This is a genomic window from Pseudomonas sp. 18173 (genome assembly GCF_050432945.1).
GTDB lineage: Bacteria > Pseudomonadota > Gammaproteobacteria > Pseudomonadales > Pseudomonadaceae > Aquipseudomonas.
Genome location: NZ_JBKFTN010000010.1, coordinates 1 through 55,856 on the forward strand (window position 1 = coordinate 1; position 55,856 = coordinate 55,856).

General features: G+C 61.2%; 51 protein-coding genes and 1 tRNA gene (1 of these 52 running past the window's edge). 28 read left to right on the plus strand and 24 right to left on the minus strand.

All coding sequences use genetic code 11. The features are described from left to right. Nucleotides 1–125: 125 nt before the first annotated feature. Nucleotides 126–950: a response regulator transcription factor gene (locus tag ACLD1X_RS13100; RefSeq protein WP_429368188.1), complete on the minus strand. Its 825-nt coding sequence runs from the start codon at nucleotides 948–950 to the stop codon at nucleotides 126–128. A 175-nt stretch (nucleotides 951–1,125) separates the two neighbouring features. Next, nucleotides 1,126–2,355: an MFS transporter gene (locus tag ACLD1X_RS13105; RefSeq protein WP_429368190.1), complete on the minus strand. Its 1,230-nt coding sequence runs from the start codon at nucleotides 2,353–2,355 to the stop codon at nucleotides 1,126–1,128. A 133-nt stretch (nucleotides 2,356–2,488) separates the two neighbouring features. Between ACLD1X_RS13105 and ACLD1X_RS13110 the strand changes: the two genes are divergently transcribed. Further along, the gene (locus ACLD1X_RS13110; protein ID WP_429368192.1) at nucleotides 2,489–3,262 is read left to right on the plus strand and encodes an AraC family transcriptional regulator; all 774 of its coding nucleotides are present in this window, start codon (nucleotides 2,489–2,491) and stop codon (nucleotides 3,260–3,262) included. Between the two features lie 159 nt (nucleotides 3,263–3,421). Then, nucleotides 3,422–4,045, plus strand: a complete 624-nt coding sequence (locus ACLD1X_RS13115; RefSeq protein WP_429368194.1) for an NIPSNAP family protein — start codon at nucleotides 3,422–3,424, stop codon at nucleotides 4,043–4,045. A 24-nt stretch (nucleotides 4,046–4,069) separates the two neighbouring features. Here the strand turns inward: ACLD1X_RS13115 and ACLD1X_RS13120 are convergent, their stop codons facing one another. The 5 genes from ACLD1X_RS13120 to ACLD1X_RS13140 form a co-directional block, all read right to left on the minus strand. Continuing rightward, a complete protein-coding gene (locus tag ACLD1X_RS13120; protein ID WP_429368196.1) occupies nucleotides 4,070–5,356 on the minus strand; it encodes an FAD-dependent oxidoreductase in 1,287 nt (428 codons plus the stop codon). Between the two features lie 3 nt (nucleotides 5,357–5,359). After that, nucleotides 5,360–6,937: an aldehyde dehydrogenase (NADP(+)) gene (locus tag ACLD1X_RS13125; protein WP_429368198.1), complete on the minus strand. Its 1,578-nt coding sequence runs from the start codon at nucleotides 6,935–6,937 to the stop codon at nucleotides 5,360–5,362. A gap of 106 nt (nucleotides 6,938–7,043) precedes the next feature. Next, complete coding sequence (locus ACLD1X_RS13130; RefSeq protein ID WP_429368200.1) at nucleotides 7,044–7,991, minus strand: dihydrodipicolinate synthase family protein; 948 nt, start codon at nucleotides 7,989–7,991, stop codon at nucleotides 7,044–7,046. Between the two features lie 57 nt (nucleotides 7,992–8,048). Next, entirely contained in the window at nucleotides 8,049–8,975 is a 927-nt protein-coding gene (locus ACLD1X_RS13135) for a 4-hydroxyproline epimerase (RefSeq protein ID WP_429368202.1), read from the minus strand. A gap of 45 nt (nucleotides 8,976–9,020) precedes the next feature. Then, the gene (locus ACLD1X_RS13140; protein ID WP_429368204.1) at nucleotides 9,021–10,667 is read right to left on the minus strand and encodes an APC family permease; all 1,647 of its coding nucleotides are present in this window, start codon (nucleotides 10,665–10,667) and stop codon (nucleotides 9,021–9,023) included. A gap of 187 nt (nucleotides 10,668–10,854) precedes the next feature. Here ACLD1X_RS13140 and ACLD1X_RS13145 point away from each other — a divergent pair, with 187 nt between their 5' ends. The 3 genes from ACLD1X_RS13145 (at nucleotide 10,855) to ACLD1X_RS13155 (ending at nucleotide 14,328) form a co-directional block, all read left to right on the plus strand. Beyond that, entirely contained in the window at nucleotides 10,855–11,649 is a 795-nt protein-coding gene (locus ACLD1X_RS13145; RefSeq protein ID WP_429368206.1) for a helix-turn-helix domain-containing protein, read from the plus strand. Nucleotides 11,650–11,725: 76 nt separating this feature from the next. Next, nucleotides 11,726–12,106, plus strand: coding sequence for a RidA family protein (locus tag ACLD1X_RS13150; RefSeq protein WP_007980523.1), 381 nt, complete (start codon nucleotides 11,726–11,728; stop codon nucleotides 12,104–12,106). A 233-nt stretch (nucleotides 12,107–12,339) separates the two neighbouring features. Further along, entirely contained in the window at nucleotides 12,340–14,328 is a 1,989-nt protein-coding gene (locus ACLD1X_RS13155) for a peptidase U32 family protein (protein WP_429368208.1), read from the plus strand. Nucleotides 14,329–14,369: 41 nt separating this feature from the next. Here ACLD1X_RS13155 and ACLD1X_RS13160 read toward each other — a convergent pair whose 3' ends face one another. Together ACLD1X_RS13160 and ACLD1X_RS13165 are read right to left on the minus strand one after the other, a co-directional pair. Continuing rightward, complete coding sequence (locus tag ACLD1X_RS13160) at nucleotides 14,370–14,951, minus strand: hypothetical protein (RefSeq protein WP_429368210.1); 582 nt, start codon at nucleotides 14,949–14,951, stop codon at nucleotides 14,370–14,372. Nucleotides 14,952–15,064: 113 nt separating this feature from the next. Then, the gene (locus ACLD1X_RS13165) at nucleotides 15,065–15,493 is read right to left on the minus strand and encodes a hypothetical protein (RefSeq protein ID WP_429368499.1); all 429 of its coding nucleotides are present in this window, start codon (nucleotides 15,491–15,493) and stop codon (nucleotides 15,065–15,067) included. Nucleotides 15,494–15,816: 323 nt separating this feature from the next. Here ACLD1X_RS13165 and ACLD1X_RS13170 point away from each other — a divergent pair. Next, nucleotides 15,817–15,891: transfer RNA gene (locus tag ACLD1X_RS13170), tRNA-Gln, on the plus strand. Nucleotides 15,892–16,156: 265 nt separating this feature from the next. Then, nucleotides 16,157–16,585, plus strand: coding sequence for a TOBE domain-containing protein (locus ACLD1X_RS13175; RefSeq protein WP_008021531.1), 429 nt, complete (start codon nucleotides 16,157–16,159; stop codon nucleotides 16,583–16,585). 82 nt (nucleotides 16,586–16,667) lie between these two features. Here the strand turns inward: ACLD1X_RS13175 and ACLD1X_RS13180 are convergent, their stop codons facing one another. Further along, the gene (locus ACLD1X_RS13180; protein ID WP_429368212.1) at nucleotides 16,668–17,333 is read right to left on the minus strand and encodes a glutathione S-transferase family protein; all 666 of its coding nucleotides are present in this window, start codon (nucleotides 17,331–17,333) and stop codon (nucleotides 16,668–16,670) included. Nucleotides 17,334–17,742: 409 nt separating this feature from the next. Between ACLD1X_RS13180 and ACLD1X_RS13185 the strand changes: the two genes are divergently transcribed. The 13 genes from ACLD1X_RS13185 to ACLD1X_RS13245 all read left to right on the plus strand — a co-directional run bounded on the left by ACLD1X_RS13185 (nucleotide 17,743) and on the right by ACLD1X_RS13245 (nucleotide 32,320). Then, nucleotides 17,743–18,429, plus strand: a complete 687-nt coding sequence (locus ACLD1X_RS13185; protein ID WP_429368214.1) for a GntR family transcriptional regulator — start codon at nucleotides 17,743–17,745, stop codon at nucleotides 18,427–18,429. 178 nt (nucleotides 18,430–18,607) lie between these two features. Next, nucleotides 18,608–19,459 (plus strand): glycine betaine ABC transporter substrate-binding protein, encoded by an 852-nt coding sequence (locus ACLD1X_RS13190; RefSeq protein ID WP_429368216.1) that lies wholly within the window; start codon nucleotides 18,608–18,610, stop codon nucleotides 19,457–19,459. Nucleotides 19,460–19,627: 168 nt separating this feature from the next. Next, nucleotides 19,628–20,746 carry a quaternary amine ABC transporter ATP-binding protein gene (locus ACLD1X_RS13195; RefSeq protein ID WP_429368218.1) on the plus strand — a complete coding sequence of 373 codons (1,119 nt, stop codon included), beginning with the start codon at nucleotides 19,628–19,630 and terminating at the stop codon, nucleotides 20,744–20,746. Next, entirely contained in the window at nucleotides 20,743–21,591 is an 849-nt protein-coding gene (locus tag ACLD1X_RS13200) for an ABC transporter permease (RefSeq protein ID WP_429368220.1), read from the plus strand. The genes ACLD1X_RS13195 and ACLD1X_RS13200 overlap by 4 nt, the downstream gene beginning before the upstream one ends. Beyond that, nucleotides 21,588–22,439: an ABC transporter permease gene (locus tag ACLD1X_RS13205; RefSeq protein WP_429368222.1), complete on the plus strand. Its 852-nt coding sequence runs from the start codon at nucleotides 21,588–21,590 to the stop codon at nucleotides 22,437–22,439. Before ACLD1X_RS13200 ends, ACLD1X_RS13205 begins: the two co-directional genes overlap by 4 nt. Nucleotides 22,440–22,593: 154 nt before the next feature. After that, nucleotides 22,594–23,607 carry a GlxA family transcriptional regulator gene (locus ACLD1X_RS13210; protein ID WP_429368224.1) on the plus strand — a complete coding sequence of 338 codons (1,014 nt, stop codon included), beginning with the start codon at nucleotides 22,594–22,596 and terminating at the stop codon, nucleotides 23,605–23,607. Nucleotides 23,608–23,993: 386 nt separating this feature from the next. Then, the gene (locus ACLD1X_RS13215; RefSeq protein WP_429368226.1) at nucleotides 23,994–24,716 is read left to right on the plus strand and encodes a GntR family transcriptional regulator; all 723 of its coding nucleotides are present in this window, start codon (nucleotides 23,994–23,996) and stop codon (nucleotides 24,714–24,716) included. A 106-nt stretch (nucleotides 24,717–24,822) separates the two neighbouring features. Next, the gene (locus ACLD1X_RS13220; RefSeq protein WP_429368228.1) at nucleotides 24,823–26,142 is read left to right on the plus strand and encodes an NAD(P)/FAD-dependent oxidoreductase; all 1,320 of its coding nucleotides are present in this window, start codon (nucleotides 24,823–24,825) and stop codon (nucleotides 26,140–26,142) included. 170 nt (nucleotides 26,143–26,312) lie between these two features. Then, entirely contained in the window at nucleotides 26,313–27,644 is a 1,332-nt protein-coding gene (locus ACLD1X_RS13225) for an MFS transporter (RefSeq protein ID WP_429368230.1), read from the plus strand. Between the two features lie 24 nt (nucleotides 27,645–27,668). Continuing rightward, nucleotides 27,669–28,580, plus strand: a complete 912-nt coding sequence (locus ACLD1X_RS13230; protein ID WP_429368232.1) for a dihydrodipicolinate synthase family protein — start codon at nucleotides 27,669–27,671, stop codon at nucleotides 28,578–28,580. Then, nucleotides 28,573–30,069: an aldehyde dehydrogenase gene (locus ACLD1X_RS13235; RefSeq protein ID WP_429368234.1), complete on the plus strand. Its 1,497-nt coding sequence runs from the start codon at nucleotides 28,573–28,575 to the stop codon at nucleotides 30,067–30,069. The genes ACLD1X_RS13230 and ACLD1X_RS13235 overlap by 8 nt, the downstream gene beginning before the upstream one ends. 240 nt (nucleotides 30,070–30,309) lie before the next feature. Beyond that, nucleotides 30,310–31,242 (plus strand): GlxA family transcriptional regulator, encoded by a 933-nt coding sequence (locus tag ACLD1X_RS13240; RefSeq protein WP_429368236.1) that lies wholly within the window; start codon nucleotides 30,310–30,312, stop codon nucleotides 31,240–31,242. Nucleotides 31,243–31,345: 103 nt separating this feature from the next. Then, nucleotides 31,346–32,320, plus strand: coding sequence for a nitrilase-related carbon-nitrogen hydrolase (locus ACLD1X_RS13245; protein ID WP_429368237.1), 975 nt, complete (start codon nucleotides 31,346–31,348; stop codon nucleotides 32,318–32,320). A 68-nt stretch (nucleotides 32,321–32,388) separates the two neighbouring features. Here the strand turns inward: ACLD1X_RS13245 and ACLD1X_RS13250 are convergent, their stop codons facing one another. After that, on the minus strand, nucleotides 32,389–32,895 hold the full coding sequence (locus ACLD1X_RS13250; protein ID WP_429368238.1) for an HvfX family Cu-binding RiPP maturation protein: 507 nt from the start codon (nucleotides 32,893–32,895) through the stop codon (nucleotides 32,389–32,391). A 395-nt stretch (nucleotides 32,896–33,290) separates the two neighbouring features. Here ACLD1X_RS13250 and ACLD1X_RS13255 point away from each other — a divergent pair, with 395 nt between their 5' ends. After that, nucleotides 33,291–34,793, plus strand: coding sequence for an aldehyde dehydrogenase family protein (locus tag ACLD1X_RS13255; protein ID WP_429368240.1), 1,503 nt, complete (start codon nucleotides 33,291–33,293; stop codon nucleotides 34,791–34,793). Between the two features lie 61 nt (nucleotides 34,794–34,854). Here the strand turns inward: ACLD1X_RS13255 and ACLD1X_RS13260 are convergent, their stop codons facing one another. Both ACLD1X_RS13260 and cynS read right to left on the minus strand, forming a co-directional pair. Next, on the minus strand, nucleotides 34,855–35,514 hold the full coding sequence (locus tag ACLD1X_RS13260; RefSeq protein ID WP_095967594.1) for a carbonic anhydrase: 660 nt from the start codon (nucleotides 35,512–35,514) through the stop codon (nucleotides 34,855–34,857). A 61-nt stretch (nucleotides 35,515–35,575) separates the two neighbouring features. Next, on the minus strand, nucleotides 35,576–36,043 hold the full coding sequence (gene cynS / locus ACLD1X_RS13265) for a cyanase (protein ID WP_007971791.1): 468 nt from the start codon (nucleotides 36,041–36,043) through the stop codon (nucleotides 35,576–35,578). A 123-nt stretch (nucleotides 36,044–36,166) separates the two neighbouring features. Here cynS and cynR point away from each other — a divergent pair, with 123 nt between their 5' ends. Continuing rightward, nucleotides 36,167–37,048, plus strand: coding sequence for a transcriptional regulator CynR (gene cynR, locus ACLD1X_RS13270; RefSeq protein ID WP_429368243.1), 882 nt, complete (start codon nucleotides 36,167–36,169; stop codon nucleotides 37,046–37,048). Nucleotides 37,049–37,153: 105 nt separating this feature from the next. Here cynR and ACLD1X_RS13275 read toward each other — a convergent pair whose 3' ends face one another. From ACLD1X_RS13275 to ACLD1X_RS13285, 3 genes are all read right to left on the minus strand, one after another. Then, on the minus strand, nucleotides 37,154–37,483 hold the full coding sequence (locus tag ACLD1X_RS13275; RefSeq protein ID WP_429368245.1) for a hypothetical protein: 330 nt from the start codon (nucleotides 37,481–37,483) through the stop codon (nucleotides 37,154–37,156). Nucleotides 37,484–38,006: 523 nt separating this feature from the next. Beyond that, a complete protein-coding gene (locus ACLD1X_RS13280) occupies nucleotides 38,007–38,510 on the minus strand; it encodes a GNAT family N-acetyltransferase (RefSeq protein WP_429368247.1) in 504 nt (167 codons plus the stop codon). Between the two features lie 64 nt (nucleotides 38,511–38,574). Then, nucleotides 38,575–40,524 carry a DNA topoisomerase III gene (locus ACLD1X_RS13285; RefSeq protein ID WP_429368249.1) on the minus strand — a complete coding sequence of 650 codons (1,950 nt, stop codon included), beginning with the start codon at nucleotides 40,522–40,524 and terminating at the stop codon, nucleotides 38,575–38,577. 269 nt (nucleotides 40,525–40,793) lie between these two features. Between ACLD1X_RS13285 and ACLD1X_RS13290 the strand changes: the two genes are divergently transcribed. After that, nucleotides 40,794–41,162 (plus strand): DUF427 domain-containing protein, encoded by a 369-nt coding sequence (locus tag ACLD1X_RS13290; protein WP_085714692.1) that lies wholly within the window; start codon nucleotides 40,794–40,796, stop codon nucleotides 41,160–41,162. A gap of 54 nt (nucleotides 41,163–41,216) precedes the next feature. On the opposite strand, the gene ACLD1X_RS13295 is transcribed toward ACLD1X_RS13290, so the two are convergent. Both ACLD1X_RS13295 and ACLD1X_RS13300 read right to left on the minus strand, forming a co-directional pair. Beyond that, nucleotides 41,217–42,839: an MFS transporter gene (locus ACLD1X_RS13295; protein WP_429368252.1), complete on the minus strand. Its 1,623-nt coding sequence runs from the start codon at nucleotides 42,837–42,839 to the stop codon at nucleotides 41,217–41,219. A 154-nt stretch (nucleotides 42,840–42,993) separates the two neighbouring features. Next, the gene (locus ACLD1X_RS13300) at nucleotides 42,994–44,643 is read right to left on the minus strand and encodes a GMC family oxidoreductase (protein ID WP_429368254.1); all 1,650 of its coding nucleotides are present in this window, start codon (nucleotides 44,641–44,643) and stop codon (nucleotides 42,994–42,996) included. Nucleotides 44,644–44,776: 133 nt separating this feature from the next. Here ACLD1X_RS13300 and ACLD1X_RS13305 point away from each other — a divergent pair, with 133 nt between their 5' ends. Beyond that, nucleotides 44,777–45,667, plus strand: coding sequence for a LysR family transcriptional regulator (locus ACLD1X_RS13305; RefSeq protein WP_429368256.1), 891 nt, complete (start codon nucleotides 44,777–44,779; stop codon nucleotides 45,665–45,667). 105 nt (nucleotides 45,668–45,772) lie between these two features. Here the strand turns inward: ACLD1X_RS13305 and ACLD1X_RS13310 are convergent, their stop codons facing one another. Next, nucleotides 45,773–46,870 carry a DNA alkylation repair protein gene (locus ACLD1X_RS13310; protein WP_429368258.1) on the minus strand — a complete coding sequence of 366 codons (1,098 nt, stop codon included), beginning with the start codon at nucleotides 46,868–46,870 and terminating at the stop codon, nucleotides 45,773–45,775. Nucleotides 46,871–47,015: 145 nt separating this feature from the next. Next, nucleotides 47,016–48,824: a monovalent cation:proton antiporter-2 (CPA2) family protein gene (locus tag ACLD1X_RS13315; RefSeq protein WP_429368260.1), complete on the minus strand. Its 1,809-nt coding sequence runs from the start codon at nucleotides 48,822–48,824 to the stop codon at nucleotides 47,016–47,018. A gap of 156 nt (nucleotides 48,825–48,980) precedes the next feature. On the opposite strand from ACLD1X_RS13315, the gene ACLD1X_RS13320 reads away from it, so the two are divergent. Beyond that, nucleotides 48,981–49,895 carry a LysR family transcriptional regulator gene (locus tag ACLD1X_RS13320; RefSeq protein WP_429368262.1) on the plus strand — a complete coding sequence of 305 codons (915 nt, stop codon included), beginning with the start codon at nucleotides 48,981–48,983 and terminating at the stop codon, nucleotides 49,893–49,895. Here ACLD1X_RS13320 and ACLD1X_RS13325 read toward each other — a convergent pair. From ACLD1X_RS13325 to ACLD1X_RS13335, 3 genes are all read right to left on the minus strand, one after another. Continuing rightward, complete coding sequence (locus ACLD1X_RS13325) at nucleotides 49,885–50,661, minus strand: substrate-binding domain-containing protein (protein ID WP_429368501.1); 777 nt, start codon at nucleotides 50,659–50,661, stop codon at nucleotides 49,885–49,887. The two genes, ACLD1X_RS13320 and ACLD1X_RS13325, sit on opposite strands and share 11 nt — an antisense overlap. A 26-nt stretch (nucleotides 50,662–50,687) precedes the next feature. Beyond that, nucleotides 50,688–51,992 (minus strand): MFS transporter, encoded by a 1,305-nt coding sequence (locus ACLD1X_RS13330; protein WP_429368264.1) that lies wholly within the window; start codon nucleotides 51,990–51,992, stop codon nucleotides 50,688–50,690. 237 nt (nucleotides 51,993–52,229) lie between these two features. Continuing rightward, nucleotides 52,230–53,303: a diguanylate cyclase domain-containing protein gene (locus ACLD1X_RS13335; RefSeq protein WP_429368266.1), complete on the minus strand. Its 1,074-nt coding sequence runs from the start codon at nucleotides 53,301–53,303 to the stop codon at nucleotides 52,230–52,232. A 173-nt stretch (nucleotides 53,304–53,476) separates the two neighbouring features. Between ACLD1X_RS13335 and ACLD1X_RS13340 the strand changes: the two genes are divergently transcribed. Next, nucleotides 53,477–53,815, plus strand: coding sequence for an FKBP-type peptidyl-prolyl cis-trans isomerase (locus tag ACLD1X_RS13340; protein ID WP_429368268.1), 339 nt, complete (start codon nucleotides 53,477–53,479; stop codon nucleotides 53,813–53,815). 3 nt (nucleotides 53,816–53,818) lie between these two features. Here the strand turns inward: ACLD1X_RS13340 and ACLD1X_RS13345 are convergent, their stop codons facing one another. After that, nucleotides 53,819–54,850 (minus strand): D-cysteine desulfhydrase family protein, encoded by a 1,032-nt coding sequence (locus ACLD1X_RS13345; protein ID WP_429368270.1) that lies wholly within the window; start codon nucleotides 54,848–54,850, stop codon nucleotides 53,819–53,821. A gap of 162 nt (nucleotides 54,851–55,012) precedes the next feature. Here ACLD1X_RS13345 and ACLD1X_RS13350 point away from each other — a divergent pair, with 162 nt between their 5' ends. After that, complete coding sequence (locus tag ACLD1X_RS13350) at nucleotides 55,013–55,513, plus strand: MEKHLA domain-containing protein (RefSeq protein ID WP_429368272.1); 501 nt, start codon at nucleotides 55,013–55,015, stop codon at nucleotides 55,511–55,513. Between the two features lie 133 nt (nucleotides 55,514–55,646). Next, nucleotides 55,647–55,856: the 5' portion of a metal/formaldehyde-sensitive transcriptional repressor gene (locus tag ACLD1X_RS13355; RefSeq protein ID WP_429368274.1), read on the plus strand. The gene runs 66 nt beyond the window's last position; only the first 210 of its 276 coding nucleotides appear in the window; it begins with the start codon at nucleotides 55,647–55,649; its stop codon lies off the right edge, out of view.

Below are 55,856 nucleotides of genomic sequence, written 5' to 3' on the forward strand. Positions count from 1 at the left end.
TGGGATTACTTGACCAGTTCAGCTTGCTCGCGAAGGCGGTGTGTCAGGCAACACAAGTGTCGGCTAAAAAACCGCTTTCGCGAGCAAGCCCGCTCCCACAGGGGGTTTCTGTTGACTGACAGGCCTCAGGCTTGCAGCCTGAGGCCAGGCGCTTGCAACGGATCCTCCGTCAACTCGCGAATGAACAACCCCAGCAACTCCGACTGGCTGCCAATGCCCAGCTTGGCGTAGATGTTCTTGCGGTGAATCTTCACTGTGCCGGGGCTGATGTTCAGTTGTTCGGCCACCGAGGCGCTGGAGTGGCCGCGCAGCAACAGTTGCACGATTTCCTGCTCGCGCCCGGTGAGGATGTGTGCGCCGAAGTGGTCGAAGGCTTCGCGGATCTTGAAGTCCAAGTCTTGCACCGGGCGTGGTTGCTGGGCCTGGCGCAAGCGCCAGGCTTCATTGATGACTTGCTCGACCACCGCTTGCGCGCATTCGACCAGCTGCATTTCGTCACGGCTGAACGCGCAACTGGCGGTCGAACGCATCAGTGACAGCACCGCCGTGGCGCCGTCGCCGAGGTCGACGAAAAACGCCACTTCTTCGGCCAGTCCGGTTTGCTGGTAGTAGGTCAGGAAGTATTCGCCGAGGTAGAAGTGGTCGGGGGCGAACTGACGCAGACGCCACAGTCCCGGTGCCTGGCCGCGGGTGCAGGCCAGGTAGAACGGATCGAGCAGGTAAGGCCCGCACTGGTAGTCGTCGACATACACCGCGCGCTTGTCCGCCGAAAACGTATCGAACAACGCCAGTGGCCGGTGATTGCCTTCGTAGACAAACAACACGAAATGATCGACCGGGCAGATTTGCCGGATCCAGTGGCTCAACCCCGTCAGCCGCGCATGCCCGGCAGGCAGGTCGAGCAGGTGGGCGACACCGGTGGTCCAGAGTTTCAGTTCCTTGGGGCGCATGGCGGCTACAGGCAGAAGAGGATGGCCTGTGGATGCACAAAGTACGCCATGGCGCTATTGCCCGTGGGGAGCGCGGCGGTTGGCGGTGCGTCGTGGAGAAGACGCACCGCAACAGGGCCGGGTGTTACCGAGTGCTACAGGGTGGGTAGCAAAAATGATCAGGTGCAGCGTTCACTCACGCTCCCGTTGGGCGTTTTGCGGTAGACGGCAACAGGATCGTCAGGATCCCCAGCAGCGGCAGGTACGAACACAGGGTGTACACGTACTCGATGCCCCGGATATCCGCCAGATGCCCCAGCAATGCTGCGCCAATGCCGCCGAAGCCGAACATCAGGCCGAAGAACACCCCGGCGATCATGCCGACGTTGCCGGGCACCAGTTCCTGGGCGAAGACCACGATGGCCGAGAAGGCCGAGGCGAGGATGAAGCCGATGATCATGCTCAGCACGCCCGTCCAGAACAGGTCGACGTAGGGCAGGGCGAGGGTGAACGGCGCGGCGCCGAGGATCGAGAACCAGATCACTCGCTTGCGGCCGATCCGGTCACCGATCGGGCCGCCAAAGAAGGTGCCCGCCGCGACAGCGCCAAGGAACAGGAACAGGTACAGCTGCGAACTGGCCACCGACAGGTCGAACTTCTCGATCAGGTAGAAGGTGAAGTAACTGGTGAAGCTGGTCATGTAGAAGTACTTGGAGAACACCAGCAGCGCCAGCACCACCAGGGCGAACGTCACCCGCCGTTTCGACAGGCCGTGGGTGGCCTTGCTGCCTTGCTTGAGCTTGAACAGGTTCAGGTGATTGCGGTACCAGCGGCTCAGGCCGTACTGCACGAGAATGGCAAACACCGCGAACAGGCCGAACCAGGCGACGTTGCCCTGGCCATAGGGAATGATGATCGCCGCCGCCAGCAATGGGCCGAAGGCGCTGCCGGCGTTGCCACCGACCTGAAAGGTCGACTGCGCCAGGCCGTAGCGACCGCCCGAAGCCAGGCGCGCCACCCGCGAGGTCTCGGGGTGAAAGGTCGACGAACCGACGCCCACCAGTGCCGAGGCCACGAGAATGGCCGGGAAGCTGCCGACCATCGACAGCATCAGAATGCCGATCAGGGTGCAGACCATGCCGGCCGGCAGCAGCCACGGTTTGGGATGACGGTCGGTGTAGAAGCCGATCCACGGTTGCAGCAGTGAGGCGGTGAGCTGGAAGGTCAGGGTGATCAGGCCGACCTGGGTGAAACTCAGGCCATAAGTGGCCTTGAGCATTGGGTAGATCGACGGCAGCACGGCCTGGATCAGGTCGTTGATCAGGTGCGCCAGGGCACAGGCACCAATGACACGCATGACCAGCGGGCTGGCCTGCTTGGCAACCGAGACGGTGGCTGAGGGGGAGCTGAGGGTAGTGGTCGACATGGGCGGGTTTCCGGATAAAAACGCGAACTGCGAGCGCAAGGCGCAGCCAATTTCGGGGTTCGGCGTTATCCTAGGGGCATCAATTGCGCCCGTCTCGCGCAACTCGGGCGTCGACTATTGCAAAAAGGGCGTCATGATCAAGCCATTGCAGACATTCCTCGCGGAGATCGACCAGGGCGGCTGGAGCGTTCGCAGCAGTGCGACCGACTACCCGGAAAACTGGTTCATCCCGCCGCACTCCCATGAGAAACATCAACTGATCTACGCCATCGAAGGCGTGATGGTGGTGCACGCCGCTGCGGGCCAATGGACGGTGCCGCCGAGTCGTGGCATCTGGATGCCGAGTGGAGAGGTGCACTCGATTCGCTGTGTGGGGGCGATCAAGATGCGCAGCGTTTTCGTGCACCCTGACGCGAGCCCGGATCTGCCCGCCGAAACCCGGGCGGTGAGTGTTTCCGCGTTGCTCAGTGAGCTGATCAAGGTCTCGGTCGATTTCGACTTTTGCGCCGATCCGGACCCGCGGCAAGCCCGGGTGTTGCAGCTGATCCTGGATGAGCTGACGATTCTGCCGACCTTGCCATTGAACCTGCCGCAGCCTACAGATCCACGTATCAACCAGATCTGTACCGCGTTGCAGCGTGATCCCGGGGATGGGGCTACCGTGTCGGACTGGAGCGCCCGGCTGGGCCTTGACGAAAAAACCATCCAGCGACGGTTCCGCAAGGAAACCGGCATGACTTTCGGCCAATGGCGCCAGCAAGCGCGACTGCTGCTGGCGCTGGAACGAATCGCCGTCGGCGGGAAGATCATCGACATCGCCGGCGAGCTGGGGTACGACAGCCCGAGCGCGTTCACGACCATGTTCAAGAAGCAGTTCGGCAAGACGCCGAGTGATTTTTTCAAGTGATGGAAGACCACGTGGCGTGAATGATCGAGCGCTGCCCAGCGTAAAGAAACTACCTAGGACACTGCGGCAAATGCCGTAAACCATGGGGTTCGTCTCAATATCCTGCCGGCGGGGGCTGTCATAGGCTGTGGGCTTTGAAAGCCGTTCGCCGGAGTCGTTATGCGTTTTTTTGAACTGATCACTTTCACCGTGCGTGTGCGCACCGTGGCCGATGCCCTGGCGCGCATCGAGGCTGAGTTGGCAAAGCCGGAAGTCGGCGGGGTGTTGATGGGCTGCTGGGCCTCGGAAATCGGCCAGTTGAACCAGATTGCCGTGCTGCGTGGCTATGCTGACGAAAGCCAGCGGCAGGCGGAGCGCGAGCGTTTCCTGTTGGGGGGCGAGGCCTTTGGCGTCAACGCGTTCATCAGCGATCTGCGCATCGAAAACTACACGCTGTTTCCCTTCCTTGAACCCTTGAGCGCAGGCCGGCACGGTCCGTTCTATGAGTTGCGCGTTTACGACCTGGTCAGCAGCGGGTTGCAGCCGACCCTCGACGGCTGGAGCAAAGCCATCGAAGCGCGGACCGCCGAACAGTATTCGCCGGTGTACGCGGCGTTTTGTGCCACGGACGGCGCGCTGCCGCGCTACCTGCACATCTGGCCGTGGACCAGCCTTGAACAGCGTCTGCAGGTGCGCACCCAAGCGGTCGCCGACGGCGTCTGGCCGCCGGAAAACTCAGGTCCCCAACTGCGGGACATGCGCTCGACGATCTACCTGCCGGCGAAGTTTTCGCCCTTGCAATGACGATGGCGTGGCTCGACCGGGGCCTCAAAAACGATCCAGCCGGTACGCCGCAGTCGCCGGCAGGCGGTGGGGTTGGGTACCGGTCAAGGGCGAGGCCATCTGCGCAATCATCTCCGCCGTGACCGCCGCCTGGGTCAACCCCAGGTGCTGATGGCCGAAGGCGAGCAGCACCTTGCCGTCGCACACCCGATCGATGATCGGCAGGGAGTCGGGCAAGGACGGGCGAAAACCCATCCACGGTGTGGCCGCTTCGGCACTCAGGTCGCGCTTGAACAGGCCCTTGCTCAATCGGTGCAATTGCCAGGCACGCTCCATCGTCGGTGGACATTCGAGACCGGCGAATTCGACGGTGCCGGCCAGGCGCAATCCATCGGCCATCGGCGTCATGATGAACTTGCGCTCCAGCGAGGTGACGGCAAACGGCAAGCGCTGGTGTTCGTGGGGCAGCATCAGGTGATAGCCGCGCTCGGTGTCCAGCGGCACCTTTTTGCCGGTCAGCGCGGCGGTGAGCTTCGCCGAATGCGCGCCGCAGGCAATCAGCACTTGCCGACTGCTGACGCGGCCTTGATCTGTGATCAACGACACGCCGTGTTCATTCAATTGCCCGCCCTCGACCCGCTGCCGGAGGAACTGCACGCCGCTGCTTTTCGCCGCGTGGACCAGTTCGCCCACCACCCGGAAGGGGTCGAGAAAATGCCCGGTGCGCGGGAAGAACAGGCCGCCGCGGATCTGTTCGCTGAGTTGCGGCGCAGCATCGTGGACGTCCCGGGCCTGCCAGAAATCGACCGGCACCTGTTGCTGGCGCATGCGCGCCTGCAGCGCTTCGATGGCCTGTTGCGAGTCGGTGCGCTCGAACACCAGCAACGAGCCGTCTTCCTTGAGCAGCCCGGGACGCTCGATGGCCTCCAGCAAACGATTCCAGGCACCCAGGCTGCTTTCATTGAGCGCGCGGATGCCGGCCACGGTGCGCTGGAACGGCGCCGGCCGCAGGTTCAGCAACAGCCGTGCGAACCAGGGCAGGGCCCGGGGCATGTATTTCCAGTCCAGGCGCAGCGGACCCATGGGGTCCATGAGCATGGCGGGCAGGCGCTTGAGGATGGACAGGTCGGCGATGGGGAACACCTGCTCGGTGGCCAGGTGCCCGGCGTTGCCGAACGAGGCGCCACGGCCGGGCTCCTGCTGGTCGATGACCACCACCCGCCGGCCCTGGCGAGCCAGGCGCAGGGCGCAGGCGACGCCGATGATTCCGGCGCCGACCACGGCAACGTCCGCCGTGGCGTGCGGGTTGTTGAAAAGGGAGACGTTGGACATGGCCTAGGCCTCTCTCTGGCCGTCGAGCAGGCGACGCAACTGCAACGGATTGCCGTGCTTGAGTGCGGCCGGCAACAGGGCGTCGGGGAAATCCTGATAGCAGACCGGGCGCAGGAAACGCAGGATGGCGGCGGTGCCGACCGAGGTGGTGCGCGTGTCGGAAGTCGCCGGGAACGGGCCGCCATGGACCATGGCATCGCACACCTCGACCCCGGTCGGCCAGCCATTGACCAACAGGCGCCCGGCCTTGCGCTCCAGCGTCGGCAGCAATGCCCTGGCGCTTTCCACGTCGGCATCGTCCAGGTGCAGGGTGGCGGTCAGTTGGCCTTCCAGGTGTTCGATGACCTGGCGGACTTGCGCGTCGTCGGCACATTGCACGATCAGCGACGCGGCGCCGAACATCTCTGCCTGCAAGGCCGGGTCGGCGAGAAAATCGTTGGCCTGGGTGACGAACAGGTGGGCCTGGCAATGGTTAGGCGTTTCGCCCTCAAGGCCGCTGGCCACCGATTGCGCGTGGGCATGCTCGAGCAGCGCACCGACACCGGCCTCGTAGGCGTTGAAAATGCCCGGGGTGAGCATGGTCTGCGCCGGGCTGCGCTGGATCAGTTGCGCGGCCGTCTGGATGAAGCGCTCAAGGGCCGGGCCTTGGCGGGCAATCACCAGGCCGGGGTTGGTGCAGAACTGGCCGGCACCTTGGGTGAGGGAGGCGACGAAGCCTTGCGCCAGCGCGTCGGCTCGCGATTGCAGTGCCGCCGGGAACAGCAATACCGGATTGATCGAGCTCATTTCCGCGTACACCGGGATCGGTTCGGGACGGGCCTGGGCCGCCTTGCACAAGGCGATGCCACCACTGCGAGAGCCGGTGAAACCCACGGCCTTGATGCGCGGGTCGGTGACCAGGGCGATGCCCACTTCGCGGCCGGAGCCGAACAGCAGCGAAAACACGCCTTCATGCAATCCGCACAGCTTGACCGCACGGGCCAGCGCCCGGCCTACCAACTCACTGGTGCCGGGGTGCGCGCCATGGGCCTTGACGATCACCGGGCAACCGGCGGCCAACGCCGAGGCGGTGTCACCGCCGGCGACCGAGAAGGCCAGGGGAAAGTTGCTGGCGCCGAACACGGCCACCGGGCCGAGCGGCACCTGGCGCTGGCGCAGGTCCGGGCGGGGCAGGGGCTGGCGTTCCGGCAGTGCGGAGTCGACCCGTACATCCAGCCATTCGCCAGCGCGTACGGTGCGGGCAAAGGTGCGCAGTTGCTGGCAGGTGCGGCCGCGTTCACCCAGGATGCGCGGACGTGGCAGGCCGGTCTCGGCCACGGCGCGGTCGATCAGCGCATCGCCGAGGGCTTCGACTTCGCTGGCGATGGTTTCGAGGAATTCGGCGCGGGTGTCCAGGGAGGTCGCGCGATAGCTGTCCAGCGCACTCCAGGCCAGGGCGCAGGCCTGTTCGACGTGCTCGCTGCCGCCGCCGGGATAGGCCGGTTCAAGGGGCAGATTCCTGGCCGGATCAATGCCGCGGATCGCTTCGCGGTTGCCGGGGATGGCCTGTTGGCCGATCAGCATGTTGCCTGTCAGAGTCATGGTGTTTCCTGAAAAAAAGAGGGTGGGCGTTTGTGAAAAAACGCGCTGCTGCCGTGGACGAAAATAAAGGCGGCGCGCTTTGGCACGCCGCTGCACAGGCTGAATATCAGGCGAAGTCCTGCTCGGCCGACCACTGCTCGTACCACTGGCGGAACAGCACGTACTGGTTCTCGGCATAACGACGCTGGGCATCGCTGAGCGCATCGGTCTCGTTGAAATGCAGGGTGTATTCCTTGTCGCCGTTGAGCACCATCAGGTGCTTGTAGTAGAGCACCAGGTCGCAGCCCTCATCGAACGACGACAGCACAGCCAGGGCGGACTCCAGTTCCCGCGCCTGACGACGTGCCTTGGCATCGCCCTTGGCCGCTTGTTTGCTCAAGGCCACCAGGCGCAACACTTCGCGTGGCAGCGCGTTGCCGATGCCGGTGATGGCGCCAGTGGCGTTGCAGTTGACGAAGCCATGCACCACCTGGGTGTCGACACCGACCATCAGGGTCACATCATCGTCCTTGGAGGTGATGTGCTCGGCGGCGTAGCGCAGGTCGGCCGCTCCGCCGAACTCCTTGAAGCCGATCAGGTTCGGGTACTCGCGGCGCAGTTCGAAGAACAGGTCGGCGCGGGTGGCGAAACCGTAGTAAGGACTGTTGTAGATCACCGCCGGCAAGCCTGGAGCGGCTTTGAGGATCGCGGCGAAGTGGGCTTTTTGCGCGGTGGCCGAAGCGCCGCGAGACAGCACACGAGGGATGACCATCAAGCCATGGGCGCCGACTTTGGCCGCGTGTGCGGCATGGGAAACCGCTTCGCGGCTGTTGACCGCACCGGTGCCGACGATGGTTGGAACGCCGGCAGCGACCAGGCGCGCCACGCCTTCCTGGCGCTCGGCTTCGGTCAGCAGCGGCCAGTCGCCCATGGAGCCGCAATACACCACGGCGCTCATGCCGATGTCGATCAGCTCGCGACCCTTGGCCACCAGCGCGTCGAAGTCCGGCTTGCGCTCGGCGGTGCATGGGGTCATCAGTGCAGGGATGCAGCCGGTGAAGATGTTGTCGCTCATTTTATTGTCACTCCTTGAAGCGTTCATTCAGATCTAGTGAAGGAAAAGGCGTGGGGCTCAAATGCCCCACGCAAAGGGATCCTGTTCGTCGATCAGCAAAGTGCTGTCGGCAGTCATGTAGGCGCGGCCGGTGATGAAAGGGATGATGCGTTCACCTGCCCATTCATAGCGGCCGACGAATTGGCTGGCGGTGATGCTGGCCTGGACCCAGCGCTCACCGGCGGCCAGTTTGCCGTCGGCTGCCAGGCACGCCAGTTTCGCGCTGGTGCCGGTGCCGCAGGGCGAGCGGTCGTAGGCCTTGCCGGGGCACATGACGAAGTTGCGGCTGTCGGCCGAATCGTCGTCGGCAAACAGTTCGATGTGGTCGATCAGTGCGCCGTCTTCACCGTGGATGCCCTGGGCCTCGAGGGCCTTGAGCATTGCCCAGGTGTACTCGGTGAGGAATTCGACGTTGTCCATCTGCAACGCCTGACCGTGATCGGACACCAGGAAAAACCAGTTGCCGCCCCAGGCGATGTCGCCGTACACACGGCCATGTCCCGGCACTTCGACCGGCACCTGTTGGCGGTAGCGGTAGGCAGGCACGTTGCGCAGGGTGACGTTGCCGTCCTCATGCAGCGTGGCGCTGACCGGGCCGACCGGCGTATCGATCTTGTGCTCGCCAGGCTGGATGTGACCCAGGTGATGCAGCGAGTTGACCAGGCCGATGGTGCCGTGACCGCACATGCCGAGGTAGCCGGCGTTGTTGAAGAAGATCACGCCGCAAGTGGCGTCCGGCGACACCGGTTCGCAGTACAGCGCACCCACCAGCACATCGTTGCCACGGGGCTCCAGCAGGCAGGCGCGACGCCATGGGTCATGCTGCTCGCGCAGGGCATCGCGCTTCTCGGCCATGGTCCGGCCGGACAGCTGGGGCAGGCCCGACATCACCAGGCGAGTCGGCTCGCCGCCGGTGTGGGAATCAATGACATGTACTTTTTTCATAAACCTTTCCATTTGAGGAACACGCAGGCGTTGCCGGCCTGAATTTCAGCGAGAGGTCTGGACGGATGCACCGATAGGGCGTTGGCCTGTGGTCGTGCCGCTGTAGACGGGATCGGCTTCGCTTTCACCGTCCTCTTCTTCCAGGCGAACCAGATGCGCCGGCACGCCGGTGGCCGCGCCCCAGTAGTAGATGCCCATCGCACAGGCCGCCACGACCAGGGTGTCGAACGGATGGGTGAGCACACCCATGCCGCCGAAGCTGCCGAGCCAGGACAGCACGATGGTCACGGCATAGAAGCCGATCAACCATGCCGAAGAGCGCACTTGTTGGCCCAGGCTCAGGTGTTGGGTCGGCACAAAGCGACCGCACAGCAGGTACACCACGAACATCAGGATCTGCAGGCCAAGCAGCCAGGACACGGTGCTCCAGCCGGACCAGTAGACGATCAGCGCGGCGATGATGAACGACACCGGGCCGAGGACTCCCATGCGCTTGACCTTGAACGGGCGCGGCATGTCCGGCGCATTGCGGCGCAGGGCGGCCACCGATACCGGGGCGACGGCGTAGCTCAGCACCAGTGCGGCGGAGACCACGTTGATCAGCGCTTCCCACGAAGGGAAGGGCAGGGTCCAGAACACCGACAGGGCAAAGGTCAGCCACAGCGCCGGGCGCGGGATGCCGGACTTTTCGTCAATGCGGGTGAAGACCTTGAAGAACGTACCGGTCTGCGCCCAGCCGTAGATCACCCGCGGGGTTGCGTTCATGTAGATGTTGCCGCAACCGCTGGGGGAGATCACCGCGTCGGCCACCACCAGGTAAGCCAGCCAACCCACACCCAGTGCCAGGGCGATGTCGCGGTAGGGCAGGGCCAGCTCCTTGGCGACGCCAGCCCAGCCGTTGGCGAGCATTTCGGTGGGCACGCCGCCGAGGAACGCCACTTGCAACAACACATAGATGGCGGTGGACAGCAGTACGGAGAGGATCAGGGCAATCGGGATGGTGCGCTGCGGATTCTTCACTTCGCTGGCCACCGAGATGATCGGCGTCAGCCCCAGGTAGGCGAAGATGATGCCGCCGGCGGACACCGCCATTTCGACACCCGACAGCCCGAACGGCATGAAGCCCTGGGACTGGAAGTTCTGCGGTTTGAAGAAAGTGAACAGCACGCCGATCACCAGCAACGGCACGATGAACTTGAACATGCTGATCAGGTTGTTGGCCTTGGCGAACGTTTTCACGCTGTAGTAGTTGAGCATGAAGAACAGGCACAGCAGGCCGAATTGAACCAGCCAGCCGAGCGCCGTCGGATTGCTGGAACCGGCCTGGGTCAATGCCGGAAACCACGCTGCGGCGTATTGGCGCGCGGCAACCACCTCGATGGCCACCAGGCTGGAAAACGCGATCAGGGTGATGAAGCCCATCAGGTAGCCGAGCAACGGGCCGTGGGAGTACACCGGGTAGCGAATCACACCGCCGGCACGGGGCAATGCGGCGCCGAGTTCACAGTAGACGATGCCCAGCAGCAGCACCGCAAAACCGCCCAGCAGCCAGGAGAATATCCCCGCCGGCCCCGCGATGGCGGACACGTGACTGGCTGCGAACAACCAGCCGGAGCCGAAGATGGCCCCCAGTCCGATAAACGTAAGGTCTATCAATGAAAGTTGTTTTTTGAACTTGCCTTGGCCTGACATGGCATCGCCTTCTTGTGAGTTATTGGATAGGCAGGTGTGCACTTCAAGTCGTCCCCGTCGGTTTTGCCGAGGAGGGCGGTGGCCATAGAGTGAACTTGGCGGCGTGCTCGCGATTGATGTTTTGCTTGGGTGTCGATGACGAAATCAGCACAATGGGCAACGGCCGATCATTGGGAGAGACAGGTAGATGACTCAGGATGCGTTTGCGCTGTTGTGCCAGGGCGACGACTCGAACCGCCCCGAATCCATCGAGCAACTGCTGGCCGGCGTGGCGCTTCTATTGCCCATGCTCGATGTGATTCCCAATGCCGCGATCTTTATCAAGGACGTGCAGGCGCGCTATGTCATGGCCAATCGCACGCTGGTTCAACGCTGTGGCTTGAAGCAGCTCAAGCCACTGCTGGGGAAGACCAGCGCCGAGGTGTTTCCCGAGCAGTTGGGGCCCGGCTACACCGAACAGGACCGGCGTGTGCTGGAGCAAGGCCTGGTGCTGGAAGACCAGTTGGAGTTGCATCTGTACGGCAGCCGCGAGCCGGGCTGGTGCCTGACCCATAAGCGGCCGCTGTATAACCGCCATAACCAGATCATCGGTCTGGCGGGCATCTCGGTCGACCTGCAATCGGCCAGCGACACGCACCCGGCGTACCAGCGCCTGGCGGCGGTGGACGAGCACATCCGCACGCATTTCAACCGTCGCGTCACCCTCGGCGAGTTGACGCGCATCGCCGGCATTTCCGTGGCGCAGCTTGAGCGCTACTGCAAGCGTGTGTTCCATTTGACGCCACGGCAAATGATCCAGAAGGTTCGCCTGGAGCACGCGCATCGACTGCTCCACACGGACCTGCCGATCACCGAGGTCGCCCTGCAGTGCGGCTATACCGACCACAGCGCGTTCACCCGGCAGTTCAAGGCCTTGACCGGCTTCACCCCGCGCCAGTACCGCCAGGCCACCGGTCACGAACAACCGCCCGCTCTGGATTAGCGACGCGCCGGGCGTGGCCCTGTAAACTGGCGGCGCAAAAGGCACCTGCCTCACCACTTCAAGCAAGAGAGCTCCCATGGCAAACCACGACCTGACCTTTACGCCCGACCTCGATGCCGATTCGATTTCCTCCGACGTCGTCGGTTTCGGCGGTGTGCTGGTCTCCACCCAGATCCCGACCCGCGCCGACGGCAGCCTGGAACTGGGCGACATCACCCTGCAAAGCGAATGCACCCTGCAAGCGCTGAAGGTTGCGCTGGAACGTGCCGGCAGTTCCATGGACCGCGTGATGCACCTGACCATCTACCTCACCGACATGGCCGACCGCGCCGCGTTCAACGAGGTCTACAAGCGCTACTTCGCCAAGCCATGGCCGGTGCGCGCCGCTGTCGGAGTTGCCTCGCTGGCGGTGGAAGGCATGCGCGTAGAAGTGACCGCGATGGCGGCCAAGGCCTGACTGCAGCAACACAACCCTTGTAGGAGCGAGCTTGCTCGCGATGAACCTGAGGGCGACTCGGGGCATCAGGTTGCCAGCGTTATCGTTGACGACCATCGCGAGCAAGCTCGCTCCTACAGGGATTCAGGCATATCAGGCCTGCTCGAAACACCACCTGGCAGCACACGGGTGCCGGTCAGGCGTTTCGCCGCTACAATGCACGCCTCGACCGTGACAAGCCTGACTAAAAAACTATGTCTTTGCCCAAACATCACCTGGAATTGCTCAGCCCCGCCCGCGATGTCGCCATCGCCCGCGAGGCAATCCTGCATGGTGCCGATGCCGTGTACATCGGTGGCCCGAGCTTCGGCGCCCGCCACAACGCCTGCAACGAAGTGAGCGAGATCGCCCAATTGGTGGAATTCGCCCGTCGCTACCATGCGCGTGTGTTCACCACCATCAACACGATCCTGCACGACAACGAACTGGAGCCGGCCCGCCAGCTGATCCACCAGTTGTACGACGCCGGCGTCGATGCGCTGATCGTCCAGGACCTGGGTGTGATGGAGCTGGACATTCCGCCGATCGAGCTGCACGCCAGTACCCAGACCGACATCCGCACGCTGGAGCGGGCGAAGTTCCTTGATCAGGCCGGTTTCTCGCAACTGGTGCTGGCCCGCGAGCTGAACCTCAAAGAGATCCGTGCCATCGCCGACGAAACCGACGCGGCCATCGAGTTCTTTATCCATGGCGCGTTGTGCGTGGCGTTTTCCGGCCAGTGCAACATTTCCCACGCGCAAACCGGGCGCAGCGCCAACCGTGGCGATTGCTCCCAGGCCTGCCGTTTGCCATATACCCTGAAGGACGAAAAGGGTGGCGTGATCGCCTACGAAAAGCACCTGCTGTCGATGAAGGACAACAACCAGAGCGCCAACATCCGTGCACTGGTCGAGGCCGGCGTGCGTTCGTTCAAGATCGAGGGCCGCTACAAGGACATGGGCTATGTGAAGAACATCACCGCCTACTACCGCCAGCGCCTCGATGCCGTGCTCGAAGACCGTCCGGACCTGGCCCGTGCTTCCAGCGGCCGCACCGCGCACTTCTTCCTGCCCGACCCGGAAAAAACCTTCCACCGTGGCAGCACCGATTACTTCGTCACCGACCGCAAGATCGATATCGGCGCCTTTGACTCGCCGACCTTCACCGGTTTGCCGGTGGGTGTGGTCGAGAAAGTCGCCAAGCGTGACATGCAGGTCGTGACGCACGAACCGCTGTCCAACGGCGACGGCCTCAACGTGCTGGTCAAGCGTGAAGTGGTGGGTTTCCGCGCCAACATCGCCGAACCCAAAGGCGAGTTCGAGGAGGACGGCGAGAAGCGTTATCGCTATCGCGTCGAGCCCAACGAAATGCCGGAAGGGATGTACAAGCTGCGCCCCAACCATCCGCTCAATCGCAATCTCGATCACAACTGGCAACAGGCGCTGCAAAAGACCTCCGCCGAGCGTCGCGTGGCCCTGCGCTGGGTGGCGCGCCTGCGTGAAGAACAGCTGGAGCTGACCGCTACCAGCGAAGAAGGCATCAACGCCAGCGTTACCCTGGACGGCCCGTTCGGTGCCGCCAACAAGCCGGAACAGGCGCTGGAGCAATTGCAGGATCTGCTCGGCCAACTGGGCACCACCCAGTACCACGCCATCGACATCAAGCTGGACGCGCCGCAGGCGTACTTCATCCCGAACTCGCAGCTCAAGGCCTTGCGCCGTGAAGTGATCGACGCCTTGACCCAGGCGCGGATCGCCGCCCACCCGCGTGGCAGCCGCAAGGCCGAAACCACGCCGCCGCCGGTGTACCCGGAGTCGCACCTGTCGTTCCTGGCCAACGTCTACAACCAGAAGGCCCGCGATTTCTATCACCGCCATGGCGTCAAGCTGATCGACGCGGCCTACGAGGCCCACGAGGAAGCCGGCGAGGTGCCGGTGATGATCACCAAGCACTGCCTGCGTTTCTCCTTCAACCTGTGCCCGAAACAGGCCAAGGGCGTGACCGGCGTGCGCACCAAGGTTGCGCCGATGCAACTGATCCACGGTGATGAAGTGCTGACGTTGAAGTTCGACTGCAAGCCTTGCGAGATGCACATCATCGGCAAGATGAAGGGCCACATCCTCGATATGCCGCAGCCGGGCAGCGTAGTGGGGCACATCAGCCCCGAAGACCTGCTCAAGACCATCCCGCGCGCACCGCACTGAGTGGCCGGTGAGCGTGCCGCAATGGCGCGCTCACCTGTTGTTCAAAACCCTGTGTACTTGAAGTAAACGAATGCCACGGCCACTGCCAGGCCAAAGGCTGCCAGGGCTTTTGTCTGTGCAGTGGCCTGGAATTCGCTCGGCGCGTGCTCATGGGGTTGTGAATAGGCGGTGGGGTCTTTGCGGCGCTGCAGAATGGCCCGCCAGGTGTAACCCAGTCCGATCAGCAGGGAAACGGCCATCAGGCCGAGGATCAGCCAGCGCGTGGTTGCCGGCTTTTTAGCGGCGGCCAGGCTGTTCTCGTGTTCGCAGGCCGCGCTCTCGAACTGCAGGACAGAAACGGGTTGGTAGACCGTCGAGGGCTGCTGGGCATTGCTGTACGTCGCCGCCATCTGGTCCAGGTCCAGTGCCTGATACTTCCAGAGTGTCGTCGATCCCTCCCGGCAGTAGGTGAACGCTGCGGGGCTGGGAGCGCCGATGATGCAGGCGTCGTTGATACCGATTTTTTTCAGGGTTTCCGTTGCAGACCGCGTGAAGTCCAGCTCCAGAACAGGAATGACGCCGTTGGCAGACACCGCGACCGACACCAGCAGGCCCGCGATGGCGCAGAGGGTTGATATTTTCAAAGTCGGGGCATCCTCGTTTTCGTGGTTTTCTTGTTATAAACGCGGAGTCTGGTTGCAACCTGTGTTCACTGAACTCTAGACGCTGGCGACAAATCCGCAGCGGTTGTTCGACACTATTGGCACGTCTCGGCGACGGCCTTTTCAGCTCGTTTGAATTCCTGTTTGACGTCAGTGGGGATGCGCTGTTTCTTGAGCTCCTGACCGAGGAAGGGTTGATCGCTCCGGGAATGGACCTCTGCGTCTTCGGCGGTTATCTGCGCTTCGATGGCCGCAGCGTGCTTGTCGATGACGGCATCGACCTCGGCTGCATTCCTGGCGGTATCGAGTGCCAGGACCAACTGGCCGGCCTCGGCTTTTTCGGCTTCGGCATAGGCTTCGACCGTCAACCCGGAGGCCAGCGCCCGCGCCTGGATTTCCAGGCCATTGAGATGCTCCCGGGCGGCCTTGCAGACCGCTTCCTGTCGCTGGCTCTGGATGTGTTCCCAGGTGTTCAACCCATAAATCGCGGCCCCGACCACCAGGAGGGTTACTGCGGTACCCAGTAATTTGCCTTTCACATTTGGCGCCCTCAGATGGCAAGGGTAAGGATGAGGGTGTTGGGCAAACGATTCCCGATTCTGTTCGATAAAAAGCGTAGCAGACCTGATCGGGCTGAACCTGTGCCGACCACTCGCCGGGAATCGCCTCAACACTAAGCACCTGTTTTAAAAAACAAAATGTTTTATTAGGGCTTCCCAGACGCGGCAAAAGTTGGTAAATTGCGCGCACTCTTGCACAGGCCCTCAGGGAGCCTCTCGCGCAAGCCGGCAGCAGGTCTTGTTGCCACTCAAGAAAGCGAGTGCCAGGCACTCATCGCAACAGATACAGGGGCGTCGCCAAGCGGTAAGGCAGCAGGTTTTGATCCTGCCATGCGTTGGTTCGAATCCAGCCGCCCCTGCCATTTTCTTCCTGCGCAATCAGATAACACCCGGTCGGCGGTTATTATTCGTCGATCTAGCGTTTTTTGTGGTCGTTATCCATATCCCGAATGTTCTCTTGCCAGCCAGCGCCCAGCCAGGGTTCGCGGGTGTCCTTTCGAAGTCCTTGCGGGCTGATCTCGCCGTTCGTCACTGAACCAGAGCCGCATTTTAGTTGCTTCTACACAGCGCTTACACTGATGATGCACGCCGTTTCCTAACTTTAAAGTCAAGAAAAGGACGCCTCACATGAAAGTCAGTGCACGCAACGTATTCAAAGGCAAAGTCAGCCAGGTCCAGCCAGGCGCGGTCAACGCCGAAGTGGTTCTGACCCTGGCGGGCGGCGAACAACTGGTTGCCGTCGTCACCATGGAAAGCATCAAGAGCCTGGGCATCGCCGTCGGCAAAGAGGCCGTCGCGCTGATCAAGGCGCCATGGGTGATGTTGATGACCGAGTCGAGCGACATTCGCCTGTCGGCGCGTAATTGCCTGGAAGGCAAGGTACTGAGCGTTACCGATGGTGCGGTCAACGCAGAGGTGGTCATCGAGCTGGCCGGCGGTTCGAAGGTCTATTCGATCGTCACCCGCGATGCCGTGGCAGAGCTGGGGCTGGCAACCGGCGTCAGCGCCACGGCCGTGATCAAGGCCTCCCACATCATCCTGGGCGTTCCGGCCTGATCAGACGCAAGCACACTTGACCGATCCCCGTGATCCATCGCTCGATGGGTCACGGGGATTTTTCGTTTCCGGCTCCCGATCATCATTGCCTAAACCGTTGGGGAATGGCCTCGGCGAACGGGTACATGGAAAAGTACGGTCTCGCCTCGTCGATCACCCGCTTGACCGAAGGCCTCTGGATCAACCTGTCGAAATAAGCCCTCAAGCGATGATGGTCGTCGGGAAACGGCACGAGGGTGCTGGCATAGAACAGCGCCGGGGCGGCGGCACAGTCGGCCATGCTGAACGCCGGGCTGGCGGCCCAGGTGTTTGCACTCAACTGATGTTCAAGCATGCCGTACGCCGTTGCCAGCGCGGCACGTTCGCGGGTCAGGTCGCCGTTGCTGGCGTTCATTCGGTCGGCGACGATCCTCTGCATCGGCACCTGGACGTGCAGGTCGAAAAAACGATCCCACAGGCGTACTTCCAGCGCGGCATCCCAATCTTCAGGAATCAGGCGCAGGCTGCCGGTCTGGTGGTGGTCCAGGTATTCGATGATCACACTTGACTCGGCTACGTTCCGTTGGCGCTCGTGATCGCGGATCACCGGAAATTTGCACAGTGGCCACAGTGCTTGCAGCTCGGCCCGGTCAGCCGCGTTGCCCAGGTCGATGATCCTTTTTTCAAACCCGATTTCCAGTTCATAGAGAGCGATCAACGCTTTGTGGCAGAACGACGAGAGCGGATGGAAATAGAGAGTCAGCGGCATGTTTGTTTCCTCGGCAAAGGGGAAGGCCTGTGCAGTATCGACCCGGGTCTGCGTTGGTGCGAGGCGGCTCGTCAGGTGGTGGCGTTGCGCTTTTATCATGAAGAAGGACTGTCGCAGGCGATCTTGAGGGTGGCGTACACGGACTATCGAGACCGCCATTGCCCTTGATGCCGGGTCGCAGAGGTGTTCAATCCGCGACAGATTACATTCCTGTTAACGACCGTACTGGCACGGCGCGGAGAGATAACATACTGTTTAATAAGGTTTTTATTAAAATAACATGTGCATTCTTACAGTATTCACTGTGTATACATAAAAAATACAAAGCATTGACGATGCCTCGGACCCGTGCGAATCTGGATTCAACAACAAGCCATAAGCGCTGATTCGACCACTCTGGAGGTCTGTTGTGAAAAACGGCAAAAGCACGCTTTATGACGACCTCAAGCGCCAGATCCTCACCATGGAGCTGGACCCGGACGAAGCGCTGGACGAAGTGGCGATCAGTGCACGCTACGGTCTTTCCAGGACGCCGGTGCGAGAAGTGTTCCGCCGACTGGCCGGCGAAGGCTACATCGATATCCGGGAGAACCGGGGAGCGCGGGTGATTCCGATGAACCACTCGACGCTGCGCAACTTCTTCCTGGTGGCGCCCATGGTCTATGCCGCGATCGGTCGCCTGGCCGTGCAGAATTTCAAGGCTCGGCAGATGGTTGACTTGAAGCAAACCCAGCAGCGTTTCCGCGCGGCGACGGTATCGCGGGACCCCTTGATGATGGTCGTGGAAAACAATCGGTTCCACGCCATCATGGGTGAGATGGCCGGCAATCAGTACCTGGAGCCGAGCCTGGAAAGACTGCTGATCGATCATGCACGCATCGGCCATACGTTTTTCCGCCCCCGCGATGAAGACACCGAGCAACGCCTGCAACTGTCCGCCGAGCATCACGATGCCTTTATCGTGGCCATCGAGAACCGCGATGAAAGTGCAGTGGTCGACCTGGTGTTTGAACACTGGGAACTTTCCCGGGAAAACATGGAAATGTTTATCGCCCCCCAGGGAATGAAGGCAGACCTGCCTTTTCTACTTAAATAGTATTGATTGCAATCATGGTGGTTTAAAGATCAATACGGAACAGAGTTGAGTGCCGACTCGAATATGCGTCGGCAGACAATAAGAGCTGAACTAGCGGGTGGGCAAAAAGTTTCACACCACGGGCTTCCTTTGCTTGGAAGCTAATAAAAACAAGTTTTAACGTAGATCGAGGAACGCCATGAACAAGATTTGGAAGGCAGTCTGCGCGGTCGTGATGATGGGCATGTTCATACTGCCTGTTCACGCCGAAGAAAAAACCATCACGGTCGGCACCCTGTCCTGGGAAGACTTGACCCCCATCACCGGCATTACCAAAAAGGTACTCGAAGACTCCGGTTACACGGTCAAGGTCATTGAGTTCTCCGAGTGGGGCATCGCCTATGCAGCCCTGACCAAAGGGGATATCCAGGTCCTGGCCTCGCAAACCGACTACGCCGCGCAGGACTACTGGAACAAGAACAAGAATCGCCTGGAAAAGCTGTCGCCGGTGTCTTATGGCCTCTACCAGGCGATTGCGGTGCCCAAGTACGTCGACATCGACTCCCTGGAGCAGCTGAATGACAGCTCCGAGAAGTTTGGCGGGAAAATCATCGGCATTGAGCCGGGCTCCGGGCTGATGAGTGATGCAACCAAGGCGGTGAAAGATTACGGCATCAAACTGCAACTGCTCGAAGGCAGTACCGCGGCCATGACCGCCGCACTGAAGTCGGCAGTCGATCGCAAGGAGTGGGTGGCCGTCACCGTATGGGAACCGTCCTGGATGGCGCAAAAGTTTGATCTGAAGTTCCTGAAAGATCCAAAAGGCATTTTCCCGCCGCCACAGGGTTACTACTGGATTGGCCATAAAGGCTTTTCCGAAGAATACCCCCATGCCCGTGAAGTGATGGCCAGCGTTTATGTTCCGCTGGGTGATATCACCAATATAAATGGCCAGGTCAAGGACGGTAAAAGCATGGAGCAGGCGGTCAACGACTGGACAGCCAAAAATGCTGACCTGTTGAAGCGCTGGGAAAATATCAAGAAGCCATAATCCTGTAGGAGCTTGCGTGCTCGCGATGGATTCACAGGCGTCGCGTTCAATCAGGCGACCCGCGTTATCGTTAACGCCCATCGCGAGCGAGCTCGCTCCTACAGTCATGCCACTGCCGAGTTTTGATCAATTAGAAAAACCAGTAAAACTGGTTCAATAGGCTTAACCATGAATACGGTCAAAGTAGACACTAACGAAGTACTTGTAGATTGCCAGTCAGTCTGGAAAGTCTTCGGTCAGAACGCCAAGGCGGCGATGGATGCTGTGGTTCAAAAGGGACTCAGCAAAACCCGGATCCTGCAGGATTTTGGCTGTGTGGTCGGGGTGTCTGATGTCAGTCTCCAGGTTCGTCGCGGAGAGATCTTTTGCATCATGGGGCTGTCCGGCAGTGGCAAGTCCACCCTTATCAGGCTGCTCAACAAGTTGATCACGCCCAGTGCCGGCAAGGTGCTGGTCAAGGGCCACGACCTGTCGACGTTGTCGCCCGCGCAATTGCGCGAAGTCAGGGCACGCAACATCGGCATGGTGTTCCAGAGCGTCGCCCTGTTGCCCAATCGTACGGTGTTGGAGAACACCGCGTTTGGCCTGGAAGTGCAGGGTGTCGGCAAAGCCGAGCGTTACAAGGTGGCGGAGCGGGCGTTGGCCAAGGTCGGCCTGACCGACTGGGCTTCGCGCTATCCCAGTGAACTTTCGGGTGGCATGCAGCAGCGGGTCGGCCTGGCGCGGGCGATTACCGCCGACCCTGAAGTGATCCTCATGGATGAACCCTTCAGCGCGCTGGACCCGTTGATCCGCCGGCAACTGCAAGACGAGTTCCGTCAACTCACCAAGGACCTGGGCAAGTCCGCGGTATTCATTACCCACGACCTGGAGGAGGCGATCCGCATCGGCGATCGCATCGCGATCATGAAGGACGGGGTGATCATCCAGGTCGGCACCGCCGAGGAGATTGTCCTCAATCCGGCGGACGATTACGTGGCCGAGTTTGTCGCCGGCATTTCCCGCTTGCACCTGGTCAAGGCCCATTCGGTCATGAGCCCGGTGGCGGCATTCCAGGCAGCCAATCCGTCCTGTGATCTCACGCGATTGCCCAAGGCCTCGGCCGAAGCCGATATCGACGAACTGATCGGCCTGACCACGCAATCCAATCTGGAAGCCATCACCGTGGTGAAAAACGGTGTGGTGGTGGGTGTGATTACGCCACGGGATTTGCTGCGGGGCGTGCAGGGGCTGCCGAATGAGATCGCGGCTGAACAGGCGGCCACCGTCCTGGAGGCCTCGACATGAGCACGCCCGATTTTTCCGCGCAGTTTGACTCGGTTGTCGACTCCGGCCTGGAGTGGCTTTCCGATCACGGCGAGTGGCTGTTCGAATCGGCCAATACGGTGCTGGAAGGTGTTTTCAAAGGTGTGCAGTGGTGCCTGGCTTATCCGCCGTATTATGTCATTGCCATCGTCATCGGCCTGATCGGCTGGCGCATGGTGGGAGTTCGCTTTGCCGTGCTCTCGACCCTGGCATTGCTAGCCTGCGCCATGATCGGCCTGTGGCCGGAGACCGTCAGCACGCTGGCCCTGGTGCTGACCGCCACGGTGCTGGCCTTGATCGTCGCGGTGCCGTTGGGCGTACTGGCGGGCCTGGCGCCGGCGTTTGATCGTGTGGTCGACCCCTGCCTTGACCTGGTCCAGACCATGCCGCCCTACATCTATCTGCTGCCGGCCATTGCGCTGCTCGGCTACGGCCCCGCGACCGCGCTGCTGGCCACGTTCATCGTGGCGGTGCCGCCGGCGCTGCGGCTGACTTCCCTGGGCATTCGCATGACGCCCAAGGAGTTCATCGAGCTGGGTGAAGCCAGCGGTGTGACCCGGTTGCAGATGTTCTTCAAGATTCGCCTGCCGTTCGCCATGCCGAGCATCATGGCCGGGGTCAACCAGAGCCTGATGATGGCCTTCGGCATGGTGGTCATCGCCGGCATTGTCGGCTCCGGCGGCCTGGGTGAATCGATCTACGGTGCGATCCGCACGCTTGATATCGCCAAGTCGATCAACGCGGCGATTGCCATCGTCATTCTGACCATGATCCTCGATCGGCTCGCACAGAGTGCGGCGCAGTCGCGGATGGGAGACAGCCAATGAGCCTCCTCGATATGCGTTTCTCTCCCGGCGCGTTTCTCGCCCCTGCCATCGATTGGTTGAACGCCAATTTGCACGGCCTGTTCGTGCTGATCAGCAAAGTGATCGAGACCAGCCTGGGCGGCGTCGAATCGGCGCTGCTGGCGCCACCGGCTTATGTGTTGATCGGGCTGGTGGTCATCCTGGCGTTCTTCATGGCCAACCTGCGGGTGGCGATTTTTGCCGGGTTGATGTTGGCCTTCTGTCTGTTCTCGGGGTTGTGGGTGGCGTCGATGCAGACCATTGCCCTGGTCTCGGTATCGGTGCTGATCTCGGTGGCGATTGCCTTTCCCTTGGGCGTGCTGGCGGCGCGGGTCAAGCGGGTCGACGCGGCGTTTCTGCCGATTCTCAACGTGATGCAAACCGTGCCGCCGTGGGTGTACCTGATCCCGGCGGTGATGTTGTTCAGCCTCGGCCGCGTGCCGGCGATCATCGCCACCATCGTGTACGGCATTCCGCCGATGCTGCGCTTGACCACGCTGGCGTTCAAACAGCTGCCCAAGGATCTGCTCGAACTGGGACAGGCGCTGGGCGCTTCGCCGCGCGCGATTCTGTTGAAGATCGAACTGCCCACCGCCGCACCGACGTTGTTGGTCGGGCTCAACCAATGCATCCTGCTGTCCCTGGCGATGGTGGTGTTGGCGGGGTTGGTCGGCGCCGGCGGGCTTGGCGCGGAAGTCACCCGCGGCCTGACCCGAATGGAGATGGGCCTGGGACTTCGCGCCGGGTTGGCGATCGTGGCGGTGGCCTTGCTGCTCGATCGTTTGTCCCGCGGTGCGCTGCAGCGCCATTCCCCGCGCAAACTGGTCTGAGGGCGAAAGACTGGCTTGCCCAAGGCTTTCAACTTGCGTAAACAGTGCAGACGCCGAATGTTCGGCGCCAGGGGATACAGGTTTCCAGGTCGGGAGTGACAGGTATCAAAGCGTTATTTCACAGGTTCGTCGACAGGACGAAGCGAGGCGAGCGTTGGTAGAGCGACGTCAGTTCAGTGGAGCGATGAAAGGCAAGAACCTTCGCTTCCTCAAAGAGCATGAAGGCCAACCCGTTCTGCAGGCGCGTGCAGGTTTCCTGTTGCTGGAGCATTTCTCGCTGCCGGCCTTTACCCAGGCGCTGGATACGGTCGTGACGGCCAACCTGTTGCGGCCGGAGTTGTTTTCAACGAAAACCTTCGGCCTGAAGGACGCCGAGGTAATCAGCGATCTGGGGCTGGTCATCCGTCCCGACGCCTGCCTGAGCCATGCCGAGATTCAGAACCTGGACCTGCTGGTGGTCTGTGGCGGATACCGCACCCATCTGCACGCCGACGAAGCATTGATCAACCTGCTGCAAGACGCGGCGGAGCAGGGCGTTACCCTGGCTGGCGTGTGGAACGGCGCGTGGTTCATCGGACGCGCCGGCTTGCTCGAGGGTTATCGCTGTGCGATTCACCCGGAGCACCGCCCGGCACTCGCGGAAATTGCCAAGCTGACCCAGGTGACCAGCGAAGCCTACGTGGTCGATCGTGACCGCCTGACAGCGTCGAGCCCGACGGGTACGTTCTATATGGCCCTGGAGTGGATCAGGGGGCTGTACGACAAGGCGCTGACCGATGGCATCGAGGACATTCTGGCGTTTGAGGCTTCACGCTACCGGCGCATCAAGCCGTCGCTGAATGTCTCGGTCTGTGGTCCGCTCAGGGAGGTGGTCAACCTGATGGACGCCAATCTGGAGGAACCGCTGGAAATGGAGACGCTCTGCCTTTACGCAGGGCGCTCTCGCCGGCAGATCGAGCGTCTGTTCAAGGAGCAGTTGGGCACCACGCCGCAGCGCTACTACATGGACTTGCGCATCACCGAAGCGCGACGCTTGCTGCAGCACACCACGCTGACCATCGTCGAAGTCTCGGTCGCCTGTGGTTTCGTGTCTCCCAGCCACTTCAGCAAGTGCTACAGCTCTTATTTCGGCTATCGGCCGTCCAGGGAAACCAGGCTGGTCAAGTAGGCCGCTGACCGACGCCCGGCATCTCTGGATGCCGGCATCGCAATCGAACTTTACAGCCGAAACAGAGCAGGGCGAATGCCTGATGCCAGTCAGACAAGCGAAACTCCTGTGGGAGCGGGCTTGCTCGCGAAGACTGCGCAACAGTAAACATTGATGTTGCCTGACACACCGCTTTCGCGAGCAAGCCCGCTCCCACAGGTTCCGCGGCTTAACTGACTGAGCCCCTGTTTGTCCTCTCGATTCTTGTTCCGGCAGCCTTCTGTCACCTGCCGTTAAAGGCTGTTTCTTTTGTGTATTTTAATTGTAGACACAAAGAATAACGTTGTTTTATAGTGCGAATACAGGTAGTAGACAGTGCTCACTCACCCGTACGAAGGTTTCTGAAAATGGCGACAAAAGAACTCGATCCGCAGGCGTCCTCCGAATTGCCTGTCGACCGTAAAGCCGTACTCGGGGAAACGCTGCGGCGCCGGATCCTGAGCATGGAGCTGGCCCCTGGCGCCGTTGTCGACGAATTGGCGCTGTGTGACGAGTTCGGCCTGTCGCGCCCACCGGTGCGCGAGCTGATGCGGCAGATGGCGGCCGAGGGTTACATCGACCTTGAAGCCAACCGGGCTGCGCGGGTTTCGTCGATGAACTACCAGTCGCTGCGCAGCTTCTTCCTCGCCGCGCCGCTGATTTACATCGCCACCACGCAATTGGCGGCCACCCACGCAACGCCTTCCGAAATTGCCGAGCTGAAGCGCATCCAGGCGTTTTTCCGCACCGCCATCGAGGAAAAGGACGTCGAAAAACGCGTGCTCTACAACGATGAATTCCACCTGCAGATCGGCAAGATGGCGCATAACGCCTATCTGATGCCGAGCCTGCAGCGCTTGCTGATCGACCATGCGCGACTGGGCAAGATTTTCTATCGCCACCCCACGACGACGGACATGCAGGCAGACCTGGAAGTGGCGGCCCGCCAGCACGACGAAATGATCAGTGCCATTGAAAACAACGATCCGGTTCTGGCCGGGGACATCGTGCGTGCGCACCTCGAACTGTCGCGTCGCAGGATGTCCGAATATGCCGCTCCTGAAGGTCTGGACGTGGCGCTGACTTACTGATTAGCCGTACCGATGCCTTTGCATAAACACTGAACATGGCGTGATGAGATCGTGCAGAAGGAAAGCTTTCAGGACTAACAACGATAAAAGAACCCAGGTCGCGAAAATGGCAAAGATCAAAAACACTCCGGCAGATGATTCAACCTGTGGCTGGTTTCACCTGAGCCCGCCGCGCAAGGCTCGTCCGGCCCACACCGGCATCCGCTCGGCCCGCTGGGTGGTGTTGGGCGCCGGGTTTACCGGGCTGGCGGCGGCGCGACAGTTGGCGCTGAATTTTCCTGACGACGAGATCGTGTTGATCGAGGCGCAGGAGGTCGGTTACGGCGCTTCCGGCAGGAATGCCGGGTTCGCCATCGACCTGCCGCACGATATCGGTGCCGATGACTACATCGGCGATATCGCCACGGCAAGAACCAGCATGGAATTGAACCTGGCCGGGCAGTACATGCTCAAGGGACTTGTCGAAAAGCACCGGATCGAATGTCAGTTCCGCCTGTGCGGCAAGTACCAGGCCGCGATCGAAGACCGCGGCATCGCGGTACTCGATGCCTATCGCCGGGGGCTGGACAAACTCGGTCAGGACTACGAGGTCATCGAAGAAAAGGACTTGCCGAGCCACATCGGCACGCACTTCTATCGAAAGGCACTGTTTACGCCCGGCACCGCGCTCATACAACCGGCGGCGCTGGTCAAAGGGTTGGCCGATAGTCTGCCGGCCAACGTGACGCTTTATGAGAACACCCCGATTACCGAGGTGCAGTACGGCGACAAAACCACGCTCACCCACGCGTACGGTCGCATTGTCGCGGACAAACTGCTGCTGACCAACAACGCCTTCGCCATGAGTTTCGGCTTTCTCAAGGGCCGCATGCTGCCGATCTTCACCTACGCGAGCCTGACCCGGCCGCTGACCGCAGACGAGCAGGCACGATTGGGGGGCAGGCCATACTGGGGTGTGATTCCCGCCGACCCTTTTGGCACCACGTTGCGCCGGACCACCGACAACCGTCTGCTGGTGCGCAACAGCTTCAGTTTCAACGCAGATGGCCGCAGTCACCCCAAGTACTTGCAGCGCTTTATCCAGCGGCATAAGGAATCGTTCGAGCGCCGCTTCCCGATGCTTCCGGATGTCGACTTCGAGTACACCTGGGGCGGGTCGCTGGCGATGTCGCGAAATCACATGGCGCACTTCGGGCAACTGTCCAGCAACGTCTATGGCGCGCTGTGTTGCAACGGGCTGGGTGTCACCCGGGGAACCGTGACCGGCACGCTGCTGGCAGACTGGCTGGCGGGCAAGCGCAATCATCTGATCGATTTTCTGTTGTCGTCCCCCGGGCCGAACAGAAACCCACCCGAGCCCCTGCTTTCGGCGGGCGTGAACATGAATCTTCTGTGGGGACAATGCCGCGCAGGAAAGGAAAGCTGATCAAGTAACACGCTGGACAGGCAAGTTCGAATTTAAATGATCGGTGGGAATATCAGTTCTATTGGCGAGTCCATGTGGCTGATTGTTTCCTGGCGAGACGGCATTCATTTGCCTGGATTTTGGTTTGCACTTCAGCCCATTAAATGGCCGAGGCGAAATAGGAGACAATAATGACAAGTCCTAATGCATCTGTTGAAGATATACCGCTGAACAACTTTCACCGCTTGTTGACCCTTCGTTCCGGGGGCGGATCGTTCGTGGATGGTTATGTGCTGAGTATTATCGGCATCGCCATGCTGCAAATAACTTCGGCGCTGAACCTGACAGAGTTCTGGCAGGGGATGATTGCAGCATCAGCACTTATGGGGGTGTTCTTTGGTGGTTTTGCCGGTGGCTGGCTGACCGACAGGTTGGGGCGCAAGAAAGTTTATTTTATCGGGCCATCGCTGTTTATCCTTTGTTCTCTGGCGCAGTTCTGGGTTGAGTCCGCACCGGCATTGTTCGCCCTCAGGTTCATTATCGGCTTGGCGGTGGGGATCGAATATCCGGTGGCCACGGCCTTGCTGGTGGAGTTCCTGCCCCGGAAACAACGGGGGCCGAGGCTCGCGGCACTGACCATCCTCTGGTTCGCCGGTGCCGCCTTTGCCTATGTCGTGGGCAATGCCATCCTCGATGCCGGCGGCGATGACGCTTGGCGATACGCACTGGCCAGCGCCTCGGTCATTGGCCTGGTGCTGTTTGCATTGCGCATGGGCACACCGGAATCCGCGCGTTGGCTGCTGAGTAAAGGGCGTGACACCGAGGCCGAACGCGTCATCAAGCGAGTGTATGGCCAGCACTATTCGCTTCGGGATCTGCCGGAACAGCCAGACGAAAAGAAAATGACATTCGGCGACTTGCTGCGTTCCGGTTACGGCAAACGCTTGTTCTTCGTCTCAGTGTTCTGGTCATGTTCGATTATTCCGGTATTCGCTGTTTATGCCTTTGCGCCTAAAGTTCTGCTGGCCTTGAATTTAAAAGGCGAGTGGGCGTCCTACGGTTCCATGGCCATTACGTTGTTATTTGTAGTGGGTTGTATTCTGGCGACCCGGCTGATCAATATCATTGGCCGCCGCAGTATGTTGATTCACAGTTTTCTATGGTCTGGCCTGTCGTTAATGCTGCTGGCGATGTTTTCCAACAGTAACGAACTGCTTGTGCTGTTTCTTTTCGGTGCTTACGCCGTGTTTATCGGTGGCGCACAAGTTCTGCAACTGGTTTATCCGAATGAACTCTTTCCCACGGAAATACGCGCATTTGCCGTGGGAATCGGAACCTCACTTTCTCGCGTCGGGGCGGCCATCGGTACTTACCTGGTGCCTGTTTCGCTGCAGACCCTGGGAATCGCCAGCACGATGTATGTAGCGGCAATCGTCACCTTTACCGGGCTGATGGCTGCGTGGGCCATGGCACCTGAAACGCGTTCGCTGAACTTGCGCGATGCAGCGGCATTGAGCAATTAAACCCTTACTGATGGAGAGGCAATCATGAAGTTCGAAGGTATCTACACCCCGGCAATCACTCCCTTGACGGCAAACGGGGACATCGACAAGGCCGCGTTCGCTGACGTACTGGAGCACCTGATCGAGTCGAAAGTACACGGCATCATCATCGGCGGTTCGACCGGCGAGTACTACGCCCATACCTCGCAGGAGCGCATCGATCTCGCCGCTCAAGCGAAGGACGTCATTGGCGGGCGACTGCCGCTGGTGATCGGCACCGGCGCGATCCGCACCGAAGATTCCGTCGAGTACGCCAAGGCTGCCCGCGCCATCAAGGCCGATGCCATTCTTGTCGGCTCGCCGCCTTATGCGTTGCCGACCGAGAAGGAAAACGCCATCCATGCGTTGACCGTAGACCGCGCCGCGGACCTGCCGATCATGCTCTACAACTACCCGGCACGGATGGGCGTCAGCATGGGTCCGGCGTATTTCGCGGCGGTGTCCGAATCGAAGAACATCGTGGCCATCAAGGAAAGCTCAGGCGACATGGCACAAGTCCATCGCCTGGCACGTGACTATCCGAACATCAGCCTGTCTTGTGGCTGGGACGACCAGGCACTGGAGTTCTTCGCCTGGGGGGCTCGCAGCTGGGTGTGCGCCGGCTCGAACTTCATTCCGCGCGAACACGTTGCGCTGTACGAAGCCTGCGTGATCGAAAAGGACTTCGACAAAGGCCGCAAGATCATGAGCGCGTTCATGCCGCTGATGGACTTCCTGGAAAGCGGCAAGTTCGTCCAGTCGATCAAGGCCGGCTGTGAGCTCAATGGCTTGCGCACCGGCAGTGTGCGTTCGCCGTTGCAACCTTTGTACGAACACGAAAAACAGGCCCTGAAGGACATCATCAGCACCCTCAAGCGTGATGTCGCTCAAGTGATCGGGAGTTCGAACCATGGCTGATCTACTCAGTGCGGCCGAATATGCCGCTATCGCCCGGAAAATGACCTTTGCGACCCTGTCCTTCGTCAACGGCGAGGCCTACACCTCGGTCTCCGGGCAGACGTTCAGCACCAGCAACCCGGCGACCAACCAAGTGCTGGCCCAGGTCACGGCCTGCGACGCCAGGGATGTCGATGTCGCGGTCGCCAATGCCAAGCAAGCCTTTGACGACGGCCGCTGGCACAAGCTCAGTCCCGGCGAGCGCAAGAAAGTGCTGTTGCGCTTTGCCGATCTGCTGGAGCACAACGCCCATGAGCTCGCGGTCATGGAAAGCCTGGACAGCGGCAAGCCGATTCGCGAGTGCCAACTGACGGACATTCCCGAAACCATCCATATGATCCGCTGGCATGCCGAGCTGATCGACAAGATCTACGACAACACCGCACCGGTCGGCTCCGGCGCGTTGACCCTGGTGGTGCGCGAGGCCATCGGTGTCGTCGGACTGGTTTTACCGTGGAATTTTCCGCTGTTGATGCTGGCCTGGAAAATCGGCCCGTCGCTGGCTGCTGGCTGTTCGATCATCGTCAAGCCGGCCAAGGAGACCACCCTGACTGCATTGCGCGTGGCGCAGCTGGCGTTTGAGGCGGGTGTGCCGGCCGGTGTGTTCAACGTGTTGTCGGGGGGCGGCAAGGAGGTCGGCGAACCACTGGGCCGGCACATGGATGTGTCGATGGTCAGCTTTACCGGCTCGACCGCAACCGGTCGCCGGTTCCTCAACTACGCGGCGGATTCGAACCTCAAGCACATCGTCCTGGAGTGCGGTGGCAAGAACCCGGCCGTGGTGATGGACGATGTGGAGGACCTGGACCTGGTGGCGGGCCATGTCGTCAATGGTGCGTTCTGGAACATGGGCGAAAACTGCTCCGCGTCGTCACGCCTGATTGTCCATGCGGACATCAAGGATGAGCTGCTCAAGCGCATTGGCGTGCAACTGCGCGAATGGAAAATGGGCAGCCCGCTGGACCCGGAAAACCGCATCGGTTCCATGGTCAGCCAGGCGCACTTCGAGAAAGTCCGCTCGTATCTCGAGCAGGCCGGCGTGGAAAATCTGCGGGTTGTTTTCGGTGGTCGTACCGAGGGCGAGATCTTTGTCGAGCCAACGGTGTTTGATGGCGTAGCGGCGGATAGTCGCCTGTTCCAGGAGGAGATTTTCGGCCCGGTACTCGCCGTGACCACCTTCACCACGATTGATGAAGCCATCGCCCTGGCCAATGACTCGGTGTATGGCCTGGCGGCCTCGGTCTATACCGATAACCTGCGCCACGCCATCAAGCTGTCGCGTGAAATCCGCGCTGGCGTGGTAACGGTCAACTGCTTCGGCGAAGGCGATGCCTCGACGCCATTTGGCGGTTACAAGGAGTCCGGGTTTGGCGGGCGTGACAAGTCGATCTGGGCGCACGATCAGTACACCGAGATCAAGACGATCTGGATCGATGTTTCCGAGCGTTAAGCTCGTTGCATCAGACAGCGGCCACTTGCGCTGTTGGATGTGATGGCCCCTTCGCGAGCAGGCTCGCTCCCACAGGTTTTTCTGTGAACACGGGATTTGTGTAGCGCAGAAATTCCAGGTGGGAGCGAGCCTGCTAGCGATGGCGGTCGGCGTCACCCTGATTTGCGCTGCGGGCTGTTCGGGTTAGAGTGCAGGTTCTGGCCTGAATGTCAGGCATGCCACGTTTAGGGTCATGACGCCATGCACCAGATCGGACTCATCGTTTACCCCGGTTTTCAGGTTCTCGGCCTGGCCATGTGTGCCGCCTTCGAGTTGGCCAACAGCGCCACGGATGAGCCGTTGTACAGCATTGCGTTACTGTCCGAACCGGGTGGACTGGTGCAGACGTCCGCCGGTTTTGCCGTGCAGACCGAAGCGTTCGACCAGCGCTCGTTCGATACGCTGCTGGTCATGGGCGACAACCTGATCCGCCCGACCACGCCGGGCATGCTGGCGTTTTTGCGCAGGGCCAGCCACGGCACCCGGCGTCTGGGCTCTATTTGCACGGGGGCGAATGCGTTGGCGGAGGCCGGTTTGCTCGACGGTCGGCGGGCAACCACCCACTGGGCGCACGTGCCAGCCTTTCGCAAGGCGTACCCGAACGTGAAGGTCGAGGAAGACCGGATCTTCATCAATGATGGCCACCTGTGGACGGCGGCGGGCATGAGCGCGTGCGTGGACCTTGCATTGGCGTTGGTGGAGATGGACCTGGGCGCCGAGGTCGCCCGCAAGGTGGCGCGGCAATTGGTGGTGTACCACCGGCGTTCCGGCGGGCAGTCGCAGTTTTCGGTGATGCTGGAACTGGCCCCCAGGACCGATCGGATTCAGGCCGCGCTGAACTATGCCAAGCAGCATCTCAAGTCGGCGCTGACGGTCGAGGAACTGGCCGGCGCGGCCAATCTCAGCCCCCGGCAATTCAGCCGGGTGTTTCATGCCGAAACCGGCCAGTCTCCGGCCAAGGCCATCGAAAACCTGCGGGTCGAGTCGGCCCGGTTGATGATGGAAAGCGGGCGGCACTCCATCGATGCGGTGGCGACCGCCACGGGTTTTGGTGATCGGGAACGCATGCGTCGGGCTTTTATTCGTGCGTTCGGACAGCCGCCGCAGGTGATTCAGCGTGCCAGTCGGGGTTGATTTTCTCTATGTCCTAAAAGGTGGTGTATACGACATTCAGGTCATTATATTATTGCCGTAATCTTGAACTCGTTGAAACCTTTCCCTCAATGAGATCACCGCCATGAGCCTCGTCAAAGCTGCCGCCGTACAAATCAGCCCCGTTCTTTACAGCCGAGAAGGCACCGTCGACAAAGTGGTGCAGAAGATTCTCGAACTCGGCGAACAGGGCGTGCAATTCGCTGTATTCCCGGAAACCGTCGTGCCGTACTACCCATACTTTTCCTACGTGCAGTCGCCGTTCGAAATGGCTGCCGAACATCTCAAGCTGCTGGATCAGGCGGTCACTGTGCCTTCGGCGGCCACCGATGCCATCGGCGCTGCGGCCAGGCAAGCCGGCATGGTCGTGTCCATTGGCGTCAACGAGCGCGATGGCGGCACGCTGTACAACACGCAGTTGCTGTTCGATGCCGACGGCGCGCTGATCCAGCGTCGCCGCAAGATTTCCCCGACCTACCACGAGCGCATGATCTGGGGCATGGGCGACGGCTCCGGCCTGCGGGCCGTCGACAGCGCGGTAGGGCGCATCGGTCAATTGGCCTGCTGGGAGCATTACAACCCGCTGGCCCGTTATGCCTTGATGGCCGATGGCGAGCAGATCCATGCGGCGATGTACCCGGGGTCGTTTGCCGGTCCCCTTTTCACCTCGCAAATGGAAGTCAGCATTCGCCAGCATGCCCTGGAGGCCGCGTGCTTCGTGGTCAACTCCACGGCCTGGTTGTACCCCGAGCAACAGGCGCAGATCATGGCCGACACCGGTTGCGCCATCGGCCCGATCTCCGGCGGTTGCTATACCGCGATCATCAGCCCGGATGGCACGGTGCTGGGCTCGTTGCTGGAAGGTGAGGGCGAGGTGATCGCCGACCTCGACATGAGCCTGATCGACAAGCGCAAACGCATGATGGATTCGCGCGGCCACTACAGCCGTCCGGAACTGCTGAGCCTGCTGATTGACCGCACACCTCACACCCATGTGCATGAACGCAGCGTGCATCCGAAGCTGGTCGAAGAGACCGGGCTGGAGGAAGTGATTGGTTAGTTTCAAGGCAAAAAAACAGGGGACTTCATCGAAGTCCCCTGTTGTTTGTCCGCGTTGCGGATCGGGTTTCAGCGACGCCAGAAGAAACGGGTCAGCAGCGCATCGATGCTGAGCTTGCCGGCACCCGACAGCAACAGGGGCGTGAAGGCCACAAGGTAGATCAATGGCAGTTTGAAGTTGCCGTAACCCTTGTTGCTGATGGCATAGCCCTGGGCAAGTTCACTCAGGGTGTGCCAGTCGGCAGGCCAATGGATGGCGGCGGTGGCGACGAGGGTCACCACCATCAGGCTCAACGCCGAAAAACGCGTGCCCAGGCCCAGCAGCAAGGTCATGGAAAAGATCAGTTCGGCCCACATCGACAGCTCCCAGTTCAGCGTCGCGGGAATGTGGTCGAACGGAAACGGAAAGCGCGACTGGATATCGGCGAACCAGTTCTGGCCGTTGAATTTCTCAAGGCCCGACTCGAAGAATTCCCAGGCGAGGAACACCCGCAACGCCAGGGGGGCAACCCAGTCGCCGGCACGGTCGAGGTTCAGGTGCAGGCCTTTGACGGCCGAAGAAATGGAGGTGCTCATGGACGTTGATCTCTTTCAGGTCAGGGAGGCGGGGCAACGGTATGCCCCTTGAGTTGAGCGCTTTGATCGGCGCGGCCAATCGGCAGGCGTATTTCAGCAATGGGGTGTATCTGCGGTGTGTCGCTGTGGCGGGGTTTTGCGTGCGGGGTGTGTCGGGGGCGCGTCTGTATACATTGAGATACGTAACCACGGGATTTTTCATCCAGTGCACAACCAGGGTGGGAGCGGGCTTGCTCGCGAAGACGGCGTGTCTGCTACGTTGATGGTGCCTGACACACCGTCTTCGCGAGCAAGCCCGCTCCCACAGGAGATCACCGGTCGCCAGCCGGAAACGTGACGCTCCAGGGAAATTGCTATACATTTTCCGGCCGCCCATTGCATGGTGTAACCGCTTCATGTCTCTTGCGCTCGAACGTCTAGTCGCTGGCACGCCCATCCCTTTCGCCGGTAACCGTGTCACTGTCGTCAGCCCCGAACTGGCGCAGCGCTTCCAGCCCGGTGACCACCTGCTGGTGGAGCAGGTCAGCGGCGAGTTGCTGCTGATCCCCGTGGCGGACCAGCAAGCGGCCAGCGTCGCGATCGAGCGTGCCGAAGCGGCGTTTGGCGCGCTGTCGGCGGTGTCCGATCAAGCGATCAGCGCCTTCTTCGACCTGTTTGCCCAACGCCTGGAAACCCCGGAATGTTGGGCGTTGATCGAAGCCGCCAACCTGGCCGACATCGAACGGGCCAAGGCGCGCGGTCGCTCAACCACCCGGTTGCTGGCCGATGAGCGCATGCGTCGCGATATGATCGCCGGCCTGCGCGCCTGGCGTGATGCAGCGGCGAGCCGTGGCAAGGTGATCAGCTGTGTCGAACACGATGGCTGGAAAGTCGAGCAAGTGGTTTCGCCGCTGGGCATCGTCGCGTTCGTCTTCGAAGGCCGGCCGAATGTGTTTGCCGATGCCGCCGGTGTGTTGCGCACCGGCAACACCGCTGTGCTGCGCATCGGCAGTGATGCGTTGGGCACGGCCCAGGCGATTGTCACCCATGCGCTGAACCCTGCGCTGAGCGATGCCGGTTTGCCGGCCGGTGCCGTGTCGTTGGTGGAAAGTGTCAACCACGCCGCCGGTTGGGCGATGTTCGCGGACCGGCGCCTGTCGTTGGCGGTGGCCCGCGGTTCGGGACGCGCCGTCAGCCAGTTGGGCAGCATCGCGCAGCAGGCCGGCACGGCGGTCAGCCTGCACGGCACCGGTGGCGCCTGGCTGATCGCCGATGCCAATGCCGACGCCCAACGCTTTGCCGCGGTGGTGCGCAACTCCCTGGACCGCAAGGTCTGCAACACCCTGAACGTCTGCCTGATTCACCGCGACCGCGCCGCTGAACTGGTGCCGCTGTTCCTCGACGCACTCACGCAGGCCGGCACCGCACGGGGCCAGGGTTGCAAGCTGCACATCGTCGAAGGCAGCGAGTCGCACCTGCCGCAAGACTGGCTGGCTGCAACGGTCAAGGTGTACCGCGCCGAAGGCTATCAGACCGAGGCGCAGGCCGAGCCGTTGCCGGAAGCTCAATTGGGTCGTGAATGGGAGTGGGAGGAAACCCCGGAGGTCAGCCTGAAAATCGTTGACGACCTGGACAGCGCCATTGCCTTGTTCAACCGTTACAGCCCGCAATTCACGGTGTCGCTGATCAGTGACAATGCACAGGCGCAGGAGCACTTCTACAACGCGGTCAACGCGCCTTTTGTCGGCAATGGCATCACCCGTTGGGTCGACGGCCAGTACGCCTTGAACAAGCCGGAACTGGGTCTTTCGAACTGGGAGAGCGGGCGCCTGTTTGCTCGCAGTGCGATTCTCTCGGGTGATGGCGTGTTCACCATTCGCAGCCGTATGACCCAGGTCGACCTGGGCGTCAAACGCTGAGCCGGCGCAACCGGTGACCGCTGCAAGGGCGGTCACTTTCTTCAACGATCGGCGGTGCTGATCAGGCGGCCTTGATCGCTTTGGCCGATACCGCACAAGTGCCTGGATGCTCGACCAGCGACACGAAGCTTCGGCTGTCGGCATCCAGCGCGTCGATCGAACCGGTCTCGATGTCGTACACCCAGCCATGCAGGTTCAACAGGCCTTTTTCCTGGGCCAGGCGCACGCTCGGGTGCGTCTGGATGTTGGCCAGTTGGGCGATGACGTTTTCCCGAACCATCGAACTGACCTTGGCCGCTTCACTGGCATGTGGCCGGGCTTCGTTGATCACTTTCGCCGACTCGGCGTGTTGCAGCCAGCCGCTGACGGCGGGCAGGTGGTCCATGCATGTGCATTTGGCCACCGCCGTCATGGCGCCGCAGTCCGAATGGCCGCAGATCACGATGTCGGTCACGCCGAGCACGGCGACGGCGTATTCGACCGTGGCCGATACACCACCCGGATGCGGGCTGTAGGACGGCACGATGTTGCCGGCGTTACGGATCACGAACAGTTCACCGGGCTCTTGCTGGGTCAGCAGTTCCGGCACGACGCGGCTGTCGGAACAGGTGATGAACAGCGTGCCTGGATGCTGGGTGGTGGCCAGGTGTTTGAACAGGTCGGTGCGTTGCGGAAAGGCTTCTTTCTGGAACTTCAAGAAACCGTCGATGAGCGCTTTCATGATCGCTTCCTCATGGCTGGGCAGGGTTCGACCCGCACGGGGTGTGCGGGCCGCTATCAACTTAGAAAGGACGCAGGGGCAGGAACTTGCCGTCCAGGGTGATGACGGCGCGGGAGCCACCTTCCGGGTCTTCGACTTTCTTCATGTCGAGCTTGAAGTTGATCGCGCTGATGATGCCGTCGCCGAACTGCTCGTGAACCAGGGCCTTGAGGGTGGTGCCGTAGATCTGGATCATTTCGTAGAAGCGGTAGATGGTCGGGTCGGTCGGCACTCCCGAGAGGCTGCCGCGCAGCGGGATGATCTGCAGCCGGGCCACGGCGTCGGCGTCCAGTTCGAGTTTGTCGCCGACCACCTTGGCGGCACTTTCCGGCAGCGGGTGCTGACCGAGCAGGGCAGCGGTGACGTAGGCCAGGCTCAATCCGGTGCCGTCGGCCAGGTCCTGCCACGACAGGTTTTTGCGCGCCTTGGCGTCAAGGACAGAAGTGGTCAGGGCCAGGCTTGGGTCGTTGTAGGCATGGGACTGTTGCATGGTGATTCTCCTATCGGAAGGGATGTTGCTTGGGTGTGGAGCCATCTTCTGCCGATCAATCCATAGCGTCCAAGACCGATATACAATGCGATCCATAAGCACGGCCTATAGATGGAGAATCCCATGCTGCTTCGACATTTGCGTTACCTGCTGGCGGTGGCCGACCACGGTGGTTTCACGCGCGCTGCCGAAGTGCTGCACGTGTCCCAGCCGACCTTGTCGCAGCAGATCCGCCAACTGGAAGACTCCCTGGGCGTGAGCCTGTTCGACCGCACCTCGCGCACGGTCAAGCCGACCGATGCCGGCGAGGCTTACATTCAATGCGCGCGACGGGTGTTGGTGGAGCTGGAAGCGGGCAAGCGTGCGTTGCACGACGTGAAGGATTTGTCCCGCGGGACCTTGCGCCTGGCCATGACGCCGACCTTCATGGCCTATCTGGTGGGGCCGCTGGTGCGCGACTACGTGGCGCGTTACCCGAACATCCACCTGGAGATTTTCGAGTTGTCGATGGACGAGATCGAGGCCGGGCTGGCGGATGATTCGCTGGATATCGCCATTGCGTTCGATCAGGTGCGAAGCGCGGACATCGAATCGATCCCGGCCTTTACCGAAACCCTGGGGTTGATGGTTGGGCGCGATCATCCGCTTTACGAACGTCAGCACCCGTTGTCCGCTGAAGAGGTAGCGCAGCTTGAGTTTGCGCTGCTGACCCCGGACTACATCACCCGCACGTGCATCGACGAGTATTTCGCCCGGGCGCAGATCACGCCCAAAGTGGCGATTGAAGTGAACTCGGTCAACACGCTGCTGGAGGTCATCCGGCATTGCGCCATTGCCACGATCCTGCCGGAATCCATCGCCACCCAGGATCGGGCATTGCGCAAACTGTCGATGCTGGGCGCAGCACCCGAGCGCGGGGCCGCATTGCTTCGGCGCAAGAACAACTACCACAGTGCGGCGTCGCTGGCGTTTGTGGATCTGGTGTTGGGTGGTGACTTTTCATGAACTCCACAAGGGATATTGTTGAACTTTAATTTGAGGCAAAAAAAAGGCCTGCTCTTTTTGGGAGCAGGCCCTTTTTATTTATAAGTCAGTAATGACTCATTTCAATCAGTAGAACCGGTCAATCACCCGAACTTCGTTCTGATTCTGCATCGAGGCCCAGGCCTGTTTCAGGGTTTGCAGAACATTACCGATGAAGTCCTTGTCGGCTGCGGCTTTCTTGCCGACATAGCCATGGCCGCGACGGTACATCTTCAGTCGGGCGAGCAGGTTCTGGTTGTTCTGGTCGAACTCTGCTTCATGGGCGTGCGGCGACAGGCAGTCGATATGCACCTGGCCACACTTGCTGATCCAGAGAATATGGCTGTCGTGGCTGTCTTTTTTTGCAGCGAAGATACGAGCCAGTTCATCGATAGTTGGTTGATTGTTCAGATTCATCATAAAGCCCCTTGACCAATTGGTGATCTTTCAAAGTTGATTCGCTAATACAGGTAGCCCATCGGTTAGTTGATCCCTGGCACCGAAACCAGGACGTCAGCGTTCGACCGCCTTATCGGGCGGGGTCCTGCGTCTGTTGCATGTAGTCGTGTTGAATAACTGCTACGCAATAGCGTCACAACGAAGAGAAGCGGCGAAAACCTTAAGGCCACTGCCGACGTTTTCAGGGTCGGCCACAAGCATCATGAGGATTGCTCGCCAAGACTTCTCGCCCTTGTACTGGACGTTCAGGCCAGGTCAGCTTCTTCAATCTGCCTTGTGGGCAGCGTGTATCCGGGAAAAACAGCTCGGCGGTCAGACGAGCTTGCTCAAACGTGTTGCCTGTACTCCCGATCGGGGAGACGTCTGCATCATGCAAGGGCAAATCGGAGGCGTCAACGGTTTTGTAGTGAATATTTTCAGTCACTACATATTGTCGGACAAAGCTGTTGGGAATTAGCGCGGGGAGTCGAGGGTGTGCCGTTCAGGACGACAGTGGCGGACACTGAAAGCGGTAAAACGTGCAGGGATGGCGGTCAATCACCTGCTGATGCAGGGTGAACCCATCGATGCCGAGCCCTGGCATGACGGCCGCCCAGAACAGCCGTGCCGGCTGATTGGCCTCGATATGGAAAATCTGCCATTGACCGGGGAATTGACTCAAGAGGGTGGACACGACAAACCGGGCGACACCCCGGCCACGGAAGCGTCGACTGACGAACAGATAGCCGATGTTGTACTCGGCGCCGGGTAGATGGGTCCGGTTGTCCACGGTCACGAAGCCGGCCAGTTCTGCGTCGACCTTGATCAGGAAGGGGCGGGTGGCCGGGTTTCGCCAGTAGTCCGGCATCGGCTGGATGTTGAAGAAACCGCATTCACCCAGTTTCAGCGGTAACCATTCGCTGAAGTCGTAGGTGTAGAACTGCATCAGGTTTTCGATGGTTTCCAGCTCATCGCGTTGGGCGGCGTGCAGTTCTATCGAAGACATGCGAAGCAGCTCCTGACAGGTCAAGGGACAGGATTGATTATGGCCAACCTCACAGGGTTCTGTGTCAGGTTTGAGTTTTGCCGGCCGGTTTTGCCCTGCGCTGGGTGCCGCCCGGTTTGCGCGGGGCGCTCTTGCGTTTTTTCTTCCATGGAGCTGCGGCGCGCCCGGCGGGCGGTGGTCCGCTGATGGTCAGGCTCAGTCCAGAGCAGCGACTGACCTGTTTGCTCATCCACGCCGCCTGTTTGGTGACGAACTCTTCCAGGCTCATTTCCCCGCTTTGCACCATGTCCAGGGCCTGTTCCCAGATTGCCGTGGTGCCCGGATCGGCGATGGCCCGGGGCACGGCGTCTATCAGGCTGAACGCGGCAGGTGTGGCGGCCAGGGCCTTGCCGTTCTTGACCAGATAACCACGGTCGAGCAAGCCCTGGATGATCGATGCGCGGGTCGCTTCGGTACCGATGCCGGTGGTGTCCTTGAGCTTTTGCTTGAGCAGCGGGTCTTCCACCAGTTTAGCGACATTCTTCATGGCCTTGATCAGGTCGCCTTCGGTGAACGGCTTCGGCGGTTGCGTCCAGAGGTCCTTGAGTTGCACGCCGGCCACGGCGCAATCGATGCCCTCGGCCAGGTTGGGCAGTGTCTGCGGCGCCGGAGCTTCGCGGCCCTTGGTCGGCGCCAGTGCTTCGGGCAGGGCGCGTTTCCAGCCCAGTTCGATGATCTGCTTGCCCACGGCGCGCAGGGCTTGGCCGGCGCAATCGAAGTCGGCCTGGGTACGGTCGTATTCGTGATTGGGCAGGAACTGCGCCAGGTAGCGGGCACGGATCAGGGTGTAGACCGCGCGCTGTTTACCCGCCAGCTTGTCGAGGTTCTTCGCCGCAGCCGTGGGGATGATGCCGTGGTGAGCGCTGACCTTGGCATCGTTCCAGGCCCGTGAGCGCCGTTGCGGATCGAGGTGATCGTGCAAGGCGTTCAACGCCGGATCGGCCTGGCGCAACGCCGCCAGGATGGCCGGCGCCTCGCTGTGCTGACTGAGGGGCAGATAACCGCAATCACTGCGCGGATAGGTAATGACCTTGTAGGTTTCGTACAGCGCCTGGGCGATGTCCAGGGTTTCCTGGGCGCCGAGGCCGAGCTTCTTCGAGCAGACTTCCTGCAGGGTGCCCAGATCGAACGGCAGCGGGGCCACTTCGCGCATCCGCTCGGTGCGCAGCTTGATCACCCGCGCACTGGCCGCGCCACTCATGGCGGCTGCCGCCTGTTGTGCCAGCGCCTGGTTCAGGCAGCGGTCCTGATCGTCGCAAACATCGGATGCCGCGCGCCATTGCGCCGTGAACGCGGTGCCGTTGTGCAGCAGTTGCACATCGATGGCCCAATAGGGGACGGGCACAAAGTCGGCGATGCTGCGATCGCGATCCACCACCAGGCGCAAGGTCGGCGTTTGCACCCGGCCGACCGGCAACACGCCTTGATAGCCGGACTGGCGCCCCAGCAAGGTGAACAGCCGGCTCATGTTCATGCCGATCAGCCAGTCGGCCCGGGAGCGTCCCAGGGCCGAGTGATAGAGGCTGAAGGTTTCGTTCCCCGGTTTCAGCGCCGCGAGGGCCTTGCGGATTGACGCATCGTCCAGCGCCGACAACCACAGGCGGCGGATCGGCCCGCGATAGCGGCAATGTTCCACCAGTTCCCGGGCGATCATCTCGCCCTCGCGATCGGCGTCCGTGGCAATGATCAGTTCGGATGCTTCACCGAGCAGGCGCTTGACCGCCTTGTACTGGCTGGCGGTGCGCGGCTTGACGGTCATTTTCCACTTTTCGGGAATGATCGGCAGGTCGGCCAGCACCCAGCGCTTGTAGCGCGCGTCGTAGGCATCCGGCGGTGCGGTTTCCAGCAGGTGGCCGATGCACCAGGTCACCGTGACGTCTGTTCCCAGCCAGCAGCCATCGCCCCGGCGTTTGGCACCGAGGACTGCCGCAATGTCTTTGGCCTGGGAAGGTTTTTCACAGAGGTACAGCCGCATAACCACCATCGTCGATCTATGTGCCAGAGGTGCACAGAATGGCGGTTGATGGGCGATCGGGCAATCTTTATCTGTATGGATGTACAGTTTTGTGTGTCGCGATGATTGCCTTGCTCCCGTTCGGCTGCGAAGCCGTTGCCGGGGTGAAACTTGGGTTATACCTGATAAATCGTGGGTTCAGGTTTTGGGGTTGCTGCGCAGCCCATCGCGGGCAAGCCACGCTCCCACATCGATTTGCAGGTCCATCACCGTCATGAGGAACGTATTCCATGAAAAGCTCCGGTCCTAGTCCTGTCATCACCATCGCCGAGCAGCCCGGCTGTCTTTTGGTGAGGTTCCATGGCATTCAGGTCGCCGCTTCGGCTCGCGCATTGGTGTTGCTGGAGGCCAATTACCCGCCGGTGTACTACGTGCCGCGAGAGGATATCGACGAGAAGTATTTCGCCCGCACCGACCACACCAGCTATTGCCCCTACAAGGGCGATGCCAGCTATTTCAGTTTGCAGGTGCCAGGGCATGAAGCGGCCAATGCGGTGTGGAGTTACGAAGACCCCAAGGTGTCGGTAGAACAGATCCGCGGGTATCTGGCGTTCTACCCGGATCAAGTGAAGTTCGAGCTGCTTGATGCCGAGGTTTGATCGGCCCCGATTGCCACGACGAGGGCACGAGGGCCCTCGTCGCGAGCAATGACCTCAGTTCTTGTCGAGATCCACGTTGCGGGTCTCACGCAGGCAAATCATGCCCACCACCAGGCTCACCCCGGTGATCAGCACCGGATACCACAGCCCGTAGAAAATGTCCCCGGTGTACACCACCAGCGCGAACGACACCGTCGGCAGGAACCCGCCGAACCAGCCGTTGCCGATGTGGTAGGGCAGGGACATCGAGGTGTAGCGGATGCGGGTCGGGAACAGTTCGACCATCAGCGCCGCCAGCGGGCCGTAGCACATCGCGGAGATGATGATCAGCGCGACGATCAGCGCGACGATCATCGGCTTGTTGATCTGCTGCATGTCCGCCTTTTGCGGGTAACCGGCGAGGGTCACGGCACCGCGCAAGGCGGCTTCGTCGAAACCATCGATCTTCACGTCACCGATGCTTACCTGCACGTCACTGCCGGCCGGTGCGACAGCACTGTTGTACGGCAGGCCCTGCTTGACCAGAAAGGTCTTGACCTTGTCGCACGGGCTGTCGAATTTCGCCTTGCCCACCGGGTCGAACTGGAAGGTGCAGGTGGCCGGGTCGGCCATCACGGTGATCGGGGCCTGGCGGCTGGCCTGGTCGATGGCCGGGTTGGCGTAGTGGGCCAGGGTCTTGAAGATCGGAAAGTACAGCGCGGTGGCCAGCAGCAGGCCGAGCATCAGCACCGGTTTGCGCCCGACCTTGTCCGACAGCCAGCCAAAGAAAATGAAGAAGGGGGCGCCGATGGTCACGCTTACAATCAGCAAACCGTTGGCCACCGCCGGGTCCATTTTCAGGAACTGGGTGAGGAAAAACAGCACGTAGAATTGCGCGGCGTAGAAGGTCACCGCTTGCCCGGCATTGATGCTGAACAGCGCGATCAACACCACCTTGAGGTTTTCCCATTTACCGAAGGAGTCGCGAATCGGCTGTTTGCACAGCTTGCCTTCTTCTTTCATTTTCACGAAGGCCGGCGACTCGTGCAGGCTCAGGCGAATCCAGGTCGAGATGCCCAGCAGCACGATGGAAAACAGGAACGGAATGCGCCAGCCCCAGACTTCGAACTGATCGCCGGTGAAGTAGCGGCAGCCCAGCACCACCAGCAGCGAGAGCAGCAGGCCCAGGGTCGCGGTGGATTGAATCCAGCTGGTGTGGAAGCCACGCTTGCCGATGGGCGCGTGCTCGGCGACATAGGTCGCGGCACCGCCGTATTCACCGCCCAGGGCCAGGCCCTGGAGCATGCGCAGCACCACCAGGATGATCGGCGCGGCGATGCCGATGCTGGCGTAGGTCGGCAGCAGCCCGACGCAGAACGTCGCCAGGCCCATGAGGATGATGGTGGCGAGGAAGGTGTACTTGCGCCCGATCATGTCCCCCAACCGACCGAACACCAGCGCGCCGAATGGCCGCACGATAAAGCCGGCGGCGAAGGCCATCAGTGCAAAGATGAACGCCGTGGTGTCGTTGACCCCGGCGAAGAACTGCTTGCTGATCACCGCCGCGAGGGCGCCATAGAGGAAAAAGTCATACCACTCGAAAACCGTCCCGAGGGACGAGGCGAAGATGACTTTCTGGGTTTCCTGACTGGTGCCCGCGCTGCGCACGGCTTCCAGCGATTGAACGTGTTCTGACATACCGGTATCCCTCACAGTGATTGTTTTTGTTGTTCCACTGGTGTTGCGTGTTCCATTTCAGGGGTAATGCTCAGTGTTCGTGAATCGAGTGAAGTTCCTGTGGGAGCGGGCTTGCCCGCGAAAGCGGTGGGTCAGCCAACAATGATGTTGAATGTCACACCGTCATCGCGGGCAAGCCCGCTCCCACAGTTGATGTGTTTACAGCAGGGTTGAGAATCATCTGTGCAGCCTTCTCGGCAATCATCAGCGTCGGCGAGCAGGTGTTGCCCGAGGTGATGCGCGGCATGATCGAAGCATCGGCAATTCGCAGGCCGGGGATGCCATGGACCTTGAGTTGCGCATCGACCACGGCATCAGCGTCGTTGCCCATGCGGCAGGTGCCCACCGGATGGAAAATCGTGGTGCCGATCCGCGCGGCGGCTTCGTGCAGTTGTTCTTCGTTTTGCAGGCTGTCGCCGGGCAGGTATTCCACCGGGTTGAACGGGCGCAGGGCCGGCGCGCTGACGATACGCCGGGTCAGGCGAATGGCGTCGGCGGCCACCCGCAGGTCTTGCGGGTGGCTGAGGTAGTTGGGCTGGATCAGCGGTGCTTCCTGCGGGTTGGCCGAACGGATGTCCACCCGGCCACGGCTTTGCGGGCGCAAATCGCAGACCGAGGCGGTGAATGCCGGGAACGCATGCAGCGGTTCGCCAAAGCGCTCCAGCGACAGCGGTTGCACATGGTATTCGAGATTGGCCGAAGTCTGTTCCGGCCCCGAGCGGGCAAAGGCGCCCAACTGGCTCGGCGCCATGGACAGCGGGCCGCTGCGGTCATACAGGTAGCGCAGGCCCATGCCCAGCTTGCCCCACAGGCTGCCGGCAATCTGGTTCAGGGTGCGGGCATTTTCCAGCTTGTAGATCAGCCGCAGTTGCAGGTGATCCTGCAAATTGCCGCCGACACCGGGCAGCTCATGGGCGACGCCAATGCCCAGCCGCTCCAGCAGCGGACGCGGGCCGATACCGGAGCGTTGCAGGATGCCTGGCGTACCGACCGAGCCGGCACAGAGGATGATCTCCTTGCGGGCCTTGAAGGTTTTCGCCTCGCCTTGCCAGCGGGCGCTGACCGCCGAGGCGCGGCCATTGTCCAGCAGCACCCGGTCGACTTCGACCCCGGTCAGTACGGTGAGGTTGGGGCGCTGGCGCACCGGCTTGAGAAAAGCCTTGGCCGCGTTCCAGCGAACGCCGGCCTTCTGATTGACCTGGAAGTAGCCGCAACCTTCGTTGTCGCCCTGGTTGAAGTCATCGATGCTGGCGATGCCGCTTTGTTCGGCGGCATTGCGGAAGGCGTCGAGAATCGGCCACGACAGACGCTGGCGTTCGACTCGCCATTCGCCCGCAGCGCCATGGAATTCGGCGGCGCCGGCAAAGTGGTTTTCGCTCTGCTTGAACAGCGGCAACACGTCTTGCCAGCTCCAGCCTGGGTTGCCGTCGGCGGCCCAGCGGTCGTAGTCGGCAGCCTGGCCGCGCATGTAGATCATGCCGTTGATGGAGGAGCAGCCCCCCAGCACCTTGCCGCGCGGATAGCTCAGGGCACGACCTTGCAGGCCGGGTTGCGCTTCGGTCTTGAAGCACCAGTCGGTGCGCGGGTTGCCGATGCAGTACAGGTAGCCCACGGGGATGTGGATCCACGCATAGTTATCGCGGCCGCCGGCCTCGAGCAGCAACACGCGATGTTGTGGATTGGCCGACAGTCGATTGGCCAGCAGACACCCGGCCGGCCCGGCCCCGACCACGACGTAATCGAATTCATCAAGGGAAGCCTGCATCCCTGACCTCGTTTTGTTGTTCTTGTTGTCTGTCATCCTAGTTGTTAGCTTTCGTCAAAAGAATGTTAGTTTTTGCGCAGCCGCTGTGCGTTTTTAAACAGCAACCCGAACGGCAACGAACAAGGACGGCTTGATGTTCGACTGGAATGACCTGCGGTTTTTTCTCGAGTTGCAGCGCAGCGGGCGATTGCTCACGGCCGCCCGCCGCCTGAACACCACCCATGCCACCGTGGCGCGGCACATCGAGGCCATCGAAAAGAGCCTCGGTACGGCGTTGTTCGTCCAGCACGCCCAGGGATATGAGATGACCCCGGCGGGCGAGGCATTGCTTAAACACGCCGAGGCGATGGAGAACGTGGCGCTGCTGGCCCAGGAGGAAATCACCCAATCCAGTGCGCCGCTGGGCAAGATCCGCGTCGGGGTGACCGAAGGCCTGGGCATCATGTTCCTCGCCAGTCGCATGAACGGCTTGTTCGAGCGCTATCCGGGGCTGGAAGTGGAGCTGGTGGCGGTGCCGCGGTTTGTCAGCATCCTCAACCGCGAGGCGGAAATCAGCATTCACCTTGAGCGTCCGGCCGCCGACATGCTGGTCACTCGAAAGCTCACCGACTATCGCCTGGCGCTCTACGCCAGCCAGGACTACCTCGACCGTGCGCCGCCGTTGCGCAGTCGCGAAGACCTGGGGCGTCACGCCTGGATCGGCTACGTCGATGACTTGCTGTTCAGCCAGGAACTGATGTTCCTCAACAGCTTCTGCCGCAATCCGCAGGTGGTGTTTCACAGTACCAGCGTGATCGCCCAGCAGCAGGCTGCGCGCTCGGGCCTGGGGATCGCGGTGCTGCCGTGCTACATGGCCAGCGCCGACCCGGGCCTGGTGCCGCTGTTGCCGGACGAAAGCATCCAGCGCAGCTACTGGATCAGCACCCGTCGCGAGTTGCACAAATCGGTGCGGCTGCGGGTGCTTTGGGATTATGTGGTGGAGTTGTGTGAGCGGGAGCAGGGGTTGTTGTTGGGCGGTGCCTGAACTGGCGCCTTCGCGAGCAAGCCCGCTCCCACATTGGAATGCGTCATCCTGTGGGAGCGGGCTTGCTCGCGAAGGCGGCGGCACATCCAAAATAGATCTTATGGTTTAACCGAGAATCTCGAACGCCGTACTGGCCAGCCTTTCGCCGTTGACCATGATGTGCACCGCATGGCGCCCCGTGTAATGCCGGCGGGTGGTGAGCTCCTTGATCTGCTGGCCCCGGCTGACGGTTTCGCTGGCGTTGCCGGGCAGCGTCAGCGCCTTGAGCTTGAATACCTTCGCCGAGGTGCTGCCGTTGGCCTTGACGTAATCGATGGCGTAGTCGATCACCAGGCGCTGACTGCTTTCAACGGTGGATTTGACGGCAAACGACAGGGTGATCTTTTCTCCCAGGCCAATCACCGGCGGTTCGACTTTCACATCGACGATCTCCACTTCCGGCTTGCCGCCCGCGCCGATAATCGCCAGTGCCCGCTGGTTGCCCTGTTTGATCAGGCTGCGCAGGGCATGTTTGGCGATCCAGGCGGTGTGCCGGTTGTCCAGCGACCAGCCTTCGATCCGGTCCAGCACCCATTCGGGATGATCCTTGGTGATGTCGTTGAGGTGATTGGCCACGGATTTGCGCACATACAGGCTCGTGTCGGCCTTGAGGTTGTCGAGGATTTTCGCGGCGAGCTGCGGATCGGCCTGGATCGGCTCCAGCCGGAATGACCAGGGCAGGCGCGGCCGGCAGCCTTCACTGGCCAGGCGCCGCACATGCTCGTTGTCATCCAGCGACCAGGCGTGCATCAGCTTGAGCGAACGCTCGAGGTCGCTGCGCAGAAAATGGCGGATCGCGAACTCCGAGGAGCCGAAGGCGGTGAAGTACTTCAGGGCGTCCATCGACACCTCGAACGCATGGGCGCCGTAAGTGGCGACATAGTGCGGCAGGCACATGCTGACGAAGCCACTGTTCAGGCGCGGGGCGAGGGCGCGCAGCAGCTTGAGTGACGCTTCATAGTCCAGGGGCAGCACGGCGTGCAGGCATTCGCTGACCCGGGCCATGCGCTGCATGACGCTGAGGTCTGCGAGGCCGGTTTGGGCCAGCTTCAGGAAGCGCCTGGCCTCGAATGCCGGATAGACCGCGGTCATCTCCGAGGCGATGTGCCTGAGGCGCTCGGCGTTGAAGATTTCCTTGAGGGCGGGGGCAGGTTGGTCAGCCATGCTGGTTCCTTTGATATTGTGGTTATTCCATCACACCGCGTTATCGTTCTTCGCGAGCAAGCCCGCTCCCACAGGTTCAGCGTGATACCTGTGGGAGCGGGCTTGCCCCGGGCGGCGTTCCGACGATGGGGCCCGAACAGTCACCTCAATTCCTGGCCGACTCTTCTTCCAGCTGATCCGACTCAAACAACTTCGCCAGTTCGACTCGCGCTTCTTTTGCCGTCTGCATCACTTTCGCGGCGTCGTCATACACCGCGTGCTGGGCCTCGAGCACCTCTTCGTCGTGCTGCTTGAAGCGCTTGATCCGCGCATCGGCCTGGGCCTGGGTCAATCCCAGCCCGATCAGGGTTTTGCGGCTCATTTCCAGGCTCGAATAGAAGGTTTCGCGCACGGCATGAGCGCCGACGTCCATCAGTCGGTGCACATGCTGGCGGTTGCGGGCGCGGGCGATGATTTTCATATGCGGGTAGAGCTTGTGCACCAGCTCGGCGGTCTTGATGTTGGTGTCCGGGTCGTCGGTGGCGATCACGAAAAACTCGGCTTCCCCGACCTTGGCCGCGCTGAGGATTTCCGGGCGCATCGGGTCGCCGTAGAACACCGGCACACCACCAAAGCTGCGGGACAGCTCGATGGTTTCCACCGAGGTGTCGAGGGCCACGAACTTGATGTTCTGTGCGCGCAGGATCCGTGCAACGATCTGGCCCATGCGGCCCATGCCGGCGATCACCACCCGTGGTGCGTCGGCGTCGATTTCACGGAATTTCTCCGGCACTTCCACCGGTTGCACTTTCGGGCTGACCAGCCGCGCGCAAACCAGCAGCAACAGCGGCGTCACGGCCATGGACAGGGTGATGGTCAACACCAGCAAATCATAGAGTTCTGCTGCGAACAGCCCGTGATCGCGACCGATCTTGAACACTACGAAGGCAAACTCACCACCGGCCGCCAACACGATACCCAGGCGGATCGCACTGACCTTCTTCAAGCCGCCGGCCAATCGACCGACAACGAACAGCAGCGGCAGCTTGATCGCGATCAGCAGCAGGGTCAGGCCCAGCACCGCGACCGGCATGCTCAGCAACAGGCCGAGGTTCGCGCCCATGCCGACGCTGATGAAAAACAGCCCGAGCAACAGGCCCTTGAACGGCTCGATCTGGGCTTCCAGTTCATGGCGATACTCGGAGTCCGCCAGCAGCAGGCCGGCGAGGAATGCGCCCAGGGCCATGGAAATACCGGCCAGCTCCATCAACCAGGCCGTGCCGATCACCACCAGCAGCGCCGTGGCGGTGGAGACCTCCGGCAACGCGGTCTTGGTGACTATGCGAAACACCGGTCGCAGCAGATAGCGCCCGCCGATCACCACCACGGCGATGCTGACCAGCACCTGCAGGCCATGGTTCAGGTCTTCGCCGGCCGTGGTGGGCTGATCGCCGCCGGCCAGCAACGGCACCATGGCGATCAACGGGATCGCAGCGATGTCCTGGAACAACAGGATCGCGAACGCCAGCCGCCCGTGGGGGCTGGTCAGTTCCTTGCGTTCAGCCAGGCTTTGCAGGCCGAACGCCGTGGACGACAGCGCCAGGCCCAGGCCCAGGACGATCGCGGTGTTCAACGGCTGGCCAAAGACCCACAGCGCCACCACGCCAATCACCGAACCGGTCAGCAACACTTGCGCCAGACCCACGCCGAACACGGATTTGCGCATCACCCACAAACGTCGTGGCGACAGCTCCAGGCCGATGATGAACAGCAGCAAGACCACGCCGAGTTCGGAAATGTGCGCGACGCTTTGCGGGTTGTCGATCAGGCCCAGCACCGACGGGCCGATGATCACACCGGCAAACAGATAGCCCAGGACCGCCCCCAGTTGCAGGCGCTTGGCCAATGGAACGATGAGCACGGCCGCCAACAGGAACACGACAGCGGCTTGTAGCAGGTTGCCTTCATGGGGCATGAGAAAACTCCAGAACTCGGTACAACGGGGAGGACAAGAATAAAGGCTGAGCCCTTCGACGTCAGCAAAGCGCCCGGGTTCAGATGTTACAATTTGCATTAATTGGTTACATTTATAGAATTAGCTGATCAATCGGCTTCGTTTCCGAGCAACGCCATGGCAATCAACTTCGACCTCAATGACCTGCAAGCCTTCCGTGCCGTGGTCGAGCAGGGCAGCTTCCGCAAGGCGGCCGATTCCGTGCGGATATCCCAGCCAGCCCTGAGCCGGCGGATTGAAAAGCTCGAAGACGCCCTGGGCGTGAAGCTGTTTGAGCGCACCACGCGCAAGGTCAGCCTGACCCAGGCCGGACGGGGTTTCATGCCCAGCGTCGAACGCCTTCTGGACGATCTGGACGTGGCATTGCTCGGTATCAGTGAAGTCGCTTCGACTCGCCTCGGTCACGTCACGGTCGCCTGTGTACCCTCGGCGGCTTACTACTTCATGCCGCGGGTGATCGCGCACTATCACCGGCAGTTTCCGAAGATCAAGGTCAAGGTGCTGGACTCCAGCGCCCACGAAGTGTTGAGCGCGGTAGTCAATGGCGAAGCGGATTTCGGCCTGAGTTTCATGGGCACGCTGGAAGCCGAAGTGGATTTCGAGCCCTTGGTGCAAGAGGGGTATGTCGTGGCGTGCCGGCGCGATCATCCGCTGGCGGGGCGACGCAGTGTCACCTGGAACGAGTTTTATCAGCAGGATTACATCTCGCTGGATAAAACCTCGGGCAACCGCTTTCTGCTGGATCAGGCGCTGACCGGCGTGGTGCCGCAGCGGCCGAGTATCTGCGAAACCCGCCACGTGACCACCATGATCGGTCTGGTGGAGGCCGGGCTGGGCGTGGCGGCGGTGCCGCTGATGGCGATGCCGGCAGCGGATCACCCGATCCTGACGCGGGTGCCGTTGACCGATCCGCAAGTGATGCGCAGCGTCGGTCTGATCAAGCGCCGGGGGCGAACCCTGACCCCGGCGGCACTTGAACTGGAACGGCTGGTGGTGGAGATGAAAGTCCTGCAGCCGTCGGTCAGCGGCTGACCGAGTCCAGCCCGGTCGCTTTTACGTCCGGTTGAGCCTGGGCCGAAGCCATGTATTCGAGCAAGGCTCTGGCTTCGACCGGGTGCTGTGCACCTACCGGGATGCCGGCGGCAAACCGGGTGACCGACTGCACTGATTCCGGAATCTTCGCCACGAAACTCACCCCCGGCACTGGCAACAACTCGCTGACTTGCTGGAAGCCCAGTTGATAATCGCCAGTGGCAACCACCGAACCCACGGGGATTTTCGGGACCATGGTCGACTTGGGCTTGAGTTGGTCTTCGATACCCAGGCGTTTGAACAGCTGCTGTTCGATGTAAACGCCACTGGCGCTGTCGGAGTAGGCCACTGATTCAGCCTTGAGCAGCGTCTTTTTCAGACCCTCGACATTGCTGATATCCGGTTTCGGCGCGCCTTGGCGCACGACCAGGCCAATGCGCGAATCTGCCAGTTCGACTCTTGAAGCGGGGTCGACTTTGCCTTGTTTGATCAGATCGTCCAGTGCGTAGCCGACCATGATCACCACATCGGCTTGTTCTCCGCGGGCCAGGCGATTGGGAATCGCCTCTGGCGCCTTGCCCATGGATGGACCGAGTGCGGTGTCGAGGGTGTTGCCGGTGGCGGCGGCGAACTTCGGCCCGAGGATCTTGTAGGCCGCCGTGAAGCCTCCGGAGGTCATCACGCGGATCTCTTCAGCCTGGGCAATGCCGCTCAAGCCCAGGCTGGCCACCAACGCGAGGGTGGCCAGATTGAACGGTTTTTTCATGGTCATGTTCTCGATGAAGGACAGGTTCATGACGCCACCGCTTGCAGAGGAGTCGAGGCTCGGCGGTAGAGCGCAAGCGTCGCGCACAGCGCGCACAGTGCTGCAAAGCTCATCCAGTAACCCGGTGCAGCCTTGTCGCCGGTGTACTGGATCAGCAAGGTCGATATCGCCGGAGTGAACCCGCCGAACACGGCCGTGGCCAGGCTGTACGCCAGCGAGAACCCGGCGACGCGCACCTCCACGGGCATGATTTCCGTCAGCGCCGGGATCATCGCGCCGTTGTACAGGCCGTAGATGAACGACAGCCACAGCAAGACCAATAGCATGTGGATGAAGCTGGGCGCGTTGACCAGAAAGGTCAGCGCCGGGTAGGTGGTGGCAATGGCCAGCAAGGCCATGACGATCAACACCGGGCGTCGACCGATGCGGTCCGAGAGTGCCCCGCCAATCGGTAGCCAGATGAAATTGGAGACGCCGACCAGCAACGTCACCAGCAACGCATCGGAGGTGCTCAGCTGCAGCACGGTTTTACCGAAGGTCGGCGCGTATACCGTGATCAGGTAGAACGCGGTGGTGGTCAGGGCGACCATCATCATGCCCGCGAACACGATCAGCCAGTTTTGCCCCAGGGTGCGGAACACTTCACCCATGCTCGGGCGGTGTTTACGGGTGGCGAACTCTTCGGTCTCTTCCAGGTTGCGGCGCAGCAGGAAGATGAAGGGCACGATCATGCAGCCGACGAAAAACGGAATCCGCCAGCCCCAATCGGCAATCACACCCGGTGCCATCCACTGGTTCAAGGCATAACCCAGTGCGGCGGCGACAATGATTGCCACTTGCTGGCTACCCGACTGCCAGCTGGTGAAAAAACCCTTGTGGCCGGGTGTGGCGATTTCGGCGAGATACACCGACACGCCGCCCAATTCCGCACCGGCGGAAAAGCCCTGCAGCAGCCGCCCGATCAGCACCAGGGCCGGGGCGAACAAGCCGATGGTTTCGTATCCGGGCACCAGCACAATCAGGATGGTGCCACTGGCCATGATCGACAGGGTCACGATCAACCCTTTGCGTCGACCCACATCATCGATATAGGCACCCAGCACCACGGCGCCCAACGGACGCATCAAAAAGCCTGCACCGAACACGGCGAAGGCCATCATCAGCGAGGCGAATTCGCTGCTGGCCGGGAAGAACACGGCAGCGATCTGCGTGGCATAGAAACCAAAAAGGAAGAAGTCGAACTGTTCGAGGAAGTTGCCCGAGGTGACCCGGAAGATCGCGCTGGCCCGGGAGCGACCGGTGGTCGCGGGCCGTTGGATTGATGCTGTCATTGACGTGTACTCCACCGCTTTTATGACGTGCACCGGTTGGACGCGGCGCACGGTTCTTATTGGGGTGGATAGTGGAGCAGGGGCATCGATATGTTAATTGCATTGTTGGCATGCATTGATGTGCGAGGTGGATCAATGCGTCCAGGGAGAGGATCGTGCCGGCGTCAGGCTGGAGGGGCACCGATCAGATACACGCCTCGATATGCGCCGTCCCCTGGGCTGCGTACTCATCCTGAGTTACTGGCTGTGCGCCCGCACCACGCTCTCGGTGCCCAGCCGATACTGATTGTTCCCGCTGCGCTTGGCCTCATACATCGCCAGGTCGGCAATGTGCAGCAAGCGGTCGATGCTCGGCGCATGGTCGGGGAACACGGCGACGCCGAGGCTGGTGCCGATATGGCGCTGGTCGTTGCCGATGGTGACTGGCGGGGAGAGTTCGACGAAGATTTTCTGGCAGATGATGCGCGCTTCGTCTTGCAGGCTTTCGCCTTGGGGCAAGTCCTGGAGAATGACCACGAATTCGTCGCCACCGATCCGGGCGACGGTGTCGGTGCCGCGCAGAATGCGCTTGAGCCGCGTGGCGGTTGTGACCAGCACCCGGTCGCCGGCCGCATGGCCATAGCGGTCGTTGATGGCCTTGAAGCCATTGAGATCGACAAACACCAGCGCCACCCGCGTGGCGCTGGTGCGCGCCTGCTCCAGTGCTTCGGACAGACGCTCTTCGAGCACCAGGCGATTGGGCAGGCCGGTCAAAGGGTCGTAGTGGGCCAGGTGCTTGAGGTAACTGGCCGAGGCCTTTTCTTCGGTGATGTCGCGTACCACGCCCATCATCTTGATCGTTTGATCGTGTTCGTTCTTGACCACGTTGCCGGTTTCCCGCAGCCAGCGGATCGTTCCGTCGGGCCAGACCACGCGATATTCCTCATCATGGTTTTCGCCGGTTTCCAGGCAACGCAGTTCGCCGGCCCGAACCCTGAGCCGGTCATCCGGGTGCACGCAGGAGCAGAACAGGGCATAAGAGGGCGTTACTTCGCCGATCTTGAAGCCAAACATGCCGAAGATGGCTTCCGACCAGTACAGCCGGTCGGTGTCGACATCCCAATCCCAGGTGCCGATACGAGCGAAATACTGGCTGCGCTTGAAGCGCTCGACGTCGCCATCCTGGTGGATGTTTTGGCCTTCGGACAGGCTGCTGATGATCGCCCGATACTCGGCCAGTTGCTTTTGCAGCGAGCGCTCGCGCCACACCAGCACAACGATCAGGCTGAGCGTCATAGAACCAAGGATGACGCTGGTCCAGAACTGGATCATTCGGGGGTGGCCATCAGGGCGGTGAACCGTAGGGGTAATTGTTGATCATTTTAGTTCAGCAAGCAGCGTTGAACGCCGGGCGTGGAGCCGGCAATGGTTGCCAATCGAGGGTAAATCTGGGAAAACGGCGCCCATCGGGCCCTTGAGGGCGAATGAGCATACGAGTGAATTCAATGAATGACGAGCTTCAGGTAATCGATCTTCAGCCGGGTGACGGAAAAGCCGCCGTAAAAGGCGCACTGATCACCACCCAGTACCGTGGCTGGCTGGAGGACGGGACCGAATTCGATTCTTCCTTCAGCCGTGGCAAGCCCTTCCAGTGCGTGATCGGCACCGGGCGGGTTATCAAGGGTTGGGACCAGGGCATCCTGGGCATGCAGGTCGGCGGCAAGCGCAAGTTGCTGGTGCCGGCGCATCTTGCCTATGGCGAGCGCACCATGGGCAAGATCCCGCCGAACTCGAACCTGATCTTCGAAATCGAATTGCTCGAAGTGCTGACGCGGGATGATTGAGCGTCAGGCCTGAAAGGTTTCCCGGTACGCATACAGGCCGGGTGTTCCACCGGTCATGATGAACAGCACGTTGTCCCCGGGAGCGAAGCGCCCTTGCTGCAGGTCGGCCAGCAATCCGGCAAAGGCCTTGCCGGAGTACACCGGGTCGACCAACAGGCCTTCGGCGCGCGCCATCAGGCGTACCGCGTCCTGCATGGCGACGGTTGGCAGGCCATAGCCGGCACCCAGCTGGCTGCCGTCAATCACCATTTCATCGGCCTGAACCTCGGCGTTACTGTCCAGAAGCGCCAGTGTTTCGCGGGTCAGTTGCAGGGTTCTCGCTGTTGATGATTCCTGGTCGGACAGCACCGAGAACGACTTGACCAGGGACGCGCCCCGGCCAAGCAATTGGAATCCCGCCGCCAGCCCGGCATGCGTCCCGGCGCTGCCGTTGGGTACTACCACCTGATTGAATGCGACTTGCAGTTCGGCCTCTTGCCGGGCGATTTCCGCTGCGCAGCGGGCATAACCGAGGCTGCCCAGGGGCGTCGATCCACCGGTTGGCAGCACCATGACCTTGTGCCCGGCGTCCCGAAGCTGCACCGCCCTGGCCTCGGCCTTGGCCAGTGAGTCGGTACCGCCGGCAAACACCTGCATCTGTGCACCGAACAACTGGTCGAGCAGCACGTTGCCGTTGAGTTCGTAATCCACTTCGGCCTTGGCCACGGCCCGGGTCAGGAACAACTCGCAGGCGATGCCCAGCCTGGCGCATACCGCAGCGGTCAGGCGGGCATGATTGGACTGGATGCCGCCTACGGTAATGATCGTATCGACCCCGGCTTGCAGCGCCGCGCCGAGATGGAACTCAAGCTTGCGCAGCTTGTTGCCGCCCGCGCCGATCAGCATATGGTCGTCGCGTTTGAGAAACAGGCCGATTCCCTGCTTGTCCAGGCCCAGCAGTTGTTCGAGTCGCGCGGCGCGCTGAATCGGCGTGGGACCTTGCAGCAAGTCTGCCCGTGCGAAAACACTCAGTGCCTTGTCCAATCGGGTTTGCATCAATCGAGCCTCGTTGTTCACCATTATCCAGGTGACTCTATGGAGAAACGCCGGCGGGATAAACGCACTACCGGTCATGACTGTTTTAACACGGTGTAACCAATCGGTCGGGCAGCAGGACTTTTCAGGTCGCTTTGGATAGGCTGGGCCGGGATTGAAACCATGACCGCAAGAGGAGAGGGCGAGTTGCCAATCAACGAATACGCCAAGGCCATCGAACTGTTGGACGAGTCATATCGGCACTGGACCGGCGAACACCTTCCAGCCCCGCAAGCGCTGACCGGGCTGGAACGCCTGCACTGGCTGCACGCCCACGCGCCCTACAGTTTGCTGGCCCATGGCACTGAAGACGATCCGCTGTTCTTCTACGCCAATGAACAGGCGCTGGCCTGCTTCAAGTACCCGCGCCCGGAATTTCTGGGCATGCCCTCACGGTTCAGCGCCTCGCCACTGGACCGCGCAGTGCGCCAGACCCTGCTGGAGCAGGTCACGGCCCATGGCATTGCCCATGGTTACAGTGGCTATCGGGTGGACCGGGAGGGTAATGCCTTCATGATTCATGAGGGCAAGGTGTGGACGCTCATCGACCGGCAGGGTGTGCGCGTGGGGCAGGCGGCGTTGTTCTGGCCGGATGCTGGACGGATTGGGCAGTTGGAGTGTTGAACCTGAGCGTTTAGCGGCCAATTGACTGGCGAGGGTCGATATCACGTCAGGCCGACCGATTATCTGCTCGTACCTTGCCAGGTTCCGCTCTATCGGCGATCCTACGCACAATATAGGGGTAGGGGGTATAGGTATGTCGCACATTCACGAACACAAGGATGACCTGATCAAGCGGGTGAGGCGCATTGCCGGCCAGGTGGAAGCCGTGGAGCGGGCGCTCGATTCCGATGCCGATTGCGCCAAGACCCTGCATCTGGTGGCCGCCATCCGGGGCGCGGTCAATGGTCTGCTTGAGCAGTTCATCGACGCCCACGCCCGTGAGCATGTGGCCCATCCAGACCTG

What these genes read in the sequence shown, in the direction of transcription:
- cynS (WP_007971791.1), bottom strand. Translation starts at nt 36,043, where the DNA reads ATGCAACAGTCCCATGCCTACAACGACCCAAGCCTGGCCCTGACCACT.
- ACLD1X_RS13125 (WP_429368198.1), bottom strand. Translation starts at nt 6,937, where the DNA reads ATGACTCTGACAGGCAACATGCTGATCGGCCAACAGGCCATCCCCGGC.
- ACLD1X_RS13275 (WP_429368245.1), bottom strand. Translation starts at nt 37,483, where the DNA reads ATGAATCTGAACAATCAACCAACTATCGATGAACTGGCTCGTATCTTC.
- ACLD1X_RS13300 (WP_429368254.1), bottom strand. Translation starts at nt 44,643, where the DNA reads ATGCAGGCTTCCCTTGATGAATTCGATTACGTCGTGGTCGGGGCCGGG.
- ACLD1X_RS13105 (WP_429368190.1), bottom strand. Translation starts at nt 2,355, where the DNA reads ATGTCGACCACTACCCTCAGCTCCCCCTCAGCCACCGTCTCGGTTGCC.
- ACLD1X_RS13295 (WP_429368252.1), bottom strand. Translation starts at nt 42,839, where the DNA reads ATGTCAGAACACGTTCAATCGCTGGAAGCCGTGCGCAGCGCGGGCACC.
- ACLD1X_RS13290 (WP_085714692.1), top strand. Translation starts at nt 40,794, where the DNA reads ATGAAAAGCTCCGGTCCTAGTCCTGTCATCACCATCGCCGAGCAGCCC.
- ACLD1X_RS13180 (WP_429368212.1), bottom strand. Translation starts at nt 17,333, where the DNA reads ATGCCGCTGACTCTCTATTTCCATCCGCTCTCGTCGTTCTGCCACAAA.
- ACLD1X_RS13320 (WP_429368262.1), top strand. Translation starts at nt 48,981, where the DNA reads ATGGCAATCAACTTCGACCTCAATGACCTGCAAGCCTTCCGTGCCGTG.
- ACLD1X_RS13345 (WP_429368270.1), bottom strand. Translation starts at nt 54,850, where the DNA reads ATGCAAACCCGATTGGACAAGGCACTGAGTGTTTTCGCACGGGCAGAC.
- ACLD1X_RS13100 (WP_429368188.1), bottom strand. Translation starts at nt 950, where the DNA reads ATGCGCCCCAAGGAACTGAAACTCTGGACCACCGGTGTCGCCCACCTG.
- ACLD1X_RS13175 (WP_008021531.1), top strand. Translation starts at nt 16,157, where the DNA reads ATGAAAGTCAGTGCACGCAACGTATTCAAAGGCAAAGTCAGCCAGGTC.
- ACLD1X_RS13145 (WP_429368206.1), top strand. Translation starts at nt 10,855, where the DNA reads ATGACTCAGGATGCGTTTGCGCTGTTGTGCCAGGGCGACGACTCGAAC.
- ACLD1X_RS13335 (WP_429368266.1), bottom strand. Translation starts at nt 53,303, where the DNA reads ATGATCCAGTTCTGGACCAGCGTCATCCTTGGTTCTATGACGCTCAGC.
- ACLD1X_RS13155 (WP_429368208.1), top strand. Translation starts at nt 12,340, where the DNA reads ATGTCTTTGCCCAAACATCACCTGGAATTGCTCAGCCCCGCCCGCGAT.
- ACLD1X_RS13120 (WP_429368196.1), bottom strand. Translation starts at nt 5,356, where the DNA reads ATGTCCAACGTCTCCCTTTTCAACAACCCGCACGCCACGGCGGACGTT.
- ACLD1X_RS13330 (WP_429368264.1), bottom strand. Translation starts at nt 51,992, where the DNA reads ATGACAGCATCAATCCAACGGCCCGCGACCACCGGTCGCTCCCGGGCC.
- ACLD1X_RS13110 (WP_429368192.1), top strand. Translation starts at nt 2,489, where the DNA reads ATGATCAAGCCATTGCAGACATTCCTCGCGGAGATCGACCAGGGCGGC.
- ACLD1X_RS13225 (WP_429368230.1), top strand. Translation starts at nt 26,313, where the DNA reads ATGACAAGTCCTAATGCATCTGTTGAAGATATACCGCTGAACAACTTT.
- cynR (WP_429368243.1), top strand. Translation starts at nt 36,167, where the DNA reads ATGCTGCTTCGACATTTGCGTTACCTGCTGGCGGTGGCCGACCACGGT.
- ACLD1X_RS13250 (WP_429368238.1), bottom strand. Translation starts at nt 32,895, where the DNA reads ATGAGCACCTCCATTTCTTCGGCCGTCAAAGGCCTGCACCTGAACCTC.
- ACLD1X_RS13240 (WP_429368236.1), top strand. Translation starts at nt 30,310, where the DNA reads ATGCACCAGATCGGACTCATCGTTTACCCCGGTTTTCAGGTTCTCGGC.
- ACLD1X_RS13220 (WP_429368228.1), top strand. Translation starts at nt 24,823, where the DNA reads ATGGCAAAGATCAAAAACACTCCGGCAGATGATTCAACCTGTGGCTGG.
- ACLD1X_RS13205 (WP_429368222.1), top strand. Translation starts at nt 21,588, where the DNA reads ATGAGCCTCCTCGATATGCGTTTCTCTCCCGGCGCGTTTCTCGCCCCT.
- ACLD1X_RS13150 (WP_007980523.1), top strand. Translation starts at nt 11,726, where the DNA reads ATGGCAAACCACGACCTGACCTTTACGCCCGACCTCGATGCCGATTCG.
- ACLD1X_RS13115 (WP_429368194.1), top strand. Translation starts at nt 3,422, where the DNA reads ATGCGTTTTTTTGAACTGATCACTTTCACCGTGCGTGTGCGCACCGTG.
- ACLD1X_RS13140 (WP_429368204.1), bottom strand. Translation starts at nt 10,667, where the DNA reads ATGTCAGGCCAAGGCAAGTTCAAAAAACAACTTTCATTGATAGACCTT.
- ACLD1X_RS13130 (WP_429368200.1), bottom strand. Translation starts at nt 7,991, where the DNA reads ATGAGCGACAACATCTTCACCGGCTGCATCCCTGCACTGATGACCCCA.
- ACLD1X_RS13245 (WP_429368237.1), top strand. Translation starts at nt 31,346, where the DNA reads ATGAGCCTCGTCAAAGCTGCCGCCGTACAAATCAGCCCCGTTCTTTAC.
- ACLD1X_RS13325 (WP_429368501.1), bottom strand. Translation starts at nt 50,661, where the DNA reads ATGAAAAAACCGTTCAATCTGGCCACCCTCGCGTTGGTGGCCAGCCTG.
- ACLD1X_RS13315 (WP_429368260.1), bottom strand. Translation starts at nt 48,824, where the DNA reads ATGCCCCATGAAGGCAACCTGCTACAAGCCGCTGTCGTGTTCCTGTTG.
- ACLD1X_RS13340 (WP_429368268.1), top strand. Translation starts at nt 53,477, where the DNA reads ATGAATGACGAGCTTCAGGTAATCGATCTTCAGCCGGGTGACGGAAAA.
- ACLD1X_RS13195 (WP_429368218.1), top strand. Translation starts at nt 19,628, where the DNA reads ATGAATACGGTCAAAGTAGACACTAACGAAGTACTTGTAGATTGCCAG.
- ACLD1X_RS13285 (WP_429368249.1), bottom strand. Translation starts at nt 40,524, where the DNA reads ATGCGGCTGTACCTCTGTGAAAAACCTTCCCAGGCCAAAGACATTGCG.
- ACLD1X_RS13260 (WP_095967594.1), bottom strand. Translation starts at nt 35,514, where the DNA reads ATGAAAGCGCTCATCGACGGTTTCTTGAAGTTCCAGAAAGAAGCCTTT.
- ACLD1X_RS13255 (WP_429368240.1), top strand. Translation starts at nt 33,291, where the DNA reads ATGTCTCTTGCGCTCGAACGTCTAGTCGCTGGCACGCCCATCCCTTTC.
- ACLD1X_RS13310 (WP_429368258.1), bottom strand. Translation starts at nt 46,870, where the DNA reads ATGGCTGACCAACCTGCCCCCGCCCTCAAGGAAATCTTCAACGCCGAG.
- ACLD1X_RS13350 (WP_429368272.1), top strand. Translation starts at nt 55,013, where the DNA reads ATGACCGCAAGAGGAGAGGGCGAGTTGCCAATCAACGAATACGCCAAG.
- ACLD1X_RS13305 (WP_429368256.1), top strand. Translation starts at nt 44,777, where the DNA reads ATGTTCGACTGGAATGACCTGCGGTTTTTTCTCGAGTTGCAGCGCAGC.
- ACLD1X_RS13215 (WP_429368226.1), top strand. Translation starts at nt 23,994, where the DNA reads ATGGCGACAAAAGAACTCGATCCGCAGGCGTCCTCCGAATTGCCTGTC.
- ACLD1X_RS13190 (WP_429368216.1), top strand. Translation starts at nt 18,608, where the DNA reads ATGAACAAGATTTGGAAGGCAGTCTGCGCGGTCGTGATGATGGGCATG.
- ACLD1X_RS13135 (WP_429368202.1), bottom strand. Translation starts at nt 8,975, where the DNA reads ATGAAAAAAGTACATGTCATTGATTCCCACACCGGCGGCGAGCCGACT.
- ACLD1X_RS13200 (WP_429368220.1), top strand. Translation starts at nt 20,743, where the DNA reads ATGAGCACGCCCGATTTTTCCGCGCAGTTTGACTCGGTTGTCGACTCC.
- ACLD1X_RS13230 (WP_429368232.1), top strand. Translation starts at nt 27,669, where the DNA reads ATGAAGTTCGAAGGTATCTACACCCCGGCAATCACTCCCTTGACGGCA.
- ACLD1X_RS13235 (WP_429368234.1), top strand. Translation starts at nt 28,573, where the DNA reads ATGGCTGATCTACTCAGTGCGGCCGAATATGCCGCTATCGCCCGGAAA.
- ACLD1X_RS13280 (WP_429368247.1), bottom strand. Translation starts at nt 38,510, where the DNA reads ATGTCTTCGATAGAACTGCACGCCGCCCAACGCGATGAGCTGGAAACC.